General features: G+C 61.8%; 49 protein-coding genes, 4 tRNA genes and 3 pseudogenes (1 of these 56 only partly in view). 17 read left to right on the forward strand and 39 right to left on the reverse strand.

Features of this window, described 5'->3' with window-relative positions:
• The first annotated feature begins 64 nt into the window (after positions 1-64).
• Together HMPREF3162_RS09180 and HMPREF3162_RS09185 are read left to right on the forward strand one after the other, a co-directional pair.
• On the forward strand, positions 65-1,177 hold the full coding sequence (locus HMPREF3162_RS09180; RefSeq protein ID WP_070777655.1) for an FAD-dependent monooxygenase: 1,113 nt from the start codon (positions 65-67) through the stop codon (positions 1,175-1,177).
• 305 nt (positions 1,178-1,482) lie between these two features.
• Positions 1,483-2,651, forward strand: a pseudogene (locus HMPREF3162_RS09185) (IS1249 family transposase).
• Positions 2,652-2,765: 114 nt separating this feature from the next.
• On the opposite strand, the gene HMPREF3162_RS09190 reads toward HMPREF3162_RS09185, so the two are convergent.
• Positions 2,766-2,839, reverse strand: a tRNA-Gly gene (locus tag HMPREF3162_RS09190).
• A 120-nt stretch (positions 2,840-2,959) separates the two neighbouring features.
• Between HMPREF3162_RS09190 and HMPREF3162_RS09195 the strand changes: the two genes are divergently transcribed.
• Positions 2,960-3,033 (forward strand) — tRNA-Pro (locus HMPREF3162_RS09195).
• Positions 3,034-3,111: 78 nt separating this feature from the next.
• Here the strand turns inward: HMPREF3162_RS09195 and HMPREF3162_RS09200 are convergent.
• Positions 3,112-3,573, reverse strand: coding sequence for a ribose-5-phosphate isomerase (locus tag HMPREF3162_RS09200; RefSeq protein WP_070573789.1), 462 nt, complete (start codon positions 3,571-3,573; stop codon positions 3,112-3,114).
• A 134-nt stretch (positions 3,574-3,707) separates the two neighbouring features.
• Between HMPREF3162_RS09200 and pepN the strand changes: the two genes are divergently transcribed.
• The 3 genes from pepN (at position 3,708) to HMPREF3162_RS09215 (ending at position 7,904) form a co-directional block, all read left to right on the forward strand.
• Positions 3,708-6,320 (forward strand): aminopeptidase N, encoded by a 2,613-nt coding sequence (pepN, locus tag HMPREF3162_RS09205; protein ID WP_070573791.1) that lies wholly within the window; start codon positions 3,708-3,710, stop codon positions 6,318-6,320.
• Between the two features lie 69 nt (positions 6,321-6,389).
• Positions 6,390-7,412 carry a mechanosensitive ion channel family protein gene (locus tag HMPREF3162_RS09210; protein ID WP_070777656.1) on the forward strand — a complete coding sequence of 341 codons (1,023 nt, stop codon included), beginning with the start codon at positions 6,390-6,392 and terminating at the stop codon, positions 7,410-7,412.
• A gap of 48 nt (positions 7,413-7,460) precedes the next feature.
• On the forward strand, positions 7,461-7,904 hold the full coding sequence (locus HMPREF3162_RS09215) for a globin (RefSeq protein ID WP_070777657.1): 444 nt from the start codon (positions 7,461-7,463) through the stop codon (positions 7,902-7,904).
• A gap of 58 nt (positions 7,905-7,962) precedes the next feature.
• Here HMPREF3162_RS09215 and HMPREF3162_RS09220 read toward each other — a convergent pair whose 3' ends face one another.
• The gene (locus HMPREF3162_RS09220) at positions 7,963-8,625 is read right to left on the reverse strand and encodes a DUF8185 domain-containing protein (RefSeq protein WP_083318973.1); all 663 of its coding nucleotides are present in this window, start codon (positions 8,623-8,625) and stop codon (positions 7,963-7,965) included.
• Between the two features lie 2 nt (positions 8,626-8,627).
• Positions 8,628-9,164 (reverse strand): acyl-CoA thioesterase, encoded by a 537-nt coding sequence (locus tag HMPREF3162_RS09225; RefSeq protein ID WP_070573797.1) that lies wholly within the window; start codon positions 9,162-9,164, stop codon positions 8,628-8,630.
• A 99-nt stretch (positions 9,165-9,263) separates the two neighbouring features.
• Here HMPREF3162_RS09225 and HMPREF3162_RS09230 point away from each other — a divergent pair, with 99 nt between their 5' ends.
• Entirely contained in the window at positions 9,264-10,172 is a 909-nt protein-coding gene (locus HMPREF3162_RS09230) for an acyl-CoA thioesterase (protein ID WP_070777658.1), read from the forward strand.
• Between the two features lie 86 nt (positions 10,173-10,258).
• Here the strand turns inward: HMPREF3162_RS09230 and ettA are convergent, their stop codons facing one another.
• The 8 genes from ettA to HMPREF3162_RS09270 all read right to left on the reverse strand — a co-directional run bounded on the left by ettA (position 10,259) and on the right by HMPREF3162_RS09270 (position 20,029).
• A complete protein-coding gene (gene ettA / locus HMPREF3162_RS09235; protein WP_070573801.1) occupies positions 10,259-11,941 on the reverse strand; it encodes an energy-dependent translational throttle protein EttA in 1,683 nt (560 codons plus the stop codon).
• 53 nt (positions 11,942-11,994) lie between these two features.
• Positions 11,995-12,519, reverse strand: a complete 525-nt coding sequence (locus HMPREF3162_RS09240; RefSeq protein ID WP_070777659.1) for a DUF6993 domain-containing protein — start codon at positions 12,517-12,519, stop codon at positions 11,995-11,997.
• Positions 12,520-12,586: 67 nt separating this feature from the next.
• A complete protein-coding gene (ssb, locus tag HMPREF3162_RS09245) occupies positions 12,587-13,153 on the reverse strand; it encodes a single-stranded DNA-binding protein (protein WP_070777660.1) in 567 nt (188 codons plus the stop codon).
• A gap of 149 nt (positions 13,154-13,302) precedes the next feature.
• Positions 13,303-14,892 carry a GTPase gene (locus tag HMPREF3162_RS09250; protein WP_070777661.1) on the reverse strand — a complete coding sequence of 530 codons (1,590 nt, stop codon included), beginning with the start codon at positions 14,890-14,892 and terminating at the stop codon, positions 13,303-13,305.
• Positions 14,889-16,601 (reverse strand): GTPase domain-containing protein, encoded by a 1,713-nt coding sequence (locus HMPREF3162_RS09255; protein WP_070777662.1) that lies wholly within the window; start codon positions 16,599-16,601, stop codon positions 14,889-14,891. The genes HMPREF3162_RS09250 and HMPREF3162_RS09255 overlap by 4 nt, the downstream gene beginning before the upstream one ends.
• A gap of 266 nt (positions 16,602-16,867) precedes the next feature.
• The gene (locus tag HMPREF3162_RS09260; protein ID WP_218079179.1) at positions 16,868-18,493 is read right to left on the reverse strand and encodes an inorganic phosphate transporter; all 1,626 of its coding nucleotides are present in this window, start codon (positions 18,491-18,493) and stop codon (positions 16,868-16,870) included.
• Between the two features lie 143 nt (positions 18,494-18,636).
• Positions 18,637-18,709, reverse strand: a tRNA-Arg gene (locus HMPREF3162_RS09265).
• 129 nt (positions 18,710-18,838) lie between these two features.
• A complete protein-coding gene (locus HMPREF3162_RS09270; protein WP_070573808.1) occupies positions 18,839-20,029 on the reverse strand; it encodes an acetyl-CoA C-acetyltransferase in 1,191 nt (396 codons plus the stop codon).
• A 220-nt stretch (positions 20,030-20,249) separates the two neighbouring features.
• Between HMPREF3162_RS09270 and HMPREF3162_RS09275 the strand changes: the two genes are divergently transcribed.
• Positions 20,250-21,668: a coiled-coil domain-containing protein gene (locus HMPREF3162_RS09275; RefSeq protein WP_070777663.1), complete on the forward strand. Its 1,419-nt coding sequence runs from the start codon at positions 20,250-20,252 to the stop codon at positions 21,666-21,668.
• Between the two features lie 86 nt (positions 21,669-21,754).
• Here HMPREF3162_RS09275 and HMPREF3162_RS09280 read toward each other — a convergent pair whose 3' ends face one another.
• The gene (locus HMPREF3162_RS09280) at positions 21,755-22,063 is read right to left on the reverse strand and encodes a hypothetical protein (RefSeq protein WP_226829147.1); all 309 of its coding nucleotides are present in this window, start codon (positions 22,061-22,063) and stop codon (positions 21,755-21,757) included.
• Between the two features lie 22 nt (positions 22,064-22,085).
• On the opposite strand from HMPREF3162_RS09280, the gene nucS reads away from it, so the two are divergent.
• On the forward strand, positions 22,086-22,781 hold the full coding sequence (nucS, locus tag HMPREF3162_RS09285; protein ID WP_070777664.1) for an endonuclease NucS: 696 nt from the start codon (positions 22,086-22,088) through the stop codon (positions 22,779-22,781).
• 135 nt (positions 22,782-22,916) lie between these two features.
• Positions 22,917-23,897, forward strand: coding sequence for a pirin family protein (locus HMPREF3162_RS09290; protein WP_070573815.1), 981 nt, complete (start codon positions 22,917-22,919; stop codon positions 23,895-23,897).
• Positions 23,898-23,907: 10 nt separating this feature from the next.
• Here the strand turns inward: HMPREF3162_RS09290 and murA are convergent, their stop codons facing one another.
• The 21 genes from murA to argS all read right to left on the reverse strand — a co-directional run bounded on the left by murA (position 23,908) and on the right by argS (position 45,509).
• On the reverse strand, positions 23,908-25,191 hold the full coding sequence (gene murA, locus HMPREF3162_RS09295; protein ID WP_070573818.1) for a UDP-N-acetylglucosamine 1-carboxyvinyltransferase: 1,284 nt from the start codon (positions 25,189-25,191) through the stop codon (positions 23,908-23,910).
• The gene (locus tag HMPREF3162_RS09300; protein ID WP_070573820.1) at positions 25,191-25,658 is read right to left on the reverse strand and encodes a DUF2550 domain-containing protein; all 468 of its coding nucleotides are present in this window, start codon (positions 25,656-25,658) and stop codon (positions 25,191-25,193) included. The genes murA and HMPREF3162_RS09300 overlap by 1 nt, the downstream gene beginning before the upstream one ends.
• Positions 25,659-25,692: 34 nt before the next feature.
• A complete protein-coding gene (locus HMPREF3162_RS09305; protein WP_070573822.1) occupies positions 25,693-25,950 on the reverse strand; it encodes a F0F1 ATP synthase subunit epsilon in 258 nt (85 codons plus the stop codon).
• A 3-nt stretch (positions 25,951-25,953) separates the two neighbouring features.
• Entirely contained in the window at positions 25,954-27,408 is a 1,455-nt protein-coding gene (gene atpD / locus HMPREF3162_RS09310; protein WP_061942531.1) for a F0F1 ATP synthase subunit beta, read from the reverse strand.
• A gap of 39 nt (positions 27,409-27,447) precedes the next feature.
• Positions 27,448-28,368: a F0F1 ATP synthase subunit gamma gene (locus HMPREF3162_RS09315; RefSeq protein ID WP_070777665.1), complete on the reverse strand. Its 921-nt coding sequence runs from the start codon at positions 28,366-28,368 to the stop codon at positions 27,448-27,450.
• 25 nt (positions 28,369-28,393) lie between these two features.
• Positions 28,394-30,025 carry a F0F1 ATP synthase subunit alpha gene (gene atpA, locus HMPREF3162_RS09320; protein ID WP_070573826.1) on the reverse strand — a complete coding sequence of 544 codons (1,632 nt, stop codon included), beginning with the start codon at positions 30,023-30,025 and terminating at the stop codon, positions 28,394-28,396.
• Between the two features lie 42 nt (positions 30,026-30,067).
• Positions 30,068-30,868, reverse strand: coding sequence for a F0F1 ATP synthase subunit delta (locus tag HMPREF3162_RS09325; protein ID WP_070777666.1), 801 nt, complete (start codon positions 30,866-30,868; stop codon positions 30,068-30,070).
• Entirely contained in the window at positions 30,868-31,422 is a 555-nt protein-coding gene (locus HMPREF3162_RS09330; RefSeq protein WP_083304103.1) for a F0F1 ATP synthase subunit B, read from the reverse strand. Before HMPREF3162_RS09330 ends, HMPREF3162_RS09325 begins: the two co-directional genes overlap by 1 nt.
• Positions 31,423-31,442: 20 nt before the next feature.
• A complete protein-coding gene (gene atpE / locus HMPREF3162_RS09335) occupies positions 31,443-31,673 on the reverse strand; it encodes an ATP synthase F0 subunit C (RefSeq protein WP_062021720.1) in 231 nt (76 codons plus the stop codon).
• A gap of 85 nt (positions 31,674-31,758) precedes the next feature.
• Complete coding sequence (atpB, locus tag HMPREF3162_RS09340; RefSeq protein WP_070573832.1) at positions 31,759-32,547, reverse strand: F0F1 ATP synthase subunit A; 789 nt, start codon at positions 32,545-32,547, stop codon at positions 31,759-31,761.
• Between the two features lie 193 nt (positions 32,548-32,740).
• Positions 32,741-33,181: a Cg1360 family ATP-synthase-associated protein gene (locus HMPREF3162_RS09345; RefSeq protein WP_070573834.1), complete on the reverse strand. Its 441-nt coding sequence runs from the start codon at positions 33,179-33,181 to the stop codon at positions 32,741-32,743.
• Positions 33,178-34,290 (reverse strand): MraY family glycosyltransferase, encoded by a 1,113-nt coding sequence (locus tag HMPREF3162_RS09350; protein WP_070573836.1) that lies wholly within the window; start codon positions 34,288-34,290, stop codon positions 33,178-33,180. Before HMPREF3162_RS09350 ends, HMPREF3162_RS09345 begins: the two co-directional genes overlap by 4 nt.
• Positions 34,290-35,051 carry an L-threonylcarbamoyladenylate synthase gene (locus HMPREF3162_RS09355; protein WP_070573838.1) on the reverse strand — a complete coding sequence of 254 codons (762 nt, stop codon included), beginning with the start codon at positions 35,049-35,051 and terminating at the stop codon, positions 34,290-34,292. Before HMPREF3162_RS09355 ends, HMPREF3162_RS09350 begins: the two co-directional genes overlap by 1 nt.
• Entirely contained in the window at positions 35,035-35,946 is a 912-nt protein-coding gene (gene prmC, locus HMPREF3162_RS09360) for a peptide chain release factor N(5)-glutamine methyltransferase (RefSeq protein WP_083318974.1), read from the reverse strand. The genes HMPREF3162_RS09355 and prmC overlap by 17 nt, the downstream gene beginning before the upstream one ends.
• The gene (gene prfA / locus HMPREF3162_RS09365) at positions 35,947-37,026 is read right to left on the reverse strand and encodes a peptide chain release factor 1 (protein ID WP_070573840.1); all 1,080 of its coding nucleotides are present in this window, start codon (positions 37,024-37,026) and stop codon (positions 35,947-35,949) included. It lies immediately after the preceding gene.
• Entirely contained in the window at positions 37,026-38,825 is a 1,800-nt protein-coding gene (gene rho, locus HMPREF3162_RS09370; RefSeq protein WP_371089272.1) for a transcription termination factor Rho, read from the reverse strand. Before rho ends, prfA begins: the two co-directional genes overlap by 1 nt.
• A 304-nt stretch (positions 38,826-39,129) precedes the next feature.
• Positions 39,130-40,059 (reverse strand): homoserine kinase, encoded by a 930-nt coding sequence (gene thrB, locus HMPREF3162_RS09375; RefSeq protein ID WP_070573842.1) that lies wholly within the window; start codon positions 40,057-40,059, stop codon positions 39,130-39,132.
• Between the two features lie 2 nt (positions 40,060-40,061).
• A complete protein-coding gene (thrC, locus tag HMPREF3162_RS09380) occupies positions 40,062-41,132 on the reverse strand; it encodes a threonine synthase (protein WP_070573844.1) in 1,071 nt (356 codons plus the stop codon).
• An 8-nt stretch (positions 41,133-41,140) separates the two neighbouring features.
• Positions 41,141-42,436 (reverse strand): homoserine dehydrogenase, encoded by a 1,296-nt coding sequence (locus tag HMPREF3162_RS09385; RefSeq protein ID WP_070573845.1) that lies wholly within the window; start codon positions 42,434-42,436, stop codon positions 41,141-41,143.
• The gene (lysA, locus tag HMPREF3162_RS09390) at positions 42,433-43,872 is read right to left on the reverse strand and encodes a diaminopimelate decarboxylase (protein WP_070573846.1); all 1,440 of its coding nucleotides are present in this window, start codon (positions 43,870-43,872) and stop codon (positions 42,433-42,435) included. Before lysA ends, HMPREF3162_RS09385 begins: the two co-directional genes overlap by 4 nt.
• Positions 43,872-45,509 (reverse strand): arginine--tRNA ligase, encoded by a 1,638-nt coding sequence (gene argS, locus HMPREF3162_RS09395; protein WP_070777667.1) that lies wholly within the window; start codon positions 45,507-45,509, stop codon positions 43,872-43,874. Before argS ends, lysA begins: the two co-directional genes overlap by 1 nt.
• 662 nt (positions 45,510-46,171) lie before the next feature.
• On the opposite strand from argS, the gene HMPREF3162_RS11700 reads away from it, so the two are divergent.
• From HMPREF3162_RS11700 to HMPREF3162_RS09415, 5 genes are read left to right on the forward strand one after another with little or no spacing between them, the layout of a single operon-like run.
• On the forward strand, positions 46,172-46,285 hold the full coding sequence (locus tag HMPREF3162_RS11700) for a thioredoxin domain-containing protein (protein ID WP_370919382.1): 114 nt from the start codon (positions 46,172-46,174) through the stop codon (positions 46,283-46,285).
• On the forward strand, positions 46,282-47,376 hold the full coding sequence (arsB, locus tag HMPREF3162_RS09400) for an ACR3 family arsenite efflux transporter (RefSeq protein WP_070777668.1): 1,095 nt from the start codon (positions 46,282-46,284) through the stop codon (positions 47,374-47,376). The genes HMPREF3162_RS11700 and arsB overlap by 4 nt, the downstream gene beginning before the upstream one ends.
• A complete protein-coding gene (locus HMPREF3162_RS09405) occupies positions 47,373-48,374 on the forward strand; it encodes a metalloregulator ArsR/SmtB family transcription factor (protein WP_070573852.1) in 1,002 nt (333 codons plus the stop codon). The genes arsB and HMPREF3162_RS09405 overlap by 4 nt, the downstream gene beginning before the upstream one ends.
• Before the next feature lie 20 nt (positions 48,375-48,394).
• Complete coding sequence (locus HMPREF3162_RS09410) at positions 48,395-48,805, forward strand: arsenate reductase ArsC (protein ID WP_070573854.1); 411 nt, start codon at positions 48,395-48,397, stop codon at positions 48,803-48,805.
• A gap of 11 nt (positions 48,806-48,816) precedes the next feature.
• Entirely contained in the window at positions 48,817-49,875 is a 1,059-nt protein-coding gene (locus HMPREF3162_RS09415; protein ID WP_070573856.1) for an ArsO family NAD(P)H-dependent flavin-containing monooxygenase, read from the forward strand.
• A 279-nt stretch (positions 49,876-50,154) separates the two neighbouring features.
• Here the strand turns inward: HMPREF3162_RS09415 and HMPREF3162_RS12060 are convergent.
• A pseudogene (locus HMPREF3162_RS12060) lies at positions 50,155-50,525 on the reverse strand (IS21 family transposase); the annotation flags it as partial.
• 391 nt (positions 50,526-50,916) lie between these two features.
• Between HMPREF3162_RS12060 and HMPREF3162_RS11465 the strand changes: the two are divergent.
• Positions 50,917-51,114 (forward strand): annotated as a pseudogene (locus HMPREF3162_RS11465) (integrase core domain-containing protein); the annotation flags it as partial.
• 377 nt (positions 51,115-51,491) lie between these two features.
• Here the strand turns inward: HMPREF3162_RS11465 and HMPREF3162_RS09425 are convergent.
• The 4 genes from HMPREF3162_RS09425 to HMPREF3162_RS09440 all read right to left on the reverse strand — a co-directional run bounded on the left by HMPREF3162_RS09425 (position 51,492) and on the right by HMPREF3162_RS09440 (position 55,227).
• Positions 51,492-51,564: transfer RNA gene (locus tag HMPREF3162_RS09425), tRNA-Arg, on the reverse strand.
• A gap of 42 nt (positions 51,565-51,606) precedes the next feature.
• Positions 51,607-52,719 (reverse strand): M15 family metallopeptidase, encoded by a 1,113-nt coding sequence (locus HMPREF3162_RS09430; protein ID WP_226829143.1) that lies wholly within the window; start codon positions 52,717-52,719, stop codon positions 51,607-51,609.
• 154 nt (positions 52,720-52,873) lie between these two features.
• Positions 52,874-53,923: a hemolysin family protein gene (locus HMPREF3162_RS09435; protein ID WP_070777669.1), complete on the reverse strand. Its 1,050-nt coding sequence runs from the start codon at positions 53,921-53,923 to the stop codon at positions 52,874-52,876.
• Positions 53,920-55,227, reverse strand: a complete 1,308-nt coding sequence (locus HMPREF3162_RS09440; protein WP_256282707.1) for a hemolysin family protein — start codon at positions 55,225-55,227, stop codon at positions 53,920-53,922. Before HMPREF3162_RS09440 ends, HMPREF3162_RS09435 begins: the two co-directional genes overlap by 4 nt.
• Before the next feature lie 267 nt (positions 55,228-55,494).
• Here HMPREF3162_RS09440 and HMPREF3162_RS09445 point away from each other — a divergent pair, with 267 nt between their 5' ends.
• On the forward strand, positions 55,495-57,671 hold the 5' portion of the coding sequence (locus HMPREF3162_RS09445) for a multifunctional oxoglutarate decarboxylase/oxoglutarate dehydrogenase thiamine pyrophosphate-binding subunit/dihydrolipoyllysine-residue succinyltransferase subunit (RefSeq protein ID WP_070777670.1). 1,540 nt of this gene lie beyond the right edge of the window; the window shows 2,177 of its 3,717 coding nt (coding positions 1-2,177); the start codon lies at positions 55,495-55,497; the stop codon falls past the right edge of the window.

Below are 57,671 nucleotides of genomic sequence, written 5' to 3' on the forward strand. Positions count from 1 at the left end.
AACCCCCACGACACGCCGAGCCAGACACACTTTTGACCCTTAACCCCCACTAGGCTCGTAGCCCATGAGGATAGGCATCATCGGCGCTGGCATCTCCGGTCTCACGCTGGGGGCGGCGCTGCACCGCAGCGGCATAGACGTGCAGGTTTACGAAGAGCATGCGCAGATCCGCAGCGGCGGCGCCGGCATCACGCTTGCGCCGAACGGGCTCGCCGTCCTCGACGCCCTAGGTATAGGCGCAGACTTCCGCGCGCTGCAGCTGCAACAAGCACCGCTACAAGGCGGGATCCGGAATCCGCAGGGAGACTGGCTTACGCGCATCTCCCCGGAAATCACGCACGCCTCGCTCGCGCTCGACCGCACCACGCTCCACTCGCTCCTCCTCGTCGGCCTCCCAAGCTCGCGCGTCCACACGTCCGCTGCGGCTGTGGGCGTCGACGCCAGCACCGGCGCGGTCACCTTTGCCGACGGCCGCGAAGAGTGCTTCGACGTTGTGGTGGGCGCGGACGGGATCCGCAGCGCGGTACGCGCCACCTGCTTCGACGATCCCGGCATGACCTACGCAGGCTACAACACGTGGCGCGCAATCACCGAAGGGGTACCGCTTGATGCCGGGTTCGAGACCTGGGGTACTCGTGCCCGCTTCGGGGCTGTCCCGCTTCACGACGGCCACACCTACTGGTTCGCCGTCACCTCCGCACCAGAAGCCCAGCCTGGAACCCAAGCGCTCCACCAGCTACACGCGACCTTCGCGCAGTGGCACGACCCCATCCCCAAACTGCTGCGCGCCACCCCGGAGCACTCAGTGCAGTACCTTCCCATCCACGAGTTGGCGAAACCGCTCGCGAGCTACCACAGCGACAAGGTCGTGCTGGTTGGGGATGCGGCGCACGCCATGACGCCAAACCTCGGGCAGGGCGCGTGTCAGGGTCTGGAAGACGCTGCAGTCCTCGCCCGGCTGCTGCGCGCAGGCAGTACGGACTTTTCTGCCTACGACACACACCGGCGCCGCCGCAGCCAACAGGTTGCTCGCCAATCCCGGCTGATCGGACGGGCATTACATACCGGCGGCGACCGGGTGACGGCCGCGCGAAACTGGATCCTCAAGCACGTGCCCGATGCGGTAATCAACAGGCAGGTACAAGCGGTGACTGCGTGGGCAGTGCCGGAGATGTGACCGGGGCGCCTCCAAACGGAACGGCACCGCGCGAGCAGCGAGGCCCTCGTGTTGCCGCGGGCCGTGAAAATGTACGCATCGAAGAAGGGGCGTTTCCCCGTTCCCCCCCAGGTCGCCAAATGGTCATATGTGGAATTTTTCACGGGTTAAGGGTCAAAAAGTGTGTCCGGAATTGCTGATTTCCGGGGCGCAACCTCGCGGTTTCAGGAAAATATATGCTCAGGGAGCATATATCTGGCTTCCAGCCGCGAAATCCACGGAGTGGCTACCGCGATGTGCTATGTACCGCGTGGTGTGGTGGCGCATTGCCAAAGAATCAACCACGCTGCTACTGCGGCGGTGAAATGAAACGCAACGGCACCACCAGCAAAGGCACCACGAGATGACGATGCAAACAATGCGGCGCATCCAGCGTGAAGCACCGCGGCGACATCACCAGCACTGCGGTGTTTGCTCAGTTCATCGAGCATTGCACCACCGCAACCTCACTGGAAGTCCTCGCAAAACGCAACGGCGTCAGCCACGCCACTATGAAGCGACGCTTCAAGTGGTGCTGGCTCGTTGACGTGCCTGACCCCACCGTTGGCCATGACAAGCGAGTCTATGACCAGGTGTTTCTAGATGGCTCCTACACCGCCGGGGGCTGTTTAATCATCGCTGCCACCATCGACCACGTCATCGCGTGGCACCGATGCAGACATGAAACCACCCACGACTACCAACGCCTGCTCGAACGAATCGAAGCGCCACTCATCGCCGTGATCGACGGCAGCCAAGGAGCTTTTAGCGCGATCAAGAAGTGCTGGCCGACCACGAGAATCCAACGCTGCCTCGTCCACGCCCAACGAGTCGTGCGGCGCTACACCACCTCACGCCCGCGCACAGATGCCGGGCGCACGATCTACCAGCTTGCGCTGAAACTGACCCGGATCACCACCCTGGATGAAGCAGCACAGTGGGGCGCGCAACTACATGAATTCTTCACCATCTACCAAGCCTGGATGAACGAGAAAACCACGGTCAAAGACCCCAAAACTGGTGCATGGACTCACATGTGGACACACCACAACGTGCGCAAGGCCTACAACAGCCTCAACCACCTCTGGCGGTCTAACCTGCTGTTTGTCTACCTCAAGCAGTCCTTGACCCTAACCGGATCAAATCCACCACCAACAGCCTTGAAGGCGGCATCAACGCCCAACTCAAACTACTCGCCCGCACACACCGCGGAAGATCCGGAGAGCGCCAACGCCGCATGCTGGATTGGTGGCTCTACTTACAAACAGAACTGCCTGACGACCCAATACGAATCACCAGGCAGTCCAACTGGGGCCAGGACCAACTCGCCAAAGTAACAACCCTGACCCACAACGAGAACCAAGCCGAACACCAAACAGGACGACCAGCCCTCTACGACAACGCTATCGACACCAACTACACCCACTCAATCGGCATCCAAAAAGGCCAAATCTAACCCCCACGACACGCCGAGCCAGACACACTTTTTGACCCTTAACCCGCCTGCCGCGTGACCCACCCAAGGCAAAAATTTCGGGGCACCGAATGAGTGGTGCCCCGAAGTTACGAATGGAGGGGATGACGGGAATCGAACCCGCACCATCAGTTTGGAAGACTGAGGCTCTACCATTGAGCTACATCCCCGCGTCGAGCGCTCCTCTACTTTAAAGCACAGAGGTCGGATCTGCAAAATCGACAAGACATTTCGACATGCGCAAGGACCGAAGTGCCTTTCGGGCGGCGAAGGGCTAGTATGAAGCAGTCCGGGATGTGGCGCAGCTTGGTAGCGCATCTGCTTTGGGAGCAGAGGGTCGCAGGTTCAAATCCTGTCATCCCGACAGCGGACAGGGCCCGAACCGACTCAAGTCGGTTCGGGCCCTCGGCGCTTCTGCGGCGCAGAGCCGGTTTTCGCAGTCTCAGCGGCGGCTGTCATAGTCGGAGATGATGCCGATCCGGCGCACGTGCCGTTCGTCCTCAGAGAAGGGTTCGTCGATGAACGCGTCGACAATGGCGAGCGCCTGGTCTTCCAAGTGCTGGCGAGCGCCGATCGAGACGAGCCATGCATCGTTGTGCTGGCGGGCCAGACGCGCGATCTCTTCGTTCCACGCCAAAGCGCAGCGAGCACCTGGCACCTTGTTTGCTGCAATCTGCTCGCCATTGCCGGAACCGCCGATGACAACGCCGAGGGAATCTGCTCCGTCGCGGCGGTCATCGACCACGCCAGTGGCTGCGTCAATGCAGAACTGGGGGTAGTCATCCTGTGCGTCGTAATCCAGGGCTCCGTGGTCGATAACGTCATGACCTCGGGCCTGCAGGTGTGTTTTCAGGGTTTCTTTGAACTCGTAGCCGGCGTGGTCGGTTCCCAAATGAATTCGCATGGGCCCAGCCTACCGATTTCAGGCCTGTTTTTTTCAGGGCCTGGCAGGTTTCAGCGGCTGTCACCACCGCGTGGAAGAATGAGCTCTGCTCAACTAAGTATGGACTCAGTTCGACTACTGGAAGAGGACCTGGAGTGGCACAGTACAACCTGACCGAGGCTGAAACCGCTGAACGCGCTGAGATCGTGAGCGTAAGTTCCTACGAGGTTCTTCTGGGCCTTGCTGGCAGTGGCCGCACGTTCCGGTCGGTGACGACGGCGCGCTTCTCAGCTCGGGCGGGTGCGCGCACGTTCATTGACGCGGTTGTCGAGTCTGTCCACTCAATCACCCTCAACGGCCGTACCGTCGATCCTGACGAAGTGTGCCGTCCCGGTCGCATTCTTCTGGAAGATCTGGCCGAAGACAATGTGCTTACAGTCGATGCTGAGTTCTTCTATATGAACACCGGCGAAGGTCTGCACAGATTCATTGACCCGGTTGATGACGAGGTGTATCTCTACACCCAGTTCGAGGTTCCGGATGCGCGCCGCGTCTTCGCGGTTTTCGAACAGCCGGACCTTAAAGCAGAGTTCTCGTTCACGGTGGTTGCCCCCGAGCACTGGCAGGTGGTGTCGAACTCCCCTGCTCCTGTGCCCGCTGACTGCGGTGACGATGCCGAGGCTCTCGGCCTTGACCCGCAGGGGCTGCGGTCATGGCGGTTTGCAGCGACCCCGCGCATTTCCAGCTACATCACCGCCATCATTGCCGGCCCCTACCGCAGCGTCCACGATGAGCTTGTAAGCTCCGACGGTTCGACGGTGCCGCTGGGTGTGTACGCTCGCGCTTCGCTTTTTGAGTTTCTCGACCCGGAGAACATCTTCGACATCACCAAGCGGGGCTTTGCCTTTTTCGAGGAGCTTTTCGGCACCCCGTATCCCTTTGCGAAGTACGACCAGCTTTTTGTTCCGGAGTTCAATGCCGGTGCCATGGAGAATGCCGGTGCGGTCACGATCGTTGAAGACTATGTTTTCCGCTCCCGGCCCACCGAGGCTTACGTGGAGCGCCGTGCGGTCACGATTCTGCACGAACTGGCCCACATGTGGTTCGGCGATCTGGTCACCATGAAGTGGTGGGACGACCTGTGGCTCAATGAGTCCTTTGCTGAGTTCATGTCGACGCTGGCCACGGCTGAGGTCACTGATTTTTCGGAGGCGTGGGCGACGTTCGCGGCTTCTGAGAAGTCGTGGGCCTACGCTCAGGATCAGCTGCCGAGCACTCACCCGATTGCCGCCGGCATGGGCGATCTTGTGGACATTGAGACGAACTTCGATGGCATCACCTACGCCAAGGGCGCGTCGGTTCTCAAACAGCTGGTGGCCTATGTCGGCCGTGAGAACTTCTTCCGCGGTGTGAAGTCCTATTTTGATAAGCACGCCTGGGCGAACACGCGCCTGGCCGATCTTCTGGCAGAACTCGAAGCTGCTTCGGGCAGGGATCTGGAGCGTTGGACTCGGCTGTGGATCCAGGAAAGCGGCGTCAATATCCTCCGCCCCCAGTCCGAGGTGGAAAGCGGGGTGCTGACCGAGCTCACCGTGGTTCAGCAGCCGTGTGTGCTGCCCGGTCACGAGGTGCCGAGCCTCCGTCCGCACCGGCTTGGGGTTGGTCTGTACTCGATTGTCGAGGGCCGGCTGCGGCGAACTGCGCTTCACGAAATCGACCTGGAAGGCGAGGCGGCCCCGGTGCCGATCGACCCCGATACCACGGTGCCCGACCTCATCGTCGTCAATGACGGGGACCTGACCTACGCAAAGGTTCGCCTCGACGAACGGGGCCTTAAGACTGTTCGGGCACACTTCGGGGATCTGGATGACTCTCTCACGCAGCTTGTCGTGCTGGGCTCCGTGTGGGACATGGCCCGCGATGCTGAAATCCCGGTAGCCGACTACATTTCGCTGGTCAGTGACAATCTTGAGCATCTTGTGCATTCAACGGGTCTGCAGACCCATCTGCGCCAGCTGGCAACAGCCGTGTTTGTGTACACTCCCCCAGCGCAGAGGGACGCTGTTGCCGCACGCACCGCCCAGGCGCTGTGGCATGCTGCCGGTTCGGCGCCGGAGGGAAGCGATCAGCAGTTCCAGTTTCTCCGCGGCTTCGTCACTTTTGCCCAGTCAGCTGAGCAGCTGCAGCTTCTGTCGCAGATGTTCAGGGGTTCACACCAGCTGCCGGAAGGCCAGAAGCTCGATGACGATCTGCGCTGGGAAATGCTCACAGCGCTTGCCCGTCACAACTGTGTCAGCGAGGCCGACATCGAGGACACGCTGCAGCTGGACAACACCGCACGCGGCCGGTGCAGTGCCGCCCGAGCACGAGCAGCGGTGCCGACACCGGCTGCGAAGTCTGCGGCCTTCACTGCGCTGATGGATGACAGCAGCCTGCCCAACGCCGTCATCTCAGCCACCGCTCGCGGTTTTGCTGCCGGGCTGCAGCAGTCTGACGGTTCGCTTGTCAGTGCCGAAGCACCGCTTGAAGACTTCGCCGCCGAGTACTTCTCCCGTGCTGAGGCCTGGTGGGACACCCATACCCTGGAGATTGCGCAGACACTCACGCTGTGGCTTTTCCCACCTGCTTCAGAAGCTGTTGTCACCACAGCAGAACAGTGGCTTGAACAACACCCGGACGCCAACCGCGGACTGCGCCGGACCATGGTGGAAAACCTCGACCGTGCTCGCCGCGCGCTGGCTGTGCAGCGTCGCAGCGAGCAGCCATAGCCCACGTCAAGGCTGCGGCCAGCATTCGTTGTGCTCCCTCTGAGGTTGACTCTCTACACTGAGCCGTGTATGACTCTATTGACATCTGCTCGTCCAACGCCGTCGCCGGCCCCGACCGACAAGATCGGCGAAATCGCTGAAACTGCTTCAGACCCCGCATGGTGGACAGCTCTTCTGGGCACTCCCCTGCACATTGCGATCATCGTGGTCTTCGCGGTTATCACAGCCCTGATTCTGCGCCGCATGATCAGCAAGTTTGCCGGCAAGATCGCCGACGGCACCACGGCGGCAAACAAACGCCGACTGTATGACGAGGGAGAAAGGTCCGATGCCGTTACGCGGGCACGGCGGGCACAGCGGGCCAGCACCGTCGGCTCTTTGCTGTCATCATTCGCAACGATCATCGTGGTCGCAATTGCGGGCCTCATGATTTTGCAGGAGGTCGGCATCAACCCCGCACCCATCCTGGCTTCAGCAGGTGTTGCCGGCATCGCACTGGGCTTCGGGGCCCAGTCACTCGTGCGCGACTATCTGTCGGGCTTCTTCATCGTGGTTGAAGACCAGTACGGCATCGGCGACACGGTGGACCTCGGCGAGGCAATCGGCACGGTCGAAGAAGTCGGACTGCGCACCACCCGCATTCGCGACGTCGAAGGCACCCTGTGGCACGTGCCCAACGGAGAAATCATGAGGGTGGGCAATCAGTCGCAGGGATGGTCGAGGGCTGTTGTCGACGTGCCCGTACCCGTCGACATCGACCAGGCCACCGCCACCGACATCATCACAGCGGCCATTGCCGAGCTCATGAGCGATCCAAACCGCGCCGCCGTCATCATGGAAGACCCCGAGATCATCGGCATTCAGGAGCTGACCGGCTCATCCACGACAATCCGCGTGTTCATCAAAACCAACCCCAACGAACAGTGGGCGATTGCGCGGGCATTCCGCTCCTGCCTCAAGGTGGAGTTCGACAAAGCGGGGGTTGCGATCGCCCTGCCCGATCAGATGGTCATCCAGCAGACCGCGAGCCAGTCTCCGCCCGCCACGACCGGCGCAGACGCCGACGACGGATCGCACGCATCGTCGAACTGAAGTCGACAGTCTGCCCGGCCGCTTGAGCGCATAGGAGACAATGACGGCATGACAAACGGCTATGAACGCCCCGCAAGTGTTTTCGACATGGTGGGCGGACACGACGCTTTCACCACCCTGGTTGACGCTTTCTACGAGGGCGTTGCACAGGATGAGTACCTCATCGCCATGTATCCGGAGGGCCGCGAACTCGAGGGGGCTAAACATCGGCTGCAGACGTTCCTCGAACAGTATTTCGGCGGCCCCACCACCTATCAGAAAGAACGCGGCCACCCGCGCCTGCGGATGCGCCACGCACCTTTTCCGGTCACACCCAAATCACGCGACCACTGGCTGGGACACATGCGCCGCGCCCTCGATCAGCTGAACCTGCCGCCCATGTACGACAGCCTCATGTGGGACTACTTCCAGCGAGCCGCGACCGCTATGCTCAACACGCCGGACGAAGACTCAGACGAACACCGGATCGATCCCAGCCGCCGTCTGCTCTGACACCACCGGCTGCGTGGAAGAAGCTCACACAGCCGTACCGAACTTTGCCGAGACAGCCTCAGCAGATCTCATTTGAGCGGGTGATGATGAACCCGGCAGGCGTAGCGAAACGCAGCCACGGACCTGCGCGATAGACCGTCGCGGTCTCCCCCACGTCAAACCCAGCCGCGTCCATGCCGAAGGCCGCCCCCAGCGGCGCAATCTCACAATCAGGCAGGGGCCGCGACCACACCGTACGGCGCACTTTGTCCACCGCCAGCGCTCCCGCACCAGACGGAGAGGCTTCGGCAACAGCGGCAACCCCCCAAGCGGCAGCTTCTCGCAGCTTCTCCACCGACAGCTGTGCGGCCTCCCTCCACCCCGCACGAGGCGGAGTCACGGCTGCCCACGGCATCCTCACCTCGGCAGGGGGAACACCGATATCCAACCCCCCGGTGCGCTCCATGCGCGCAAAGCGGTCGGTCAGCCCGGAAGCCGGAACAACCGCATCGATCCCGTCGGCTGAGCCAGAGCGCAGCCGCAGAGCACGCATCGCAATCACCAGCGGAAGTTCATCACCGAGGCCCTTGGGATAGAGAGGAGCGCCCGATACGACAAGAACGTCACCCACGCCCGTCAGCCGCAGTGCAGCTCCGGAATCAACGCGCTGCATCCGCGCCGTGAACTGCCGCAGGTCAGCGGCATCGGCTTTCGACTGCAGTTCAAACGCCGGCTGGTCCACGGTCACCTCCGCTTGAGCGGAAGCGGGCCTGTGGCACAGTCGGCAAATGCCGCCTGCTCGTCATCACGCAGGCGGCGTGCACGCCCGGTTTCCGCGTCGACGAAGACAAGATCGGATTCGGCGACGGAATAGACCTTCGAACCATCCGGCTCGAGGATCACATAGCCGACCTTGATGATCACCGGGGTGATTCTGACAATGCACACGTCGATCGCGATCGGACCGTCGCGGTACGGGATCGGATCGCGGTACTCAATCGCGTGGCCGGACACAAGGATCTGCACGTCAGCGGAAGCTTCGCGAAAAACCGGGGGCATGACAAGGCCGAAAGCGTCCGTGCGCTCACCGCCGGGCAGCAGACCGGGCGAGACGTCACGCGCCGCGGTCGGAGAGCCGAAGGCCTTGACGCGCGCCTCTTCGAGCAGCTTCAGCTGGGTCACGTTGTTGACGTGGCCATAGGCGTCCATATCGCCCCAGCGCAGCTCAATGAGAGTTCGAGTGAAGGGCCCGTCGATCAGCGGATTGCGAAGTTCGGTCATGGTGCCATCTTCCCATGAGCACACTCGCTTCGCGTCAGCTGCAAGCCAGAACGGGCCTGCTCGGCGTATCCTGACCCAAGACACGTACAAAGGAGCAGCATGGCCGACACCAGCGAAAAGAACGTCCTCGAGAAGGTCCTCGGGCTTGAAAAGCTCAGCGAGCCTCCCTCCGGCGGCGAAGAATTCGGATTCCGCGTGTGGAATCAGCCCAAACCGGACGGCAGGCTCTTCGGCGGACAGGTCCTCGCCCAGTGTGTTGTCGCCGCGGCGGCCACGGTGGATGAGGACCGCCCCATTCACTCCTTCCACGGGTACTTTCTGCGGGCCGGAGCCGTTGGTGAAGAGACGACGATCGGCGTTGAAGATCTGCGCGACGGCGGGTCCTTCTCCGCTCGACGCGTACAGGCATACCAGAAGGGCATGCCGATTCTGTCGGGCCTGGCGTCATTCCAGAAAGTTCAGCCCGGCCTTGAACACCGCGAACCAATGCCCCAGGCACTCCCCCACCCCGAAGCTCTCCCAAGCCTGGAGGACATCCTCGGAAAGCTCGACATCAGCCGCTTCACCCGCGCTGAGCGGATGCGGGAATGGCTCATGCAGCGCCCGTTCGACATTCGGCCCATTTCGCCGGACATTCATGCGGGATTCGTCGGTTCGCCCGAACCTATCAACCGCTTCTGGGCCCGCCTGAAAGAACCCTTCGCGGGTGTACAGGGCCGTGCGGCAACAGCCGCGATCCTGGCCTACGCAAGCGACTTTGCCATGCTTGAACCGGCTCTGCGCGTGCACGGCCTGACGTGGGCTGATCCCCGCCTTCGCATTGCCAGCCTCGATCACGCCATGTGGTGGCACTCGCACGTAGATGTCACCGGCTGGCTGCTGTTCGACATGTCCTCGCCGTCCTCGGACGGCGGCCGTGGTCTGGGCATCGGCCGTATCTACAACCAGCACGGCGAACTCGCCGCATCCGTTGCCCAGCAGGGCATGGTGCGGCTGAAAGAGGATTGACGCGCTGAAAGCATGTGGGGTGCCCGCCGAAGACACGGCGGGCACCCCACATACTTGTTGACTGAGCCGAAGGCTGCAGTCGCGCGTCAGTCGCGTGTGAGCCTGCGGTGCGTGGTGCGGTGCGGGCGAGCCGCTTCTGCGCCGAGTCGTTCGACCTTGTTCTTTTCGTAGCCCTCGAAGTTGCCTTCGAACCAGTACCAGTTGGCCGGGTTCTCTTCTGTTCCCTCCCACGCCAGGATGTGCGTGGCCACACGGTCAAGGAACCAGCGGTCGTGGGTGACGACCACTGCGCAGCCGGGGAACTCGAGAAGCGCATTTTCCAAAGAAGCGAGGGTTTCGACGTCGAGGTCGTTCGTCGGTTCGTCAAGCAGCAGCAGATTTCCGCCCTGTTTGAGCGTCAGTGCCAGGTTGAGGCGGTTGCGCTCACCACCGGAGAGCACACCGGCTTTCTTCTGCTGGTCTGCGCCCTTGAAGCCGAATGCCGAAACATAGGCGCGCGACGGCATTTCAACCTGACCGACCTGGATGTAGTCGAGCCCGTCCGAAACGACTTCCCACAGGCTCTTGTCCGGGTCGATGCCCTGGCGGGACTGGTCTACATACGAGATCTTGACGGTTTCACCGATCTTGAGGGTGCCGCCGTCGAGTTCTTCCAGGCCCACGATTGTCTTGAACAGTGTGGACTTGCCGACGCCGTTGGGGCCGATCACACCGACAATGCCGTTGGGCGGAAGCGAGAAAGACAGTCCGTCGATCAGCTTGCGACCGTCGAAGCCCTTCTGCAGATTCTCCGCTTCGATCACGACTGTTCCCAGACGCGGGCCCGGTGGAATCTGGATCTCTTCGAAATCCAGCTTGCGCGTCTTTTCGGCTTCTGCCGCCATTTCTTCATAGCGGGCAAGGCGTGCCTTCGACTTGGACTGACGGCCCTTGGCATTTGAGCGCACCCACTCGAGTTCGTCGGCCAGTCGCTTAGCCAGTTTGGCGTCTTTTTTGCCCTGAACCTGCAGGCGCTCTTTCTTCTTCTCCAAGTACGTCGAGTAGTTGCCCTCATAGGGGTAGAGGTGTCCGCGGTCGACTTCGGCAATCCATTCCGCAACGTGATCCAGGAAGTAGCGGTCGTGGGTGATTGCAATGACGGCGCCCGGATATGTGCTCAGGTGCTGCTCAAGCCACAGCACCGATTCCGCGTCGAGGTGGTTGGTCGGCTCGTCAAGCAGCAGAAGATCCGGTTTTTCCAGCAGGAGCTTGCACAGCGCGACACGGCGACGCTCACCGCCGGACAGGTGTGTGACAGGTTCGTCACCGGGTGGGCAGCGCAGCGCATCCATAGCCTGATCCAGCTGCGAGTCGAGATCCCAGGCGTCTGCGTTGTCGATCTCTTCTTGCAGTTTGCCCATTTCTTCCATGAGCGCATCGAAATCTGCATCGGGCTGAGCCATTTCCTCGGAAATGGCGTTGAAGCGAGCCACTTTGCCCATGATTTCGCCGACTGCTTCTTCGACGTTTTCGCGGACGGTCTTGTCTTCGTTCAACGGCGGTTCCTGCTGCAGAATGCCGACCGTGTAGCCGGGCGACAGACGAGCTTCGCCGTTCGAGGGCTGGTCAAGGCCAGCCATGATCTTGAGGATGGTTGATTTTCCGGCGCCGTTGGGGCCGACCATGCCGATCTTCGCTCCGGGAAAGAAAGACATGGAAACGTCGTCGAGAATAACCTTGTCACCGTGCGCCTTGCGCGCTTTGTGCATGGTGTAAATGAACTCTGCCATAGAACATAAGGGTATCGGCAGGGCCCTCGATCAGCTAATCCGAGGTATCGCAATCAGTTGTCTTTGCGCTTGTGCATATCTTCACCGGGCAGGTGGCCAGCACCGTTGTCGTCGCTTCCTTCTTCCCGCGTTTCGCCCGCGGGCATCTTGACGCCCTTTGGACGGTCGACTTCGCCGAGCAGGCAGTCCTTATTGGACTTCAAGGGCGGGTACAGTGCGGCTGTCGCACCGCCGTTGCGGATTTCTCCGATGACGCAGCCCTTCTTCACCTTGACGGCGAACACCTTCGACGGGACGTCATGGCCCAAAGGGGATTCGTCTAGGGTCGCGGCGATGTTCTCGGGCTTGTATCCCCCGTCTTGGAGAACCGCGAGGGTTTCTTCACTCGTGGGGATCCCGTCTTTTTGAGTCAGCGGCTCAATGACTTTGAGAACCTTTTCAACTTCCGCCGTCTGCTTGCCGGCAGGGCCGCCCTCAGGCTCTGATGCCGAACCGAAAAGCCCACACCCGGACAGCACAAGAGCAGCCAGACTGCTGGATGAGATCACCACTGCCCCGCGGGCGCCGAAGAGTTTCACAGAAGACAACTGTAGTACCTTTCCGACGCCCGCACCGGCAGACCAGCCCAGAAACCGGAAACAAAGCTCAGAATGGCGGGCCATCATCCCCTGTGCTCGCAGCGCCCGCCGCAGCCATTTCGGGTTCGCCGACAAGCCCTTCGACGCCGTCGTCGTTCCCGGTCTCATCCGGCTGGCCTGTGTTTTCGGAGCTTCCCGCAACAGGAGCGTCAACTCTGCTCCAGGGGCTGTCTCTGCGCTGCTGTTCAAATTCGTCCATTCTCTCGCGTTCCTTGGCGGTCAGAGAAGTAGAGCGGAACACCGCCATGCCGAAAGCCAAGTCCGGGCCGACGGCGTGCGCGTTGACCGTCAGGCGCTCCCCACTTCCGCTCTCGTTTTCCCACTGCTCCATGGAGACTCTGCCGATCACAATGACCCGCTGGCCCTTCTGCAGAGAACCCGCCACATTGAGAGCCCACGAGCGCCAGACCTTGACGTCGTACCAAGTAGTTGGGCGATTGACATAGGAGCCGTCGTCCGTGCGGTAGGCGTCGTTGACTGCCAGGCGGAAGCTCGCCCACGAACTTCCGTTCGACGCAGTTCCCGAACGAATATCGCTGCCGACATTGCCGACAAGATAGGTGTAGTGCTGCATTGCCGTTCCTTTCAATCAGATGAGGTACAGCAATAGTCATCGGCGACGAGACTTCACCGGAAGATCGAAAACGGCCCTGTGGACAGCCCGAAAGCCTTCCACAGGGCCGCTAGCGCAAGTCAGCGCAAAGCACTCAAAAACACAGCGGGTCAGCTCAGTCCGTCATAGGTTTCCTTGTGTTTGCGCAGAAGCCGCGTGACAGGTTCAAACACATTGTCCTTGGCTGCCGACTGAACAGCCCGGTCGATGTCACTTTCCACCTGAGCTCGGGCTTCGTCCGCACCCTTGCGCCGGGCACCGGCCGCCAGAATAGAGGTAATGAGCGAGCCGACGATGCCGATCACCAGCGGGGCCGCAGCAACAAGACCCAAAACCTTCAGGTCCATATTCGGAACAGTGCTGGACAGGATTTCCGGGAAGAAGAAGGCCAGCACCGCAGCCGCGGCCGTCGTAATGACTCCGAAGATCGTCAGAATGAAGAACAGCCACTGGAAGAAGCCTGCGACACCCCACCAACCTGGCTGACGATGCGCAATCTCAACCTCTGAAACAGCAGACTCGAGGTCTGCGGAGATGCGTGCGGCGCTTTGGTCTTCGGCAGCCGCCGCTGCGCGTTTCCACGCGGTCGGCAGCCTGCGAGTGGCGCCGCTGATGACCTCGTGGGCGGCCAGGTTGATCCGCGCCGTCTGCGGCTGGGTCAGCTCGGGCTGTGCGGCGCGCAGAAGAACCTCCCGGTCTCCCCCGTGCCGAGCACCCAGTGGGTCGGCCTTACCGCGGGAGGCCTTAGCCAAAGGCGGATAGGCGGTCTTGGCGTATGCGCGTCGAATGTAGTCATCGTGCACCGTCTGCGCAATTGCGGACGTGCCGATGGCCTCGTTCATAGCGCCGATGAGCATGTCCGACTGAGGAATCTTCTCGGGATCGTCAACCGGTCGGCCCAGTTCAGCGCGGATGCGGCCGGCGATATCTGCCAGTTCCTGCTCAATGCGCAGCTGGCCGGCCTCGCGACTTTTGATCATCTTCACAAGCTCGCGGCGGATCTCCGGTACGCCTTCGCGTGTGACAGCGCTGGCGGCTGCAACTCCGGCCTTCTCCATGCCGTCAGCTTCCAAAAGGCTGCGCAGGTGGCCCAGGGTCGTCTTCTTCTGCTCGGCGTCCAGACGGTCAACCTGATTGAGCACCACAACAGTGCTTTCGGCAGCTGCCGACATCTTCGCCAGGTAGCGGTTGTGCAGCGTGAAGTCGGCGTACTTCTGCGGATCGACCACCCAGAAGACAACATCGACCATTTCGATGAGTCGATCGGAGACTTCCCGGTGGGCGTAGGCGGTCGAATCATGGTCGGGCAGATCAATGAGAATCAGTCCGCGCAGGGGCTCTTCGTCATCACCGTCGAGGGCAGATTCACGCCAGGTGCGCCGGGATTCGGGGACTTCCAGCCAGTCGAGGAGATCGTCGCCTCCCTCACCCCACACACAGGCGATCGGCTCGGAAGTTGTCGGCCTGCGCACTGCCACCTCGGCGATTTCCAGACCGGAGACCGCGTTGAACAGCGAGGACTTGCCAGACCCTGTGGATCCCGCGAAGGCAACCACGGTGTGCTCGCTGCCGAGCCCACGGCGTCCGTCTGCCCTGCGGAGCACCTCGGCAGCAGCCTGTGCGGTCGAAGCAGACAGCGCACCGCCCTCGAGGTCGAGTGCAGTGCGAATGCCCTTGGACAGTTCGTCAGAGCGGTTCACGTCAGGCCTTCCAGTCGGCGAACAGTAGCGAGCAAGTCTTCAGCTTGGCTTCCGCTGACTGCAACGGATGCAAGCGCGTCTTCAAAGGGCTCGCGAGCCCGCGACAGCAGGCTGATGCCTGTATCGAGCAGGCGACGGCGCGCGGCAGCGGCGAGCTCTTCAGTGGCTTCCGGGCCGAAGATCGTATTGAGCAGCCGGTGCACGGCGAGGCGATCTTCGGACTCACCGGTGCCGGCGTGGGCTGGTCCCGTTCCTCCTGCACCGGCACAGACGGCGTACATCAACACGGCGGAAACACCTGCCACGCCAAAGGACATAATGCGAGCCTTTGCCACTTTTGACTGGCCGACGCTGCGCACGGTGTCCTCGACACTCGACGCCCACTCGGCCACGCGCTGCTGGCACAGCTGATCAAAGCCCGCGGGCAATGAGCCCAGCTGCGGGTGACGCTCAACAACCGGGCGGCCATGTGGGAGCTCCTGCCACATTTCGACAATCGAACCGGACGCGCGAACAGCCTGTTCGCGCACCAGAACGACAATCGACGACAGAATGGCCTGAATAAGCAGATCAGCGCTGTCGCGCTGGCCGGTGACAGCCGATGTGATGCGATCACGCAGACGGCTGACCGTGGGCTCAAGGCCGCGGAAGAACTGCCCGGTGCCGACGAAGTCCTGCCACCGGGCCTGCACTTCACCGCGCAGCACCTTGTCATTGACGAGAGCCTCACCCAGGTTTCTGCCTGCCGCAGCGAAACTGTCTTCGGCCGACCCCTGCAGTTCGCGGAAAGCACCCACCTGTTCTTCCGCAAAGTCAGCCAGGGCTTCTGTCTGCGGGCGCACGGAGGCCAGCGCGCCGCGGAGGGTGCGCTCGAGCACCGCGGTGCGCGCACGGGATGACCGTCCCAGGTTCTCTACCCACGACTTCAGCGGGTACACGGCTGTCTCGGGGATCAGGTCGTCTTCCAGCTGGAGTTCTGGAACAGTGAAGATCGGAGCGGAACCGTGCCCCGCCTCGGCGAGCAGCCGGGACAGATGATGGCGAACTTCGCGGTTGGCCTGAGGCGGAACCCGGTTCAAAACGACAGCAACAGATGTGCCGCGCTCGTCAGCCTGGTGCAGCAGATCCCACGGGACCGCGTCGGAATAGCGAACAGCAGTTGTGACAAACAGCCACAGGTCGGCAGCCGCCAGCAGCTGGCGGGACAGTCGGCGGTTGGAATCGCGCACGGAGTCGATGTCGGGAGAATCGACAATCGCCAGTCCCCGCGGTACGGCGGTACTGGCGACAAGGCGAAGCTTCTGCTGACTCTTGGATCCTTCATCATTGCCCCGGGTGCGCTGAAGGTGCGGAAGGATTCTGTCTGAAGCGAAATAGGACCGGTCCTCCGGGTGGTGAACGAGCACCGGCCAAACGGTTGTGGGCCTGACGACACCGGATTCGGTAAGCTCTTCGCCGACAATCGAATTGACGAGCGTCGACTTGCCAGAGCCGGTGGATCCGCCGACGACGACCAGCAGGGGCGCGTCAGGGTCACGAAGACGAGGCAGAAGATACTCGGAGATCTGCGTGCTGAGAGCACGTTGAAGTCGGGCGCCCTCCTCTGCCCTCTGCGTATGCAGGGGAAAATCGGCAGCTCGCACTCGCGCCGCAGCGTCCGATAGGATCGGCACTGCCTTAGCACGCAGGTTCGTTCGCTGTGAAATCACATATTCACTTTGACGAAATTTTCAGCTTGTCTCCACTCGCCGCGCCGACAGAACGGGACAGCTTTGGTAAGTCTGCTCACCAAAACCCCTGTTTTCTAGGGCTTTGCGGCGCTGGAGGCAGCCATTGCGCTTGGCAGGACCGCGAATCTCACACGGCAGAAACGTTCACACTGGCCCGCTGCAGCAGGCGCGTCGCACAGTCAAAAGAGCGGGGCGGTCAGGCGACCGCCCCGCTCACATCTGCCCCATCGACCTTGGAGCAGCTGTCAGCCGCCGAACACGGCGCGAAGACCCAAGACTCCGATCGCACCAATCACCGCGGCCGCCGGCACCGTGATGACCCACGCCAGCGCAATCGGCTTCATGAGGTTCCAGTTGGCGGCCTTGTTCACGATGCCGACACCGAGAACAGCGCCGATCAGGATGTGCGTCGACGACACCGGCAGACCGAGAACCGAGGCCAACATAACGACACCGGCGGCCGAAAGCTCCGCGGCGAAGCCGGACGCCGGGTGCATCTCAGTCAGACCCGAGCCCACTGTCTGGATGACGAACCGGCCGATGAACCACAGACCGGCGATCAGGGCGACACCGGCAGTGAGCATAACTGCCGGGTGGACCCCCGCCTCGTCATTGATCTGATTGGTCTTGAGCACGTCGAGAATCGCCGCGAACGGTCCGACGGCGTTGGCGATGTCGTTCGAGCCGTGGCTGAAGGCGAACGCGGCGGCCGTGAAAACCTGCATCCAGCTGAACAGCAGGAACGTTGAGCGCGACAGGTCGCGCTTCTTCAGCGAGCGCGCGAAGATGAAGACGGCCATCCACACGGTTGCCGCGATCATGCCGAGGATGAGGAAGTTGCCGACCGAGCTCAGTTCGAAGTTGAGGTTCTTCAGCCCCTTGAACAGCATCATCGAGCCGATGACCACGGCACCGAAGGCTGCCAGCAGAGGCACCCATGTTTCCAATGCGCGGTGCGCGTTGATTTCCTTCGCCCGGGTTTCCACGCGGTGCAGGTCACGGTAGTACTCCGATTCGAACTCTTCCGGATCGTAGTCGTCGCGCTGGTAGACCGAGGCGTCGCGCGCCATGGCATTCGTGTACGAGATCTGCTGCAGTTCGTCGAGACGTTCGAACGCCTGCTTGTGCTGAGTGCGCAGTTCAGCGCGTTCACGCTTGAGCTCGCGCAGCTTCACATCCATTTCCTCGTTGTAGACGAGGATGTGCTTTTTGATCTGCCCGAACAGCACCCAGGCCACGATTCCGCCAAGCAGCGGCGAGAGCACCCAGGACATGACGATCTTGCCGATTTCGCCCCACTGCACCATTTCGAAACCGCCGGTGCCCGTGGTGAAGCCCAGGGTCAAGGCTGCACCGACGATGCCGCCGACGATCGAGTGGCTTGTCGATACGGGCCAGCCCATGCGGGTTGCCACCAACAGCCAGATGGCAGCACCCAGCAGCGCCGACATCATGATGAACACGAAGTCCATGGGCTCAAGGTCAATCGCATTGAGGTCGACGATGCCCGACCGCACGGTCTCAGTCACTTCCCCACCGGCCAGCACAGCACCGCTGACTTCGAAGATGGCGGCGATGACAAGCGCCTGCTTCATCGACAGGGTGCCGGCGCCGACGCTCGTTCCGAAGGAGTTGGCGACGTCGTTGCCGCCGATGTTGAAGGCCATGAACAGTCCGAAGAGGACCGTCAGCACCAAAACCACCTTGTTCGCTCCGACATCGACGTAGCCGAATGACCACACCATGAACACGACGAGCGCGATCGTCATGAGGCCGCCGAAGGAAATATGCCACCAGCGGTCCGGTCCTAAGAAGCCGTGGCCGCCGGGTTTCACCGAGATGTTCTGCTGGGGTTTCATCGTCTGCGACATACAAAGCCTTTCCGTAGTGGCAACATCGTGGCGCAGACGGTTGACACACAGAACAAAGCTGTGTGAATTCTGTGTGACGATTGTGCGGCATGCAAAAGGCCCGGAGTCTCTGATGCTTGTTCAGAGACTCCGGGCCCAAGAAGCGCCCCCAGCAGGACTCGAACCTGCAACCTACGGATTAGAAGGCCGTTGCTCTATCCATTGAGCTATGGAGGCTTCAGCTCGTCATTCTAGCGCCCGCCGAGACGGTGAGAACGGCGGCCTGCATGCACCCGCACCCGTACAGACAGCTGGGCTCGGCATCGGAACTCCCCGAGGCCGAACCCAGCAGTCACTAGGACGGGATCAGGCCTGCGGCACCTGGATGATGAGGGCGTCACCCTGACCACCGCCGCCGCAGAGGGCGGCAACACCTTGGCCTCCGCCTCGACGCTTCAGTTCCAGGGCGAGGTGGAGGACAATGCGCGCTCCCGAGGCACCGATCGGGTGCCCCAGGGACACGGCACCGCCGTTGACGTTCACACGCTCAGCGTCAATGCCGAGGTCCTTCATCGACGCCAACGACACTGCAGCGAAGGCCTCGTTGATCTCGTACAGATCAAAGGAGTCCGCCGCCACGCCTTCGCGCTCGGCGGCAGCCTTGATGGCCTGCGAGGGCTGGTGCTGCAGAGTCGAGTCCGGGCCGGCCGTCCACGCGTGGGACTTGATTTCTGCGAGGATCGGCAGGCCCTGTTCGAGTGCCTTGTCCTTGTTCATGACGACGACGGCCGCAGCACCGTCGGAAATCTGCGAAGCGTTGCCGGCGGTGATGGTGCCGTCCTTGCGGAACGCCGGACGCAGACCGGCCATGGATTCAGCGGTCGTGTCCGCGCGCACACCCTCGTCGCTGTCGACGACGACTTCGCCCTTGCGGGTCTTGATCGTGACCGGGACGACCTCGTCGGCGAACTTGCCGTCAGCCCAGGCCTTCGCAGCACGCTGGTGCGACTGAGCAGCGAAAGCGTCCTGCTCTTCACGCGAGAAGTGCACACCGTCTTCGTCGTTCATCGATTCGGTCAGACCGCCCATAGCCTTATCAGTGAAGGCATCCCACAGACCGTCGTAGTCCATGTGGTCGCGCATCTGGATGGTGCCGTACTTGAAGCCGGCACGCGAGTTCTCCAGCAGGTGCGGAGCATTCGTCATCGATTCCTGACCGCCGGCGACGACCACATCGTATTCACCGGAGCGAACCAACATCGCGGCGTGAGTGATGGTGTTGATGCCCGACAGACACAGCTTGTTGAGGGTGACAGCCGGAACGCTCATGGGAATGCCTGCCTTGGCTGCGGCCTGACGGCCAGCGCCCTGACCGACGCCGGCCTGCAGGACTTGGCCCATGAGGACGTATTCAACGGCGTCGGGAGCAACTCCGGCCTTGTCGAGTGCACCCTTGATAGCGTGCGCACCAAGATCGACTGCGGAAAGACTTGCCAGACCACCGGACATTTTGCCCAGCGGCGTGCGGGCACCGGCAACGATGACGGCTTCTGCCATGAGAACTCCTTTGCTGAGGTTTCAGTGAGTCACGCCTCACTTTGGCAACAATCCTAGAGCACCGCACAGTGACCCACGACACTGCGGGCATCGGAAACTCCCTCTTTGAGGAAATGTGAAGCTGACTACGTAGAATTGTCCTAGGCGTTCAACACCGACGCGAACCGAACAACCGCAGCGCCGGACGCGCCGAGCAATTGGATTAAGGAGAATCGGAACCGTGACACAGCCGGAAGAATTCCGCACAGCTATGCGGGGGTACGAAAAAAACGAAGTCGATTCGCGTTTGAGCCAGCTCAAGCAGGAAATCGAATCCCTCCGCAAGGCTCTCTCCGATGCCCGCAGCCAAGTCATCGCGGCCGACCGCGCCAAGTTGCAGATCGCAGGAGAGCTCTCCGAAGTCAAACAGCAGCTCAAAAAGGCAGCCGATGACAGCGAAGCACAGGCCGGCCCCCCCGGCAGCCGCATCGACCAGCTGATCAAAATCGCAGAATCCCAGGCTCGCGAAACCCTCGCCCAGGCGACTGCGGACGCGGAGACAATTCGCAACAAGGCCCGGGCTGACGCTGCATCGTCCCGTGCTCGAATGCACACCGAAAGCAACGACACCCTCAGCAGCGCCCGCGCAGAAGCAGAAGCCACCGCCAAAGCAGCCGACCTGCGCGCCAAAGAAACCATTGAGTCCGCAGAAAAGCGCGCTGCCGAACTCAAGCAGACCGCAGAGCGCGAAGCACAGCAGATCCGCGACGACTCCGCTGCCGAAAAGTCCGATTCTCACGAGGCACTCAAACGCGAACTAAGCGAAAAGCGGGCCACAGCAGAGAAAGAAGCGGCAGATACAATCGCCGCGGCTAAGAAGGAAGCGGACACGCTCCTGGAAAAGGCGAAGGTCGAAGCGCAGGCTCTTCGAACAGAAGCAGAAAAACTGTCGACCGAAACTAAGAAAGCCGCCGATGCTCAGACTGCGAGCCTGGCCAAAATCCGCGCCGACCACGAAAAGGCAGAAAACGAGCGCTTCACCAAGGCCCAAGAAGAAAATCAGAAGCTGCAGAAAGCAGCCGCTGATCGCGCCGCAAAGGCCGATGCCGACGCCAAGGAAGCTGCCGAACGCGCTGAGAAGACCCGCCGAGAAGCCCTCGAAAAGGCCGACAAGATCATTGCCGACGGCAAAGCGCGAGCACAGGAGATCATCGACGAGGCGCGCGACACCGCCGAAGCGACACTGGAAGAATCAGCGGCCGAAGCCAAGCGGTCGGTATCCTCGGCGCAGTCGCAAGTTGACCTGCTGACCAAACAGCGCCGCACCATCACCGCCCAGCTGGAACAGCTGCGCTCTATGTTCAGCGCACCGGGGCTGTTCGACGACGTTGACCTCGAGGACGACCGATCCGACCAGATCAAAGCAGCTTCCTTCCCCACCGAAAAGATCGGGTCTAAGGAAGAACTCGAAAAGCTCAAGAAAGCCGAAGGACCGGCACAGACGACCGGCCAGGCAGCCGCCCCCGGCAAGAACAGCAAGCCCTCCATCCGGCCGACTTCGAAACAGCCTGCCGAAAACAAGAGCCCCGCAGCGGCGTCTGGCAATAAGCAGACGGGCCAGGCAGCCGGTCCGGCCAATGGCAAGAACGCAAACAAGTGATCTGAGCAAACAGCCGAAACCGGCGCCGCAGGTGCGGCGCCGGTTTTCTGTGTCTGTTCAGCTGCGCTGATCCGACAGCGGCTGCCTCAGCGCCGACTGCGGGCATTGAAACACGAAGTGTGCCAGTGGCGCCGCTCACCCACGCCGGTCCCCCATCCGAACTCATCGTCTGAGCGCCATGCGACTGTATGCGGTGTCGACGCCGGTAGGTCCTGATTGCAGCCGGGGCAGATGTACACCTTGCCCGAAGTGCCGCTGCGAATCTGCTGCACAACCCACGTGCCGTCCGGTTCTGTGATCGACCGGCGCACAGAGTTCATCGACGACAGCGGTCGATGCGGCTGCTGCCACTTATTGCGGCGGCGGTTCGACGGGGAGCGTGGCATAGAAGTCATTGTGTCACGTAGAGTGTGCGACGTGCGTTTGGTGATTGCTCAGTGCAGTGTTGACTACGTCGGTCGTCTGACCGCCCACCTGCCCATGGCCACCCGGCTTATCATGCTCAAGGCCGACGGTTCGGTACTCGTTCACTCCGACGGCGGTTCCTACAAACCGCTTAACTGGATGACCGCTCCGGCTCAGCTTAGAGTCGATGATCCCTCCGACGATCAGGCCGCGGCCGGCATTCGAGAAGTCTGGACCGTCAGCGCTGAAAAGACCGAGGATCGGCTCATCATCTCGATTGCCGAAGTTCTCCAGGACACAACACACGAGTTCGGCGTCGACCCCGGCCTCATCAAGGACGGTGTTGAGGCGCACCTGCAAGAGCTTCTGGCCGACCAGATCGACACACTCGGCGAGGGCTACACAACCGTTCGCCGGGAGTACATGACGGCCATCGGTCCGGTCGATATCCTCGCCCGCAGCGCAGAAGGAACCTCGGTTGCGGTGGAAATCAAAAGACGAGGCGGAATCGACGGGGTCGAACAGCTCACCAGGTACCTTGAGCTGCTCAACCGGGACCCCCTGCTTGCTCCCGTCACCGGGATCTTCGCCGCCCAGGAAATCAAGCCGCAGGCCCGAACACTCGCGGAAGACCGGGGAATCCGGTGCGTCATCCTGGACTACGACGCCATGCGCGGAGTCGATGACTCTGAGTCCCGCCTTTTCTGACCACCACATGCCGGCGACGCCAAACTGACGACGGCTTTGATCCCCGAATGTTAGGGTCAACGCGGTGGGCGCGGAAGGTGCCTGTCGAAGTCTGTCGACCCGAGCTGATGACCCTCGCAAGGAGCGAGACGACCAATGAGCAATCTGGAAAAACGGCCCCGTGTCCACGTATGCACAGCAGCGGATGTCGCTGAGCTGACCGTGGTCGAACCGCGTGACATTCGCAGTGTGGACACTCACGGCATCCCCCTGCGTCGGGCGCTGCCCCACGCCGAGCTCGGGATGATCGGCCCGTGGTGCTATCTTGACCACTTCGGCCCACAGGGCATTGACGATGAAACCGGCAGACTCTCAGTGCCCACGCACCCCCACGCGGGCATCGCTTCGATTCCCATGCTCTTCAGCGGCAGCCTCACACAGACCGACTCGACTGGGTCCACTGTCACGGTTGAGCCCGGTCAAGCGTCTCTGTTCATTTCCGGCCGAGGGGCTTCGCACTCCGAGTTCACGACGGAAGACACAAAGATTCTCCACGGTGTAGAACTGTGGTATGCGCTGCCGGACAAACACCGTTTCGCTCCGGCGTCGGCCCAGCTTCATCAGGCTGAGTGCTTCTACGCCGGTGACTGCAAAGTGACTGTCTATCTGGGCTCACTCGGCGAGGTGCGCTCCCCCATCGACCCTGTGGTCAGTGTTGTCGCAGCGCAGCTGGACATCTACGGCAACACGCAGATCACGCTCAGCGAACATTTTGAGCACGGTCTGCTCGTTGACTCAGGCGAAGCCCACCTGGGGCTCGAAGACGGCACCACGACTGTCATCGAAGCTGAACAGCTGGCTTTTCTACCTCGCGGCAACACCACGGTCACACTGTCAGCGGATATCCCGACGCGACTGGTGCTCATTGGCGGTCGGCCATTCGACGAAGAAGTCGTCATGTGGTGGAATTTTGCGGGCCGTTCTTACGAAGAGATCGAGCAGTGGTACGCCCAGTACAAGAGCGAAGTCGACGGCGACGAGCAGCAGCAAGCCGACGAGCAGATCTCTGTGTTCGGCCCGCTGCCGCACAATCCGGCTGACACACTTGCTCTGCCGACCCTGCCGGAAGCCGAGTGAGCTTAGGCTCTCAGCTGAAGTCGAGAACCTCGGGAACAGCAGCGCGCTCAACGTCAGCCCCCAGGGCGCGCAGCTTCTCAGCGAAGTGCTCGTATCCGCGATCAATGTGATCGACACCGGCGACTTCGGTCGTGCCGCTGGCAGCTAGACCGGCGAGAACCAAACCCGCGCCTGCGCGAATATCGGAGGCTTCCACCTCGGCACCCGTCAGGTCCGCTTGGCCGGTGATAAGCGCATGATTGCCGTCAATCGCGATGTTCGCACCGAGGCGGGCAAGTTCATGCACAAACCGCCAGCGAGCCTCGAACAGGTTCTCGGTCACAACGCCAACACCGTCGGCGACCGCGTTCAGGGCAATGGCAAACGGCTGCAGATCAGTGGGGAAACCGGGGAACGGAAGAGTAGAGATGTTCACCGAACGCGGCCGCTCAGGTCCAATAACACGCAGACCGCGCTCAGTGTCAGAAATCGTGGCGCCGGCTGCATCGAGCTTGTCAAGAACGTTCGGGAAGAGATCACGCGTCACTCCCACGACTTCAACATCGCCGGCCGTGATCGCCGCAGCGTAGGCCCACGTGCCGCCCACAATCCGGTCCGGTACACAGCTGTACTCAACCGGATGCAGCTTGTCTACGCCGTCAATTACAAGACGAGCGGTCCCGATGCCGTCAATGTGCGCGCCCATGCGCACCAGCATGGCGCAGATGTCGATGATCTCCGGTTCCTTAGCCGCGTTGTCAATGACGGTGCGCCCATCTGCCAGAACCGCGGCCATCACCAGATTCTCTGTCGCGCCGACGGAAGGAAACGCCAAGGCGATCTCAGCGCCGTGAAGACCAGCCGGTGCCTCTGCAACGAAATAGCCGTGGTCCAGATGAACATCGGCACCCAGAGAGCGAAGGCCGGCAGCGTGCAGGTCAAGGCCGCGCGAACCGATCGCGTCCCCACCGGGGAGGGCAACCTTTGCACTGTGCATACGCCCGATGAGGGGGCCCAGAACCGAAATGGAGGCGCGCATAGCGCGCACGAGCTGATAGTCGGCCTGAATGTCTGTGCGCTCAGGCACGTCGATCGATACGATGCCGGCCGGCGCATCGTATTCAACAGAACAACCCAGCCGCTCCAGCAGACGGGCCATGATAGACACGTCGAGAATCGCCGGCACGTTCGTGATGACCGAACGACCGGGCGCAAGAAGGGCGGCGGCCATGAGTTTGAGGACGCTGTTCTTAGCACCTCGAACTTCTACTGAGCCTTCGAGCCGAACAGGGCCGCGTACGCGCAGAACTTCCATCAGTTGAACCTTCCGACGGCTATGTTGTCGCCGGGAGGAGACGATTCGATCCAGGCGGACAGAGCAGACAGCGAATCCGCATCGAGTGCGAGCCTGCAGATCTGCGGATCCGGATTGCCAGTGGTGATCGCCAGTGTAGCGATGTAGGCGTCCGACATAACGGCGAAGCGCTCATCGCCTTCCGGTTTCGTCCGCTCCGCGATTTCCATAGTCGAACGCGGCAGACGCACTGCCGGGCGGGACGAAAAGCCAAAGATCGGATACCAGTCAAGAGTGCGGACGCTGAAAACCGCAACGCCCAAACGCCAACGTGGGCGGTGACCAGAGCCACCGCCCACGCAGTATGAGCAGTCAAAGGCGCCCTTGAGGCGACCGATGGCGCGGCGGCGAAAAGAGACTGCTGCAACTGCAATAACAGCCAATCCCACCAACGAGAGCAGAATAATCAGCAGGACGGATGCGTTCACAGTAACAGTCTAAATTCGCGGGCGTCGAAAGCGGTCAGACCAGTTTTGCCGTGTCGGCAACGATGTGCACACGGTCGTTTTCGACCGAAATGAACCCACCGGCCGCGTGTGCGGTAACCAGCTGATCTTCAGAGTCAATGATCCTCACGTCGCCGCCGGCGATCACGGCAAGCACCGGTTCGTGACCGGTGAGGATGCCGATTTCGCCTTCAACGGACTTAGCGACAACGCGCTTGGCCTCGCCGGACCACACTTCGCGGTCAGCGGCGACGACGGTGACGTCGAGTGCCATGGATCAGTTCTCCTTCTGGAGCTGCTCGTAGTTGCGCAGCACATCGTCGATCGGGCCGACGTTGAAGAAGGCCTGTTCGGGGATGTGGTCGAAGTCGCCGTCGCAGATTCCCTTGAAGCCTTCGATCGTGTCCTTGATTGGAACCGTCGAGCCTTCAACACCGGTGAACTGCAGAGCGGTGTAGGTGTTCTGCGACAGGAACTGTTCGATGCGACGAGCGCGGTGAACCGTGAGCTTGTCTTCTTCGGACAGTTCGTCAACACCGAGGATGGCGATGATGTCCTGCAGTTCCTTGTTCTTCTGCAGAATCTGCTTGACGCGCACAGCGGTGTCGTAGTGATCCTGACCAACGTAGAGCGGGTCGAGGATTCGCGACGACGAGGTCAGCGGGTCAACAGCCGGGTACAGACCGCGCGAAGCGATGTCACGCGAGAGCTCCGTGGTGGCGTCCAGGTGGGCGAACGTCGTAGCCGGAGCTGGGTCGGTGTAGTCATCTGCGGGCACGTAGATGGCCTGCATCGACGTAATCGAGTGACCGCGGGTCGAAGTAATGCGCTCCTGGAGCACACCCATCTCATCGGCCAAGGTCGGCTGGTAGCCCACTGCGGAAGGCATACGGCCCAGCAGAGTCGAAACTTCCGAACCCGCCTGCGTAAAGCGGAAGATGTTGTCGATGAACAGAAGCACGTCCTGCTTCTGGACGTCGCGGAAGTACTCAGCCATTGTCAGACCCGTCAGGGCGATGCGCAGACGCGTGCCCGGCGGTTCGTCCATCTGGCCGAACACCAGGGCGGTGTTGGGCAGAACTCCCGATTCATCCATTTCGTGGATGAGGTCATTGCCTTCACGGGTGCGCTCACCGACGCCGGCGAACACGGACACACCGCCGTGGTCTTGGGCGACACGCGTGATCATTTCCTGAATGAGCACGGTCTTGCCGACGCCTGCACCGCCGAACAGACCAATCTTTCCACCCTGCACGTAGGGGGTGAGGAGGTCGATGACCTTGATGCCGGTTTCGAACATCTGGGTCTTCGATTCGAGCTGGTCGAAGTTGGGGGCCGTGCGGTGGATGGGCCAGCGTTCGGTGATCTCGTAAGGTTCGTCGATCATCGAGTCGTTGAGCACGTCACCGGTGACGTTGAAGACCTTGCCCTTGGTGACGTCACCGACGGGCACCGAAATCGGACCGCCGGTGTCGCGGACTTCCTGGCCGCGCACAAGGCCATCGGTCGGCTGCATTGACACGGCGCGAACGATGCCGTTGCCGAGCTGCAGCTCGACTTCGAACGTCAGTTCGCGGGTGCCCTCAGACAGTTCGACCTCGGTCTTGAGTGCGTTGTAGATTGCGGGAACCGAATCGAGCGGGAACTCAATATCGACAACGGGGCCGATAACTCGAGAGATCCGCCCGACCCCACCCTTGACCTGGGGTGTTTCAGTAACGGTTGCAGTCATGTTCTCTTTCTTTTCTGCTCTCTTAGGGCGTTAGACGCTTCAGTCAGCAGATCCCGCGCCGGCGAGTGCGTCTGCACCGCCGACGATCTCAGAGATCTCCTGGGTGATCTCAGCCTGACGTGCCGAGTTGGCAAGCCGCGTGTACGTCCGGATGAGGTCGTCTGCGTTGTCGGTTGCGGTCTTCATTGCCTGCTGGCGCGCTGCCTGCTCAGATGCTGCCGCATTCAGCAGTGCAGCGAGGATGCGCGACTCGATGTACTTCGGCAGCAGCGCGTCAAGCACGGTGTCTGCGTCAGGTTCGAATTCGTACAGTGGCAGAGGACCGTCGGCGGTCGTCGGCGCCGGATTTTCTTCATCGGCTTCGACAACCTCGAGCGGAAGCAGACGACGGTGTTCGGGCTCCTGGGTAACGGAGTTCACGAACCGTGTGTAGACGAAGTAGATTTCGTCGACACCGTCGTTGCCGAAGTCGCGGTCGAATGCTTCCAGAAGGGCATTGCCGATCTTCTGTGCGTCTTCAACCGAAGGGTTCTCAGAGAATCCCGTCCAGGCGCCGGCCAGCTGACGCTCGCGGAACGTGTAATACGTTTCGGGCTTGCGTCCGACCACGTAGAGCTGCTGTTCGACATCTCTTTCGTCAAGAAGCTGAACGAGCTCTTCTGCTCGCCGGATGACGTTCGATGAGTACGCACCGGCGAAGCCGCGGTCGGGGCCGATGACGACAACAGCCGCGCGGCGCACGTTCTCCGGTTCCGTTGTCAGCACGTGGTCGACATTCGACTGCGTTGCGACGGCAGAAACGGCTCGCGTGATCGCGTTGGCGTAGGGTGTTGCGTCCTTGACCCTGCGGATGGCCTTCTGAATACGGGAAGCCGCGATGAGCTCCATCGCCTTGAAGATCTTCCTCAAGGACGATGTCGAGTTGATCTTCGCTTTGAAGACCCTCTGTGAAGCTCCCATCAGTACTTCCTTTCCCTATACCGGATCAGCGCTGCTTGACGATCTGCTCCTGAACGACTTCTTCTTCGTCAGTTGCGTCGAAGTCTTCAGTGCCGACCGCCGAGCTTCCGTCCGAGGACTGGAACTCGCGCTTGAATTCGGTGATCGCGGTTTCAAGCTCTCCGAGGAGATCCTTGCCGAGCTTGTCGTTCAGGTTGGCGATCGTGGACAGAATCTCGGTCTTGCGCTCGAGGTAGTCGTGGAACTCCCGCTCAAAGCGCAGGACGTCTTCAACCGCAATGTCGTCGAGGTGGCCTTCGGAGCCTGCCCAGATGGAAACGGTCTGCTTTTCCGACGGCATCGGGTCGTACTGGCCCTGCTTCAGCAGTTCCATCAGACGCGCACCTCGGTCGAGCTGACGTTTGGTGGCCGCATCGAGGTCTGAGGCGAACATCGCGAACGCTTCGAGCGAACGGTACTGCGCCAGGGAGATCTTCAGGGTTCCCGAAACACCGCGCAGCGGCTTGCGCTGAGCCGAACCGCCGACGCGCGAAACAGAAACACCGACGTCGACGGCCGGACGCTGGTTGGCGTTGAAGAGGTCCGACTGCAGGAAGATCTGACCGTCGGTAATCGAAATGACGTTCGTCGGAATGAACGCACCGACGTCGTTGGCTTTGGTTTCGATGATCGGCAGACCGGTCATCGAACCGCCGCCTAGTTCGTCGGAGAGCTTGGCGCAGCGTTCAAGGAGGCGCGAGTGCAGGTAGAAGACATCGCCCGGGTAGGCTTCACGGCCCGGCGGACGGCGCAGCAGCAGCGAGATCGCACGGTATGCCTCAGCCTGCTTCGACAGGTCGTCGAAGACGATGAGCACGTGCTTGCCCTGGTACATCCAGTGCTGGCCGATAGCCGAACCGGCGTAGGGTGCCAGGTACTTGAAGCCTGCCGGGTCGGAGGCTGGCGAAGCCACGATCGTGGTGTATTCTAGAGCGCCGTTTTCTTCCAGAGAACGGCGGACCGAAGCGATAGTCGAGCCCTTCTGACCGCATGCCACGTAAATGCAGCGAACCTGCTTGTTCGGGTCACCGGATTCCCAGTTGGCCTTCTGGTTGATGATCGTGTCGATCGCAAGTGCGGTCTTTCCGGTCTTGCGGTCGCCGATGATGAGCTGACGCTGACCACGGCCGACTGGAACCATGGCGTCGATGGCCTTAAGGCCGGTTTCCATGGGCTCCTTGACTTCCTTGCGGTCCATAACGCCGGCGGCCTGGAGTTCGAGTTCGCGGCGTCCTTCGGCTTCGATGTCGCCGAGCCCGTCGATGGGGTTGCCGAGCGGGTCAACAACACGGCCGAGGAACTTGTCGCCGACGGGAACCGAGAGGACCTCGCCCGTGCGGTACACCTTCTGCTCTTCGGCGATGTTGGCAAATTCACCGAGGATGACTACGCCGATCTCGCGTTCATCGAGGTTCTGGGCCAGGCCGAGCGTTCCGTCTTCGAAGCGCAGCAGTTCGTTGGCCATAACTCCGGGCAGCCCGGACACGTTGGCGATGCCGTCGCCAGCGGTCACAACGGTGCCCACTTCCGTTTTGTCAGCCGAGGTCGGCTTGTAGTTCTCTACAAACTTCCCCAGCGCGTCCCGGATCTCCTCCGGGCGAATTGTCAGATCCGCCATCGCGGTTTCCCTGCTTCCTTGGTTTCTGCGGCGCGGCCGCGTTTAGCTTGCGAGCCTGCGCTCGACTTCTGCGAGTCGGTCGGCAATCGTCGAGGTCATCACTTCGTCTCCCACCTGCACGCGCACGCCGCCGACAACGGCGGGGTCGATGCGGATGTTGAGGACGAGCTTGCGGCCGAAGCTGGCCGACAGAGCGGCCTCGAGACGGGATTTCTGCTGTTCGCTCAGCTCCCGTGCGACCGTGACGTCAGCAACTGCGCGCTGCTGGCGGAACGCCAAGACCTCCGAGAAGTTCTCGTAGGCTTCGGCGACTCGGCGGCGGCGCGGGTTGACTGCACCGTGGACGAGCAACATGAGCGTTTCTGCCGAAACGCGATTGCCGACGATCTGCTTCAGCAGCTGTTCCTTGGCTGCCGGCTCTGCGTCAGATTCGAGAGCGCGTTCGAGGTCGTGGTCGGAGAGAACCAGGCGCGTAAAGCGGAACAGCTCTTCTTCAACCTCCCCCAGGCGCTCCTGCGACTGAGCGTGTGCAGCCAGAGACGCCACGCCCGCGGTTTCGACAGCGGTCACGTAGTCCTGAACGCGCGCCCACCGACGGCCAGCGGCGTTGACGAGCAGATCGACAGCGGGAGCCGAGAGCTTGCCTGCGAACAGTGAGTTCAGCAGGTTCCGCTTGGCTTCGATGTCGACTGCCGAGTCCGTCAGAACGCGTCGCAGCTGAACATCCGAAGCGAACACGCCGACAGCTGCCAGAAGATCGGCGGCGAAGCCGGTTCCGGGCGTGACTGCAGACGATGCCTCGTCAACGGTCTGCAGCAGTGAATTTCTGCTCGATGCCAGCATCACGCGTCCTTGCCGGCCGGAGCCTGTGCTTCGAGGTCAGCGATGAAGCGGTCGACAACACCGTTGGAGCGGGCGTCGTCCTGCAGCGATTCGCCGACGATGCGGGATGCGAGGTCTGTGGCCAGCGTGCCGACTTCGCTGCGCAGCGAAATCATTGCTGCCTGGCGCTCAGCTGCGATCTGCGCTTTGGCAGTCGAGATGATGCGCTCGGCTTCCTCGTTGGCCTGCTGCTTCATATCAGCGATGATCTGAGCTCCGTCTTCCTGAGCCTCGGCACGCAGACGGGCTGCCTCTGCGCGGCCCTCGGCGAGCTGCATCCGGTACTCTTCCAGCGCTGCATCGGCCTCAGCCTGTGCCTTTTCGGCCTTTTCGATGCCACCCTGGATAAGCCTGGATCGCTCGTCAAGGACTTCCTTGAACTTCGGAAGGATGAACTTCCAGAAAGCGAGCAGGATGATGACGAAGCAGACCATCGACCACACAATGTCGTAGACAGCCGGAATCATGGGGTTCTGGTCAGAAGCCCCAGCGGCGATAAAAGTAGTCGGGGTCAAGAGTCAGTCCTTATTCCAGATCAGACGAAGATGAAGTGGGCTGCAATGCCGAGGAAGGCCAGGAGCTCGACGAATGCAATACCCAGGAACATGGTGGTTCGCAGCTGGCCGGAGACCTCAGGCTGGCGAGCCATGCCCTCGACGGTCTTGCCGACGAGGATGCCGATACCGATACCGGGGCCGATAGCGGACAGACCGTAGCCGACCGTTGAGATGTTGCCCGAGACTTCAGCGAGAATGGTGGTATCCATGGGATGTTTTTCCTTCCAGTATCTTGGCCGACTCGCTTAAGCCGACCGTGGTCCCGTGTGTTACAGGAGTTTGTGGGATTGTGCCTCAGTGGTCCTGAGAGATGCTCAGCTGGATGTACACAGCGGTCAGCAGTGCGAAGACGTACGCCTGCAGCACGGCGACCAGGATTTCGAAGAGAGTGAACGCGAAGCCGCCGATCAGCGTCAGTCCGCCGAGCGCAAAGAGACCGCCCCCGACTTCGAAAAAGAAGAATTGGGTGGCAGCGAAACACAGCACCAGCAGCAGGTGACCGACGATCATGTTGAAAGTCAGACGCAGTGTGAGCGAAACCGGGCGGGCGATGAAGGTCGAGACGAACTCAATCGGCGTCACGATGATGTACATGAGCGGCGGGACACCAGCCGGGAACAGCTGGCTCTTGAGATATGCGCCACCGCCCTGGGCCTTGATTCCCGCACCGATCATGACGAAGTAGGAAACGAGGGCCAACACCAGGGGCATGCCGATGTTGGAGTTGGGCGAAATGTTCAGGAACGGGATGATGCCCGTGATGTTCATGCAGAACACAGTCAGGAAGATGACGGCGATCAGCGGGAAGAAGCGGTCGCCATCCTTCTTGCCGAGGATGTCGTGGGCGATGCCCTTGCGGCAGAAATCAAGCGCCATTTCCGCGATCGACTGTGCACGGGTGGGAACCAGGCGTCCGCCGCGCAACATCAGCCAGAATGCAAGCACCATGAGGAGGGCAACTGCAATCCGAATGATCATGATTCGGTTGAGTTCGAAAGGGGTCCCAGCGAAGAGCACAGCGCTTGGGAAGAACTCTTCGAGCCCTGGTGCGTGGAAGCCTCCTCCCTCTGCGACGAGGGACATCGGTGAAGTCAGAGCTGACGCGTTAAACAGGGCGAACTCCCAAAGCTCAGGGCACACGCGTGCGGTGGCCATATGCGGATGGTCGATGTGTTTGCAGGGCTACGATTGACGGCCCCGGAAGAACACACACGATTCCCAGTGGAATCATCGCGGTTTCACTGAATCCTACCAAGCACGACTACTCTTTCAAAACTCAGTCCCGTTTCCCAGCAGTCGGATCAACAGTGGGAATCCGCGCGTTCTGAACAGCCCAGGTTTCGATTGCCAACGACGCGACGGCTCCCGCGACGAGCGTGATGAACAGGACCATCGGATGGTAGAAGTCCCGTCCCGACAGAACCGCAACCACCGCGAACATGAGTGCGATCTTGACGAGAAAACCGCCCATTGCGGCACCGGCTGTCACAGCCGGCCCCGAGTCTGCGGTGAAGAGCATGATGATCGCGGTTATGCCGAAGAACACAAACGCGACAGCCGCACCGATGAGCGCACTGTAGACACCGCTCACGCCCACGACCAGTCCCCCGATCACCGCGCCGATCAGCCCGATGGCGATACCGGCGATCGCACTGAGCAGGAGAATGCGCCGCATGAGCTGGCTGATGATTGCCGCGCTGGTGGACTGCTGGCTCATCTGGTTATTTCCCTTCGATACCGACGGCGGGCGATCACAGGGTAGAAGGTGACCGCGAGTGTTATGAGGAGGCTGATGCCCATGACGATGATGACGATGTCTGTTGGAAACAGCAGGAAGCCGATCGCACCGAAGGCGAAGTTCGCCGTCCACAAGTACATGATGAGCACTGCGCGTGCGTGTGAATGACCCAGGCGCAGCATGCGGTGATGAAGGTGCTTGGCATCCGCGCTGAACGGCGATTTGCCCGCAGCCATGCGCCGAACGACAGCCAAGAAAAGGTCGATCAGCGGCAGGGCCATGACGGCCAGGGGCAGAATGATCGGCATGTAGGCGGCGAACACGCGTTCGTTTGACAGCAGCGCGGGGTCGACCTGACCGGTGACTCGAATCGTCGAAGCCGCGAGCAGAAGGCCGATGAGCATTGATCCCGAATCGCCCATGAAGATGCGTGAGGGATTGAAATTGTGGGGCAGGAAGCCTATGCAACCTCCCACCAGCAGGGCGACGATCAGCGAGGCCAGATTCGCGTAGCTGGCGGGGCTGGTGTCCACCGCGAGCTGATAGCTGTAGATGAAGAACGCCACGCCGCCGATTGTGACGACGCCGCTGGCCAGGCCGTCGAGCCCGTCGACGAAGTTGACGGCGTTGATTGTCACCAGAACGACGAACACCGTGAGGATGACCGACATGCGGGGCGACCCCACGATGATGTCAACCCACGGGATCGACAGCATAGCCACGCCGTTGAGTGCCATGAAGCCGGCAGCCAGCGCCTGCCCGGCAAGCTTCGCCGCCCAGTTGATGTCCCAGATGTCGTCGATGACCCCGATGAGCACCAGCAGCCCGCCTGCCCCGGCTACGCCGATGATCGGGGCGGGGTTGTCGAACAGGTGCCGCAGAAACGGCGTTTGGGAAGCAAACAGCAGTCCCACGAGAACACCCGTGTAGATGGCCACTCCGCCGAGCCTGGGGGTGGGAACCGAATGGACGTCGCGATCGCGCAGCGGCGAGAAGATGAGCCCGCGTTCGGCGACGCGACGGACCATGGGCGTCACAAGATAGGACACGATAGCCGATATGACGACAATGAACAGGTAGACGCGCATCAGCCGTCCCTATCGGCCTTTCCGGAAGTCGGCTTTTCCACCGCGGCTGGCTCATCTTCGAAAGACTGTGCTTCTGCGGCAGTCGGCGCATTGGCCTCAGAGCCAGCCGGCTCCTGACCGACGTCGAGCAGGTTCGGCACGTGTTCGGCCAGGGCGGAGTACGGGATAGGACCGGAGCGCACAACCCGCGGCGGCTGCGCCGTCATGTCGATGATGGTCGACGCCCCCTGCCCCTCGGCAGGACCTGAATCGAGGTACAGTTCAATGTTCTGCCCCAGCATCGCCTCGGCGTCTTCAACGGTCTGCGCTGCCGGCTGTCCGTGTTCGTTGGCGGAGGAAACAGCCAGAGGACCCGTGCGGCGCAGCACGTCGAGAGCGGGCTCGTGATCGGGCATGCGCACAGCGACGGTCCCGTGAGTGTCGCCGAGGTCCCAGTCGAGCATGGGCTGGGCTCGACAGATGATGGTCAGCGCACCGGGCCAGAACTCTGCCGTGAGCGCCATTGTCACCGCATCGACACCCTCGGCAATGCCCATGAGAGTTTCCGGGCGGGCTATGAGCACAGGCGGCGGCATGGTTCGATCGCGGCCCTTGGCGTCGAGCAGCCGTTCAACCGCTTCGGGAGAGAATGCGTCGGCTGCTACACCGTAGACGGTGTCAGTGGGCAGAACGATGAGCTTGCCGTCTTCGATGACCCGTGCGGCTTCGGCTATCACGAGGTCGTGGACCTCTGAGCTGCGAAGGTCATAGTGCCGCGACATGGGTCTCCTCGTGTGGTTTGAAGCCGGTTGTGAAACGTTCCCTGCCAGTGTAGTCGCGGTGGACCTCGACCTGTTCAAAGCCTGCGTCTGCAAAGGCGACCCGCATCTGCTGGACTTGGTACTCTGCGTGTTCGACTGCCAGCGCCCCGCCGCCGACCACGATTTCCGCTGCATGGGCTATGAGTGCACGGGGAAAGTCCATACCGTCCTCTCCCCCGCCGTACAGGGCGATTTCGGGGTCAGCATCGACTTCGGGAAGATTGGGCTGGCGGGCACGGTCAACGTACGGCGGGTTGGACACGACCAGGTCCACTGGACTTTCGGGAATGAACTGCAGTGCGTCTGCCTGGATGACTGCGCACTGCGAACCGCAGCGGCTGAGCAACGGCACGTGGTTTTCGATGTTTGCCTTTGCCCACCGAGTGGCTGAGGGACTCAGCTCGACACCCGTTGCCGAAGTGGCGCCGACCTCACTGGCCACGGACAGTGCCAGGACCGAGGTGCCGGTGCACAGATCAAGAACCCGCCGACTGCCGCGGGGACGGCTGCGCAGAAAGTCAATGCCCCACTGGGCAAGAAGCTCAGTTTCAGGGCGGGGAATGAAGACTCCAGGGCCCACCGCAAGCTCGAGATGCCGGAAAGCCGCCCTGCCGGTGATGTGCTGAACCGGAACCCGCTCGGCACGCCGGGCAAGGCCCTCTTCAAGGCGCTGTGCAACATCGTCGGGCACAGCGGGATCCGAAAGGAGCGTCAGAGAGAGGCTCTTAACGTCGAGCCCCCAAGCCCACGCCAGCAGGAGGCGCGCCTCCGCATCGGCGGTTTCGATTTCCGCTTGGCGCAGCCGTGCGCAAGCGGCGGACAGCGCCTGCCGAGCGCGGATCGGCTCAGCAGACAATCAGCCGATCCCTTCGAGCCGTTCAGCCCGCTCAGCAGCACGCAGCGATTCGACGACCTCATCCAGTCTGCCGTCAAGCACCTGGTCGAGGTTGTAGGCCTTATACCCGGTCCGGTGATCGACAATCCGGTTTTCCGGGAAGTTGTAGGTGCGGATGCGCTCTGAACGGTCGACCGAGCGCACCTGCAGGCGGCGCGCGCTCTGGGCTTCTGCCGCAGCTTCTTCGGCCTGCTTTGCAAGCAGGCGTGCACGCAGAATCCGCATGGCGGCCTCACGGTTCTGCAGCTGCGATTTTTCGTTCTGACAGCTGGCGACGATCCCCGTGGGCAGGTGGGTGATGCGCACAGCGGAGTCCGTTGTGTTGACAGACTGGCCGCCGGGGCCAGAAGAACGGTAGACGTCGATCCGCAGATCATTGTCGTCAATGCGGATTTCATCGGGCTCATCGACTTCCGGGAAGACCATCACGCCCGCCGCGGATGTGTGGATGCGGCCCTGCGATTCCGTCACGGGAACCCGCTGTACGCGGTGAACACCGCCTTCGAACTTCATCCAGCCGTACACTCCGCCTTCGCGCGACTTGACAGCCAGAGTGATGTCTTTCCAACCACCCAAAGCGGTTTCAGTGGAATCGAGAACCTCCACGCTCCACCCGCGGTTGGACGCCCAGTGGCGATACATGTTGACGAGGTCCGCGGCGAACAGGGCCGATTCGTCCCCGCCCTCGCCGGCTTTGACCTCCAGCAGGGCGTCGCGAACATCGTCGGGGTCTTTGGGAACCAGCAGTTCCCGCAGCCGCTCTTCGAGGTCGGCGATCACGCCGTCCAGACGATGCGCCTCGTCAGCAAAAGAACTGTCCTCTTCGGCAAGCTCAGCGGCAGCTTCACGGTCGCTGCGCGCAGTGTCGATTGCATCGACACAGGTCTTGACCTGACCGAGCTCCGAGTACCGCCTGGTCAGCTTCCGCGTCCGCCCGGCATCGGCGAGCACGTCCGGGTCGGCCAGTTCTGCCTCGATCCGGTCGTGCTCGTCAATGAGAGAGCGAACGCTGGCTTCCAGCTGCGAAGAGTCAAGCGCCATCAGTCGTCAGAGGCGGCTTTCGGCAGCGGAGTGGTCTTCTGCACCTGCATGAGGAACTCGGCGTTGTTCTGCGTTTCCTTGAGCTTCGACAGCAGAAGCTCAAGTGCCTGCTGCTGTTCAAGGCCTGCGAGCACACGGCGCAGACGCCACATGATCTTGCGCTCTTCTGCGCCCATGAGGTTCTCTTCGCGGCGCGTGCCGGAGCCGTTGACGTCAACGGCCGGGAAGATGCGCTTGTCTGCAAGGCTGCGCGACAGGCGAAGCTCCATGTTGCCGGTGCCCTTGAACTCTTCGAAGATGACTTCGTCCATCTTCGAACCGGTCTCAACGAGAGCAGTTGCCAAGATGGTGAGCGAACCGCCGCCTTCGATGTTTCGCGCAGCGCCGAAGAAGCGCTTGGGCGGGTAGAGGGCGTTCGCGTCGACACCACCGGAGAGGATGCGGCCGGACGCCGGCTGGGCCAGATTGTAGGCCCTGCCCAGGCGGGTGATGTTGTCCAACAGGACCACGACGTCTTGGCCCATTTCGACCAGCCGCTTAGCGCGCTCGATGGCGAGTTCCGCAATTGCCGTGTGGTCATCGGCCGGACGGTCGAATGTCGAGGCGATAACTTCGCCGTCGACGGCGCGCGTCATGTCCGTGACCTCTTCGGGGCGTTCGTCAACCAGGACGACCATGAGGTGAACATCGGGGTCGTTCGCTTTCACCGCGTTGGCGATCTGCTGCATGATCGTGGTCTTGCCTGCCTTGGGCGGGGCGACGATCAGACCGCGCTGGCCCTTGCCGATGGGGGCGACAAGATCGATGATCCGCTGTGTGACGTTGGACGAAGTCGTCTCCATCCGCAGGCGCTCCTGCGGGTAGAGCGGGGTGAGCTTCGAGAAGTTCACACGGCGCTTGGCATCTTCGACTGACAGGCCGTTGACAGAGTCCAAGCGAACGAGGGCGTCGAACTTTTCGCGGCGGTTGTTGCGTTCGCCTTCGCGCTGCTGGCGAATGGCGCCGACAACGGCGTCGCCTTTGCGAAGCCCGTTGCGCTTGACCATGTTGTTCGACACGTAGACGTCGTTCTGACCCGGCAGGTAACTGGACGTGCGCAGGAAAGCGTAGTTGTCGTGCACGTCGAGGATGCCGCTGACGGGGATGAGGACATCGTCCGGACGCAGGTCATCGTCACCTCGACGGCGCTTGCGGTCGCGGCCGCGCCCACGGCGACCGCGGTCGTTGTTGTCATCCCGACCCGAATCGTCGTGGCGGCTGCCGCGGTTGTCATTGTTGCCGCGGTTGTCACCGCCGTCATCGCCGTTGTTTTTGCGGCCTCGGCCGTTCTTGTTCTTCTTCTGGCCGTGTTTGTCGTCGCGGTCGTTCTTGTCGGCACGACCGTTTTTGTCGTCGTGGGCGCTATCATCGCGCTCATTGTTGTCGCGGTTCTTCTCGCCGCGTTTGCCATTACCGGACTTAGCAGCGTCCTCGGAGTTGTTATCTCCGCGCTTTCCACCGCGGCCGCGACGGCGTGAACGACCGCCGCCTTCACCGTTGTCCTCAGCGTCTGCGCCGCTTTCGGGCTTCGCCTCGGCACTCTGGCTGGCGCTGTCGTCGTCCTTCTGGCCAGCGCTTTCGCCGTCCGTCTTTTCGTCAGCGGTTTCGGTCTTCTCCGCGGGAGCGTCCGAGCGCTCCTTCTTGTCTGCGCCGGCATCAGAACCGGAAGGGGCGGCCCCGCCCTGAGCCTTAAGAATTGCGTCAATCAGATCACTCTTGCGAAGGCGGCGGTAGCCTTTGATGCCCAATCCTGCGGCCATTTCCTGCAGCTGCGGCAGGCGAAGGGCGGACAGGCTTCCGGAGTGGTTGAAGTCAGTGTTTTCTGACACGAAGGTTCCTTCTCCCTCGTTCGGCTGAAGCACACAGAGGCATTCAGCAGTGGTCTGCACATGAAAGTGGCTGTGAAAGCACCAACGTGGGTGCTGAGGTGATTGTTCTTCATCGGAGACAGAATCTGTCGATCCGAGCATCACAGCAATCGCTGCGGAAGAACAGCCTAAGCATAACGTGAAAAAACGGTGCAAGGCTAATCAGCACGCCGACAGAACAGCGTACTGATTGGCTTTATGCGCCTGTTCGAGTAATGGTTGCCCCAAAATCGGCAATCGAGGCGGCAATGACGTCGGCATCGTCTTCACCGATGACTGAGACGACCTCGTCGCGCAGATCTTCGCCGGTGCCCAGCACCAGCGCCGTCGGACCAGCTCCGGACACAACAGCGGCAAGGCCGTGTTCGCGCAGCGCATCGACCCGGGCCAGAGTTTCGGGCATGGCCGGCCTGCGATATTCCTGGTGCAGGTGGTCTTCTGTCGCCGCAAAGAGCAGCGAGGGATCACGCCCGATTGCGTGGATGAACAGCGCCGCGGCCGCCGAGTTCGCCACGGCATCAGCGTGCGGAACCTGTTCGGGGATGAATGATCGCGCGTAATCGGTGTCCAGCGTCGTGTCGGGAACCACGAGCACCGCCCTCACAGCAGGGTGGGCGGGAACTGAAACCGAGCGCGGACTGCCCTGTGCATCGGCCATGCTGATGGAAACGCCTCCGAACAGCGCCGGTGCAGCATTGTCCGCGTGCCCCTCAAAGTGAACAGCCCAGGCGAGTCGCTCGGCTTCGCACAGCTCGCCTCGGCCGACGCACGCGAGAAGGGCATCGGCAATCGAGATCCCCGCGACCACAGCGGCAGCCGATGAGCCCATCCCCCGCGAATGCGGAATCGTATTGGCGCATCGCAAAGTCAGCCGGTCTGCCAGTTCGGCGCTGCCGTGGTGGTCGAGCACTTCGCGCACGACCCTGTGGATCAGATGATCCGAGGAGGCGGGCACTTGGCCGGCACCCTGGCCCGTAACCTCGACACAGCTGCTGAGGTCGACGGGAGAGGAGTGCAGTTCGGCCACCACCTCGTCGGCAATGTCGAGGGCAAGGCCGAAGGTGTCGTAGCCGGGCCCCAGATTGGCCGAAGTCGCAGGAACCGAGACCTCGATGCTGCAGGGCACTCTCAGTCCTCCAAACCCAGTGCGCGCGCAGCGCTGACAGCGTCAACGGGCACGCTCCCCGCTTCGAACTGACCTTCTGCGGCCTTCAGCGCCCAGTCGGCGTCTTTCAGTCCATGACCGGTGACTGTGCACACTATGACAGCCCCCTGCGGCACTCGACCGGCCTCGTGCATCTTCAGCAGACCAGCAATAGACGCTGCCGAACCGGGTTCGATGAAAATGCCCTCTGTGGAAGACAGCAGGCGGTGAGCCCGGATGATCTGCTCGTCTTCAACCGAGTCGATGAGTCCGCCCGATTCTTCACGAGCGGCAATCGCCTTGTCCCACGACGCGGGGTTGCCGATCCTGATGGCCGTCGCGATAGTCTCCGGTTCGTCAATCGGATGGCCGGTGACAAGCGGAGCCGCACCGGCGGCCTGGAAGCCCCACATGCGCGGGGCTGAGTCCGCCAGACCCTTCTGTTCGTACTCGGTGTAGCCCTTCCAGTAGGCCGTGATGTTGCCCGCGTTGCCCACCGGCAGCGCGTGGATGTCCGGGGCTTTGCCGAGCGCGTCGACAATTTCAAAAGCGGCTGTCTTCTGACCTTCGATGCGATCGGGGTTGACCGAGTTGACCAGGTGAACCGGATACGATTCCGACAGCTTTCGGCAAAGCATCAGGCAGTCGTCGAAGTTTCCGTCGACTTCCAGCAGCTGAGCGCCGTGGGCTACCGCCTGGCTCATTTTTCCGGGGGCGATCTTGCCCTTGGGCACAAGAACCGCGCAGGTCATGCCCGCCTTGGTCGCATAGGCGGCAGCAGACGCCGAAGTGTTCCCGGTCGATGCGCAGATGACAGCTTTGGCACCGGCTGCTTTGGCTGCGGTGATGGCCGCGGTCATACCGCGGTCTTTGAACGAACCGGTGGGGTTCATCCCCTCGTATTTGACGTAGACCTCGGCTCCGGTGCGCTCGGAAAGCTTTTCGGCGAAGATGAGCGGCGTCCCGCCCTCACCGAGCGAAACCGGGTCTGCCTGCGGGTCGATTGCAAGGTGTTCGCGGTATTCGGTCACGACCCCGCGCCACTGGTGTGCCATGGTCTTTCTCACTGTCCTTCAATGCGCAGAATCGAGACGACCTCGTCGACCACGTCAAGCGCGCGCAGCCGCTCGACCGTCGATGCCAGCGCGGATTCGGTTCCGCCGTGGGTCGCAATGACGAGCTTGGCCCGCGGGTCAGCCGCATCATCGAGGCTCGTCTGCTCGACGAGCTTGATGGAGACCCCCTGGTCAAGGAACACCCCGGTTACTGCGTGAAGCACACCCGGGCGGTCCTGGACAGCCAGCGTGATGTGGTAGCGCGTGTTGATGTCGTCAATCGGAATGATCGGCAGCGATCCGCTTTCGAGCTTGCGGTACTGTCCTGCTCCGCCGAGCACCTTGCGGCGGGCCACGGAGACGAGGTCGCCAAGCACTGCGGACGATGTCGGGGCTCCCCCGGCTCCCTGGCCGTAGAACATGAGTTCGCCGGCGGATTCGGCTTCGACGAACACGGCGTTGAACGCTCCTCCAACGCTGGCAAGAGCGTGGTCCGCCGGAATGAGGGCCGGGTAGACGCGAGCTGAGACCCCCGCTGCCGGAATCTCTTCGCAGATGGCCAACAGCTTGATGGTGAAGCCCTGGCTGGCTGCGGTTGAAATCATGTCGGCGGTGATGTTCTCAATGCCCTCCACGTGAACATCGTCGATGCTCACTGAGGTGTGGAAGGCCAGCGAGGCGAGAATCGCAGCTTTGGCGGCAGCGTCGTGCCCGCCGACATCAGCTGTTGGATCAGCTTCGGCATAGCCGAGCTCCTGAGCGGTCTTCAAAGCGTGCTCGTAGTCCCAGCCCTTGGCTTCCATCGCATCCAGGATGAAATTGGTGGTGCCGTTGACGATACCGAGCACACGGGTGATGCGGTCACCGGCCAGGGAGTCTCCGACGGGGCGGATGATGGGGATCGCCCCGGCCACAGCGGCTTCGTACTCAAGGCGAACTTTGGCTTTGTCGGCGGCGGCGAAGAGTTCCCCGGAGTGCTTGGCCAGCAGCGCCTTGTTGGCGGTCACAACCGATGCACCGGAATTGAGGGCTTTGACCAGCAGTTCGCGAGCCGGTTCGAGTCCGCCCATGAGTTCTACGACGATGTCGGCGCCTTCGATTGCCGCTTCGAGGTCATCGGTGATGAGATCAGTCGGAATACCGGGGCGGGCCTTCGAAATGTCGCGCACACCGACGGACATGAGCTCGAGTTGGCTTCCGATGCGCTCGGTGAAGCTGTCGGCGCGGTTGAGGATCGCATCGGCAACTTCACTGCCGACGGTTCCCGCTCCGAGCAGGGCTACCTTGAGAGGCTGTGCGCTCATTTTTCTCCGTTCTCATTGGCCCGGGCGAAACCGGGATCCGATGCAAACATCTGTTCGTAGGTTTCAGGAAGCACCACCCACTCGGCCTGTCCGTTTTCAACGGCGACGACGCCGGGGCGCGGCACGTGGTTGTAATTCGACGACAGCGGCCTGCAGTAGGCGCCCGTGCCGGGGACCGCAATGAGATCACCGCGGCTGATGTCCGCCGGCAGATATTCATCGCGGACGACTATATCGCCGCTTTCGCAGTGTTTGCCGACTACGCGGACGACAGTCGCTTTGGCGTCAGACGACCTCGAGGCCAGTGTGCACGAATAGTCGGCATCGTACAGAGCGGTCCGTATGTTGTCGCTCATTCCGCCGTCAATTGACACATAGGTGCGGATTCCCGAATCGGTTTCGACTTCCTTTATGGTTCCAGCGGTGTAGAGGGAGAACACCGCCTGCCCGACAATCGCTCGCCCCGGCTCAAAGGACACCGCGGGACGGGGAAAGTCGGCGTCGTCGCACTCTTCGGCAACCGCGGCAGCCAGGAGAGCCGCCATCTGCTCAAACGCGACGGGTTTGTCCTGCGATGTGTAGCGGATGCCGAAGCCTCCGCCCAGGTCGATCTCCGGTATTGCGAATCCGGTGTCTGCGCGCAGGCGGGCGGAGAATTCAATGATCCTGCGGGCGGCGAGGGCAAAGCCGTCTTCTTCGAAGATCTGAGAGCCGATGTGGCTGTGCAGGCCCACCAGTTCAAGATTGGGGTCCGTGATGACAGCACGGGCGGCGCGGTCAGCCGCTCCCCCGCTGATGGACAGGCCGAACTTCTGGTCTTCGTGGGCTGTGGCGATGAAGCTGTGCGTGTGCGCTTCAACGCCGACTGTCAAACGCAGCATGACGGGCGCGGTAATGCCGCGAACCGCAGCGGCCTGGGAGACGCGCTCAATTTCGTCGAGTGAGTCGATGACGATCCGGCCGATTCCCCAGTCGAGGGCCATTGCTATTTCGTCATCGGACTTGTTGTTCCCGTGCAGGCCCACCGCTTCAGCGGGAACACCGGCGGCCTGGGCTGTGCGCATTTCACCGAGTGAGCACGTATCGACTCCCATGCCCTCCTCGTGAGCCCAACGGGCAACTGCGGTGCACAGAAAGGCCTTTCCTGCGTAGTAAGCGCGCGCCTGCATGCCGTGAGCTTCGAACGCGTCGCTGAATGCTCCGACGAAGCTGCGGGCACGGTGGCGGAAGTCGTCGACGTCGAGCACATACAGCGGGCTTCCGAAGCGCTCGGCAAGCGCTGTCGCCACAACGCCGGCGACTTCGAGTACGCCGTCAGCGTTTTTGGAGGTGTTGCGCGACCACAGGGAGGCCATGAGTTCGTTGACGTCGGTGGGCACGGGAAGCCAGACGGGCGACGGTCCGGCGTGCAGAACGCCCGAGGGGTGAGCCGGCATTACATTTTCTCCGGTGCAGAAACTCCGAGCATGCGCAGCCCGTTGGCCAGTACAGTCTTCGTTGCCCGATCGAGAACCAGGCGAGTGCCGTGAACAGCAGTCAGATCTTCGTCTGTCCGCGGCACAACACGGCACGCGTCGTACCACTTGTGGAAGCTGCCAGCGAGAGATTCAAGATAGCGGGCAACCCTGTGGGGTTCACGCAGCTTGGCGGAGTCGGTGACGACTCGCGGAAAGTCTGCCAGAGCCGACAGCAGGACGGCCTCGGTGGGATCTGTCAGCGTCGCCGGGTCCACGGGGGCCTGGTCCACTCCCGCCTCGACCGCGCGGCGCTCAACACTGCAGGCTCTGGCGTGGGCGTACTGCACGTAGTAGACGGGGTTGTCATTCGATGCTGAGCGCAGCACCTCCGGATCGAGCGTGAGCGGCGAATCGGTGGGAATGCGCGCCAGCGAGTAGCGCAGGGCATCAGCTCCGAGCCATTCGATCAGGTCGCGCAGTTCGATGATGTTGCCCGCCCGCTTGGACAGCCGCGCGCCGTTGACGCTGATCAGCTGGCCGATGAGAATCTCGATGTTCTCATCGGGGTCGTCTCCGGCAGTTGCAGCCAGCGCTTTGAGTCGTCCCACGTAGCCGTGGTGGTCAGCGCCCAGCAGATAGATCTTCTTGACGAAGCCGCGGTCCTTCTTGGACAGGTAGTAGGCGGCATCGGCGGCGAAGTAGGTGGGGCTGCCATCGGCGCGGACGAGCACGCGGTTCTTGTCGTCGCCGAAGTCCGTGGTGCGCAGCCACACGGCTCCGTCTTCGTCGAAGATGTGGCCCTGTTCGCGCAGGCGCTCTACTGCCTCGGCGACTTTGCCTGCATCGTGGAGGGACTTCTCTGAGAAGAATACGTCGAAGTCCACTCCGAATGCGGCGAGCGTGTCTTTGATGTCCGCCATCTGCAGTTCGTAGGCTTCTGCGCGCAGTTGGTCGTAGATGTCAGCGTCGGCGCTGTCTGCCCATTCGGGGTGGCGCTGCCGAAGAGCGTCGGCGATTGCCTGCACGTACTGGCCGGGATAACCGCCCTCGGGAACGTCGTGACCGCGCAGACGCGCCAGGACGCTGCCGGCGAAAGTGTCCATCTGAGAGCCGAAGTCGTTGATGTAGTACTCGGCAGTGACATCGGCTCCGGCAGCCCGCAGAACGCGGATCAGAGCATCGCCGACGGCGGCCCAGCGCGTGTGTCCGAGGTGCAGCGGGCCAGTGGGGTTGGCTGACACAAACTCCATGTTGACCGGTGCGCCCGCCAAAGCTGTCGATTGCCCATAGGTTCCACCGGCCTCGACAATGTCGAGGGCAAGCTGACCTGCTGCCGCTTTGTTGAGGGTGATGTTGAGGAAGCCGGGTCCGGCGACGTCCACGCTGTCGATACCGGGGTCTGCGCGCAGCTGTTCGGCAAGCTTTTCTGCCAGTTCCCGAGGCGGAACTCCTGCTTGTTTGGCAAGCTGAAGGGCTGTATTGGCCGCCCAGTCGCCGTGGTCGCGGTTCTTCGGCCGCTCCACAGTGAGCTTGTCGGGGACTGCAAGGTTCAGGCCGCCATCGGCGAGAACCTGGATGGCCTGTGCAATTGCTGCTTTGAGATCTTCCGGAGTCACAGGGACAACGATATTACGCCCGCGCCCCCAGCGGGCAACCAGGTGCCGCGGCACAGACTCAGCCGCGTGCCGCCGGATCGCACATCAACATCGAAGCACCCTGCGTGAAGCTGCTTTTCTGTGAACGGCCCGTTCGGCGACGCGCCACGCAGAACAGAAAAATCTCGGGGCATCGGCAGTCGAGGTCCCGAGATTCCCACGATTGTGCCCGCGACAGAATTCGAAGCCACGACCTTTTGCCCTCTGGGTCGCTAGGTGCGGCGGCGAGGAACTCGCGGGCCCGCGAGCACGCCTCACTCTTGGTGCAGCCCGGAGCGAGCCTGCTTCTGGTGGGGCTTTGCGTTCACCGCGCGTCTTGGAAACCCGGGGCGGGTCGGACAATTGACTTTTGTATCGACATGCATCAATATCGATGCATGTCGATACAAAAGTCAATGGTTGTCGGGTCTGACCCTGCCGTCTATACCGATGGAGTCCCGGGCACGGAGATGATGGAGGCGACGCGTGCTCAGGCCGAACGGTTTGGTGCACGCATCATCTTTGATCACTCCATTTACCTCGATCTGCCTGGGAGAAGTCACGACCGCCGACACTGGCCTGGGTGAAGCAAAGTCGTCAAGATCGATGCCGATACCAATCCCGGAGCCGTTACAGCGGCCGGAGTGACATCCATTCCTACGCTCGGCTTTTACCGGGACGGCCAACGACGCGACGTCCCCATCAGAGCACACCCGCACCCAGACATCGTGAACAAAATCAAGGAACTCCCGGCATGACTGCAGACACCACCACACAGCAGGCAACACCCGCACGCCTGTCGACACTGGATAAGGGGTTACCGGCCTGGATCGGCCTGGCCATGATCGCGGGCCTCCTCCTCGGCCGGCTGGTCCCAGGGGTCTCTGAGCTTCTTTCCCATTTGGAAGTCGGCGGCATCTCAGTGCCCATCGCCCTTGGCTTGCTGGTCATGATGTACCCCGTCCTCGCTAAAGTCCGTTATGACAAGGTCGCCGATGTCACCGGCGATAAGAAGCTGCTGATCTCGTCATTGATCCTCAACTGGCTGGTCGGGCCCGCCGTAATGTTCGCTCTGGCCTGGACGTTCCTGCCAGACCTCCCCGAATACCGCACAGGATTGATCATCGTCGGCCTGGCCCGCTGTATTGCCATGGTCGTGATCTGGAACGACCTCGCCTGCGGTGACCGAGAGGCAACCGCTGTGCTGGTCGCGATCAACTCGATCTTCCAGGTGGTCATGTTCTCAGTCCTCGGCTGGTTCTACCTCACTGTCCTGCCCACGTGGTTGGGACTTGATACACAGGGCCTGGATGTGTCAATGGGCCAGATCGCTCTCAACGTGCTCGTCTTCCTCGGCGTCCCCCTGATCGCCGGATTCGCCTCACGGTGGATCGGCGAGAAACGTCGCGGCCGTCAGTGGTACGAAAAGAAGTTCATTCCCCGAGTGGGGCCGTGGGCGCTCTACGGTCTGTTGTTTACGATCGTGCTGCTCTTCGCGCTCCAGGGCGAGCAGATCACCAGTCAACCGTTGGACGTGGCTCGAATCGCACTGCCATTGCTGGTCTACTTCTCGCTGATGTGGTTCGCCGGCCTCCTGCTCGGCAAGAGCCTCGGTCTTGGCTACCCTCGATCCACAACACTGGCGTTTACGGCAGCGGGCAACAACTTCGAACTCGCGATTGCCGTCGCCATCGGCACCTTCGGCGCTACCAGCGGCCAGGCCCTGGCTGGAGTCGTCGGCCCCCTCATCGAGGTTCCTGTTCTGGTCGGCCTCGTCTATGTCTCACTCTGGGCCGCGAAGGCATGGTTCCGCACTGACCCCTACGCCGCGGAGTCGAGATCGTCATGACTGAAACCACTGTGATCGCGACTGCCGATGAACCGTGCGCCCCCGACCCGTCCCACGCCATCGCTCTCGACGTCGCGACGACGCTTGCCGGCACACTCAAGGCACTCGCTGACCCTCTGCGGCTGCGGATGCTCTCAGCGATCAGCACCGATCCGCGTGGAGAGTCATGTGTCTGCGACCTTGCAGAGCTTGCCGATGTTTCCCAGCCAACTGTCTCTCATCACTTGAAAGTGCTGAAGACAGCGGGGCTGCTCGACTCTCAACGTCGCGGCACCTGGGTCTGGTATTCGATTGCTGCTGGTCGCCATGCCGCTGTGAGCGCTCTACTGGAAGGGTTCGCCCCCGCCGTCATCGCACCAAACCCGCCGCGCGAGGCAACAATGGTGGGCACTGCCTTCGACGTCGATGCCCACATCAGCCGTTTGGCCGCAGACCTGTCGGAAACGTCGGCTGGTGTGTCGCCAGAGACCGTCACCGGCATCGTGCGCGATTCCTACACAGCGCTGGCTCGATCGGCGAAAACCACTCGCTGCCTCTTCCCCTTGACCGAGCGCTTCGCGAAGCAGCGCTTGGCTGACATCACCCGGGACCGAGCCAGCGCGCCTCCGCAGGTCCTCTTCATCTGTGTCGCCAATGCAGGCCGGTCCCAACTCGCCGCGGCCCTGACACGTCACTTATCCGGAGGTAAGGTCATCGCCCGCTCCGCAGGTTCGACTCCCGCGGCCGGAATCAACCCGAACGTCGCCGAACTCATCAGCAACCTGGACGGAGAGAACGTCGGGGAACTGTTCCCAAAGCCGTTGACCGATGACGCGATTCGTGCGGCTGATGTTGCGATCACGATGGGTTGCGGCGACGTCTGTCCCATCGTGCCCGGGCTGCGCTACGAGGATTGGCCAGTCGCCGACCCAGCACTGGCCTCTCCTGAAACAGCGACACTCATCCGCGACGATCTTGCGGCCCGCGTCCAGGCCCTACTCGATTCCCTCACCAGCTGATCGAAAGAGAGACCGCCCCTATGACTGACCACAAACCATCTGTCTTATTCGTGTGCGTCCACAACGCTGGACGTTCCCAAATGGCCGCCGACTACCTGCGCCATTATGCGGGCAACCGCATCGAAGTCCGCTCAGCAGGATCCGTCCCGGCCGAACACATCAACCCCATCGCGGTCGAGGCGATGAGCGAAGACAGCATCGACATCACCGCCGAGCAGCCGAAAGTTCTCACAGACGAGGCTGTGCAGGACTCAGACGTGGTCATCACAATGGGCTGTGGCGACGCATGCCCTTTCTTCCCGGGAAAGCGCTACGAAGACTGGGAACTCGATGACCCAACAGGCCAGGGCATCGAAGCGGTTCGCCTGATCCGCGACGACATCAAGATCCGCATCGAGGCGCTCGTGGCTGACTTACTCGGTCAAGATTGAGGGGGCACCGGATGACTGATGTCGTAGTCATCGGCGGTGGGCAGGCCGGCCTCGCCGCTGGATATTTTCTTCGCAGAGCAGGTCTCGAATTCGTGATTCTCGACGACCACGCCGGCCCCGGCGGAGCCTGGCAGCACGGGTGGCAGTCGTTGCGTCTGTTTTCACCCGCCGAATACAGTCCACTGCCAGGCTGGCCGATGCCTGCGCAGAAGGGTGAGTCATTTCCCACCGCCGATCATGTCGTTGACTACCTGACCCAGTACGAACACCGTTACGATCTGCCCGTTCAACGCCCGGTTCACGTCAGCAATGTCTACCAGGATCGGGGGCAGCTGTTCGTCGATACCGATACCGGCACCCTGGAGACCACGGCGGTCATCAGCGCCACCGGAACATGGCAACGCCCCTATGTCCCTCACTATCCGGGCTGTGAGGATTTCACGGGACGACAGCTGCACACCGTTGAGTACTATTCGCCCGAGGACTACACCGACCAACGGGTTGTCATCGTCGGCGGTGGGAACTCCGCCGCCCAGATCGTCTCGGAAGTCTCGACCGTGGCGCAGACACTGTGGGTGACGCAGCGCCGACCACGGTTCATGCCTGATGACGTCGATGGACGAGTGCTCTTCGATGTTGCCACCGCCCGCGAGGCGGCCCAGCGGGCCGGGCGCGACCACGATGGCGTGTCGGGGCTCGGCGATATCGTCATGGTCCCTCCCGTGCGGGCTGCACGCGATCGTGGCGACCTGAGCGCTTCGCCGATGTTCGAGCGATTGACCTCGGCTGGGGTTTCGTGGGCCGACGGCAGTGAGTACAGCTGTGATGCCATCATCTGGTGCACCGGCTTCAAACCACACCTCAAGCATCTCAAGGGGCTCGAATTGACCTGGGAGAACGGGCATCCAGTCACCGTGGGCACTCGAAGCATCGATGTTCCTGGTCTGCACCTGCTGGGGTATGGCGATTGGACGGGGTTTTCCTCCGCGACCATCATCGGTGCCGCCCGCACAGCGAAGTCTGCGGTCGCGGACGTGAGCGAATACGTGCCAAGCACTCAAGCACAGTAGCTACCGCGACACCAATGCGGATCGAGTACTGCTTCAGCTGGCGCTACAGTGGACGGGACAGCCCTGGAACCTGACATCAGTATCGAGTTGTCAGCCCACCGGCACCAATGAGCAATACTGCCATCACAATTGCCATAGCAGGATATCCGCTCAGCAGACCGGCTCAAGCGGGTCCGGCCACAGGGGCAAAGGCACCGACAAACGTCATCGGTGCGGTGGAGACTGCGCAGAAGACCAAGAAGCAGAGCATCTATGAAACCCGGAGCTTGGCAAGGCGCCCTGCTTCATGTCCAACGTCGGCCACACGAATGCATACCGTGAGAACGGCAGGCACCCGACGAACGCGTGCACCCGCTGACTGCGACCGCCGACGGGATCCGACAGACGCATCGTCTTGCCCGACCAGTCGACCTCGACGCTCTGACCTGCTTTGCGGCGGACTCGCGTTGAGAGTCCGGTGACGAGGCCATGCTGCTGACACGTCTTGCAGAACCTGTTGCACCCCATCGACGGCGCCCCCATCGCAGTGCACGCATCGCGGTGCTCACCATGCAGCAGTTTCAGCGCTGCTCCGACACCGGCGAGTTCGCGGTGGACGAAGTCCCAATCAGGCTGGGTGCATAGACGCTTTCGCGTTCCCCGCGCCCCGGCGACCAATCGCGTATACTTGCGTGCTATTCGACTTTCTCCTTCTGCCGTGTGATCGGCCACACGGCAGAAGGAGCCGAGATGTTGTGGGCATGACGCTGCAGTCGCCAACCGGGATGAAGGAACGGGCACCCGAACTGCACGATGGGTGGTGTCTGAGCAACCATCCAGCAGAACGAGCCCCGTTCCGATGACCCACGCTATTACCCCGCTGGCCCCGGAAAGAAGACACAGCTTCGTAACCCGCGTCCTCGACGACAGCCGGCTCCGTCCCGAACACAAACGGTCAGCTCGGCGCATCCATCTCGAACTGACACAGTTGGGCCACCACCGCGGCCTGCGCACCGGCATCACGCGCCTCATTCGCGTCGTGCCGGAGAAAGGGACCAAGTTATCGAGCGATACCAGCGACTGCTTTCCGAGGAATGCCTCTTTGCCCGCGTCAATGAGTCCAAGCAGGATCACCGGAAGGCAATAGAGGTGCGGGGCCATCACTACAACTGTCATCGGCCTCATACCCCCTGTGCATATCAGCCACCGGCCACCCGCGTCCACGAACGTGTCGACCACGTCGTGACCCCATACACCTAAAGCGGCGGAAGATCGACACGACAGCCGATCGACGACCATGCGCCGTCTCAGTGCCGTAGGACTCGCAGCTCTGCGCGGACGAGTCTGGTGAGCGACAACGCTGCCTCCAGAGGATTCGGGTCTTGCGCAGTGCCCTGGACCTGTCAGGTCAGCAGCTCAGCGTTGAGCACGGTCTCATGTGAGCCCCAGGGGCTCCCAGTGACTGGCGACTCCTGGAAGAACTCGTCGATGCGCATGAGCTCATCATCCCTTGGGCGGCCCCCACGTGCAGCCGGCGGCCCGTTGAATATTGCGCACTTCAGTGCATACATGCCCCTAGAGACAGGCATGAAGAAGGCCCCTGATCGACGTTTCCGCTGACCAGGGGCCCGTTCTCGTGCCCGCGACAGGATTCGAACCTACGACCTTCTGCTCCGGAGGCAGACGCTCTATCCACTGAGCTACGCGGGCAAAAGCTCTCCAACTGTATCACGCATCAGAGAGCCGTGTCGGTCATTGGCCCTTGATCATTTTGCGAGCTGGTACGTATTCCCAGTGCCAGGGCTCGTACTTGCTCGACTTTGCCCAGTCCGGGTTTTCCCAGCCATATTCCCCGGCATTTGCGACAAGCCACTCGTACTGCTGTCCACTGGCGGTTTCCGTCCCGCCGCCGAAGTCGATGGCAATGCCCCAGCCGTGCATTGAGGTTCCAGGCTTTGCGGCAAGTCCCGGCTTGGAGGCCGCTACTGCCTGTTGGGAACCGATGGGCCGGTAGCTGTCGGTGACCTCAAGCTCTTTGCCGGTGTCCGCTTTGTACGCAGCGTTCATCTGAGCGAAGGCAACCGCAGCGTCAGCACGAAGCTGGTGTCCACCAACACCGATCTTGCACATCCATTCGTCCGGAAGCTGTCCGTTCTGGGCATCGCCCGAGGGAGCATCGCCGGAACAGCCGGGAAGAGCGGTGCGTTCAATGGTGCGCGAAGCAGCGTGGGCTTTGTCGCCCTCAGACTGCAGAACACCGCCCGAGAGGCTGCTCGTCTGGCCGAGAGTCGAATCGCCGCTCTGTGCGCCTGCACCGTCCACTGCTTCCAGCAGCAGGCCATCAGGTGAATCCCCGACTTCTTCGGCCTTGGCATAGGCCGAAGAGCCCAGACTTGAGCTCATAACGGCGAAACCGCCTCCGATCACGCCGATCGCGGCGACTGCAGCGACTGAGGAACCGGCAAGCTGGCGGCGCATGCGGTATGCGCGCAGGCGAGAACCGTCAGAGCCACGGCCGATCGCCGCCGGGACCGGCCCGTTATTGACCGGAGCCAAGGGGACAACAGAGGCGCGCCTACCCGCAGCCGACGACACGGCGTCCGCACGGCGCATAAAGCTGAACTTGCTCTTTTTCGCAGAGCGCTTTTCAGCCATGAGAGCATCGCGTCGGCTCATAGGCTGGCGATTGGGCACCGCCTCGACAGCACTTCCGCGCATGCCGCGCTTTTCAGCCAGGAGCGCTTCACGGCGGCTGATAGGCTGCGCATTCGGCATCGTGGCGGAGGCTTCCCCGCGGGCGGCGCGCTTTTCAGCCAGGAGCGCTTCACGGCGGCTCATAGGCTGGCCATTCGTTCCTGCGTCCACAGTCCTCCCTCGGGTAACAACCTCACGGATGCGCCGTCATCGACAGCGTCCGATGTCACAACAGTGTAACGACCAATAGCCATCTTCACAATTCTGTTATCGCCTTGGCATGTTAATCACAGACAGATCGCCTATGGAGTGCTCATTCAGCCCGTCAGCTGGCCGATCCGCGCTGCATCACGTCGCGGACCTCACCGACAAGCTCTTCGAGAACGTCCTCCAGAAACAGAACGCCGACCGGCTTTCCTGCCGCGCTGATCACGCAGCCGACGTGATTTCCCGCCTCCTGCATCTTCTGCAGAGCATCTTCGATTTCAGCGTCCGCCGAAATCGTCACCAGCGAGCGGAAGCGCTTCGAGTGCACGGGGCTTTCATAGTCGACCTCGTCTTCGACGTACAGGACGTCCTTGACGTGGATATAGCCGTCGGGCGCACCGTCGGCATCGAGCACAATGAACCGCGAAAAGCCCTTCTGCCCAACAAGAGCTGAAATGCGCTCAGGCGTCACGTCCGGCGCAACAGTGACAACCTTCTGGATGGGAACCATGACATCGGAAGCTTTTTTGTCGGAGAACTCCAAGGCCCCTTTGAGCAGTCCGCCGTCGTCGGCCAAGAGACCTTCGCGCTTGGACTCAGCGACAATCGCCTGCACTTCTTCGACCGTGTAGGCGGCGTTGACGTCATCGCGCGGAGTGATCCCGCACAGCTTGAGCAGGCCATTGGCAAAGGCATTGAGCGGATGAATGACGAAGCCGAAGATCTTCGCCAAGAAGACCAGCGGCGGAGCCAGAATCAGCACAGAGTGCTTCGCTTCTGCCAGCGCAATGTTCTTCGGAATCATCTCGCCGACGACCACGTGCAGAAAGGTCACAGCCGAAAGCGCAATCGCAAAGCCGAGGGCACCGGCAGCCGCGGGAGGTATCTGCATCCACTCGAGCGGGCCGGCCAAAAGGTGGTGGATTGCAGGCTCGGCAATGCCGCCGAGCATAAGCGAACAGACCGTGACGCCCAACTGGCAGATGGCCAGCATGAGCGACACGTGCTCCATTGCATACAGCGCGGTTTTAGCCGAACGGCGCCCGGCGTCAGCCAAAGGCTCGATCTGCGATCGGCGCGCCGAAACAACACTGAACTCGGCTGCAACGAAAAACGCGTTGCCCACAATGAGCACGACAAGCCACAGAAGTCCCAGCCAGTCGTTCACAGCGCCGCCTTCGAATAGTCGGGAATCATACGCAGACGCTCAATCCGGTGCCCCACCATCCGCTCGACCACAAGATCAGCACCGTCAATGCTGATGCGCGCACCCACCTTGGGGATCTCGCCCAAGCGGTAGAGAACGAGTCCCGCCATGGTCTCGTAGTCAGAATTCGAAGGAATCTCCATACCGGTGGCCTCCACCACCTCGTCCGGACGCATCATGCCCGGCACGATCCACGAGCCATCGCGAGCAGGTCGGACCATAACGCGCAGTCGGTCATGCTCATCGGCGACTTCGCCGACAAGCTCTTCAACAACATCCTCCAGCGTCACCAAACCCGCGGTCCCTCCATACTCATCGATGACGACCGCGACCTGGTTCCCCTCCTGGCGCAGAAGAAGAAGGAGCGGTTCCAGTTCGAGGGTGTCCGGCACCTCGCGCCGATCGGACATAAGACCCCCGGCGTAGGCGTCCTCACGTTTGCTGAACGGAACGGCAATCGCGTGCTTGACATGCACAATGCCCACGATGTCATCGCGCGAGTCACCCGCCACCGGAAAGCGCGAAAAGCCAGTCGAACGTGCGTGCGCGATGATGTCCGCGGCAGTCGAGTCCTTGTTGACCGACACCATGCGCGTGCGCGGAGTCATAATGTCCTCCGCCGTGAGTTCAGAAAAGCTCAGAGTGCGGGTAACCAGGTCGGCCGTCTGTTCGTCAATCGCACCTTCATCGGCAGAATGGCGCACAAGTGCGGTGAGCTCATCTGCCGACCGCCCCGCCGTCGACTCTTCCTGCGGTTCAATTCCCATTGAACGCAGCGCCCTATTGGCCGAACCGTTGAGGAGCGCGATCACCGGCTTGAAGACCACAGAGAAGAAGTACTGAAACGGCACGGCGATCTTAGCCGCGGTCATGGGAGCGGAGATCGCCATGTTCTTCGGCATGAGCTCGCCGACCACCATCGACAGCACGGTCGAAATGATGAGCGCAATGACAATTGACAGGGTCTGCGTGGCGGGAGCAGGAAGCTCAAATGCATCAAACAGCCGCCTGAGCAGCACACCGACCGAAGGCTCCATCAGAAAACCCGTGAGAAGCGTGGTGAGCGTAATGCCCAGCTGCGCTGCAGACAGCTGCGTCGACAGGTGCTTCAGCCCCAAATCCAGGTACTTAGCTCCGCGCTTCCCTTCGGCAAGTGCCTTGTCGACATCGTGCCGATCGAGTGTCAGAAGAGAGAATTCGCCGGCCACGAAATAACCCGTGCCGACAATCATGAGGAGGGCCAAGCCCAGATACAGCCACTCCACTACGAAACCACCTCGAACATCGCCGAGGCGAACAAGAACCCGACGGTCAACGCCGGGCCGAAACTGGCATATTTCATGACGCCATCCTAGCGAACAGTCAGCGGGAATCGAGCCGCCAACCGCACCGCGAATCGGCCGCGCTTCGACCAGGGTGACGGACGACACAGGAGAAATTTAAACCATGCGGGATACTGCCGAATCAATTGGCTAGACTGGTTCGCGACGTCGTTGTACCCACCAAAGCTTAGGAAGAAGGCGATCAGCGCCGTGTCTGAATCGAACCCGACCATCACGGCCGATGACTTCGGCTCGAACGAATGGCTGGTTGAGGAACTCTACGAGCAGTACCGAAAAGACAAGAACTCAGTTGACAAGGCCTGGTGGCCCGTCTTTGAGAAGTACGAAGCTCAGAGCAGCGATTCGGCCCCTGCCGCACAGAAGGCGGCCCCGCAGAAGAAGGCCCCTGCCACATCTTCGCAGAGCACACAGAAGAAGAGCTCGACGTCGTCCAAGGGCGTAGCCCCTTCGTCGACGGAAGCGGAAACCCCTAAGGCCGAATCCAAGACCGCCGCCTCCAAGAAGACCGCAGCCGGCAGTGCGCAGAAGACCACCTCAGCGCCTCAGGATGCTGAAGACAAGGTCACCAAACTGCGCGGACCTGCCAAGGCCGTAGCCGTCAACATGGACGACTCCATCAACGTTCCCACCGCTACGTCCTACCGTCAGCTTCCGGCTAAGGCGATGATCGACAACCGGATCGTCATCAACTCGCACCTCAAGCGCACTCGCGGCGGCAAGGTCTCCTTCACCCACATCATCGGCTTTGCCGTGATCCGGGCACTCAAGGCGATGCCCACCCAGAACGTCTACTACGACGAACAGGACGGCAAACCTGCAATGGTACAGCCGGCCCACGTCAACTTCGGGCTGGCAATCGACGTGCCCCGCCCCGACGGCACGCGCATGCTGTTGGTGCCCAACGTCAAGGCAGCCGACACTCTGACCTTCCGCGAATTCATGGCGGCCTACGACGACCTCGTCGAACGCGGCCGGGGCGGCAAGCTCGGAGCCGAAGACTTCGCGGGCACCACCGTGTCGCTGACCAACCCCGGCGGCATCGGCACCATGATGTCCGTCCCCCGCCTCATGCGCGGTCAGGGCGCAATCGTCGGCGTCGGCGCCATGAACTACCCCGCAGAATTCCAGGGCGCAAGCCAGGAGACCATCAACCGTCTAGCCGTTTCCAAGGTCGTGACCCTGTCGTCGACCTACGACCACCGCGTCATCCAGGGTGCAGGCTCGGGCGAATTCCTCAAACTCGTCCACGAATACCTGCTGGGCGCCGACGGCTTCTACGACGAAATCTTCGAGTCCCTCCAGCTTCCCTACGAACCAGTGCGCTGGCTGCCCGACCTCGATGCATCCGATACCGACGATGTCAACAAGACCGCCCGCGTCATCGAGCTGATCGACTCGTACCGCACCCGCGGCCACCTCATGGCGAACATCGACCCGCTGGTGTACCGCCAGCGCACGCACCCCGACCTCGACATCAACAACCACGACCTCACCCTGTGGGATCTCGAGCGCTCCTTTGCAACCGGCGGCTTCGGTGACAAACCGGTCATGCCTCTGCGCGACATCCTCGGGCTGCTGCGCGACGCCTACTGCCGCACAACCGGCTACGAGTACATGCACATCGCCGACCCGGAGCAGCGCCGCTGGTTCCAGTCGAAGATCGAAGTTCCGCACGAAGAGCTCACCCGCGAAGAACAGGGCCACATCCTCGGCCGGCTCAACGCAGCAGAAGCCTTCGAAACCTTCCTGCAGACCAAATACATCGGCCAGAAGCGCTTCTCGCTCGAAGGCGGCGAATCGACCATCGTCCTGCTGGACGAAATCGCCAATGAAGCCGCAGACGCAGGCCTGGAAGAAGTGGCTATCGGCATGGCCCACCGCGGCCGCCTCAACGTTCTGACGAACATCGCCGGAAAGTCCTACGCACAGATCTTCCGCGAGTTCGACGGTGTGCAGTCGCCCGAATCCTTCCAGGGCTCCGGCGACGTCAAGTACCACCTGGGCATGGACGGCTCCTTCACCTCGCCGGCAGGCAACACCACCAAGGTGTCGGTCGCGGCAAACCCCAGCCACCTCGAAACCGTCAACCCCGTTCTCGGCGGAATTGTGCGCGCCAAGCAGGACGAACTCGACCACGGCGAAGAGGGCTTCGGCGTTCTTCCGATTCTGGTCCACGGCGATGCAGCCGTCGCCGGTCAGGGCGTGGCCTTCGAAACCGTTCAGCAGTCCGAACTGCGCGGCTACCGCACCGGCGGTACGATCCACGTGGTCATCAACAACCAGGTCGGCTTCACCACATCACCGGCATCGGCCCGCTCGTCGTTCTACTCCACCGACGTCGCCAAGTCGATCTCGGCTCCGGTCAT

Origin of the sequence: Brevibacterium sp. HMSC07C04 (assembly GCF_001815905.1) — a bacterium.
Lineage (GTDB): Bacteria > Actinomycetota > Actinomycetes > Actinomycetales > Brevibacteriaceae > Brevibacterium.

Coding starts and splice junctions, on each gene's coding strand:
- HMPREF3162_RS09180 (WP_070777655.1), top strand. CDS start 65: ATGAGGATAGGCATCATCGGCGCTGGCATCTCCGGTCTCACGCTGGGG.
- HMPREF3162_RS09200 (WP_070573789.1), bottom strand. CDS start 3,573: ATGCGAATTCATTTGGGAACCGACCACGCCGGCTACGAGTTCAAAGAA.
- HMPREF3162_RS09210 (WP_070777656.1), top strand. CDS start 6,390: ATGACTCTATTGACATCTGCTCGTCCAACGCCGTCGCCGGCCCCGACC.
- HMPREF3162_RS09215 (WP_070777657.1), top strand. CDS start 7,461: ATGACAAACGGCTATGAACGCCCCGCAAGTGTTTTCGACATGGTGGGC.
- HMPREF3162_RS09225 (WP_070573797.1), bottom strand. CDS start 9,164: ATGACCGAACTTCGCAATCCGCTGATCGACGGGCCCTTCACTCGAACT.
- HMPREF3162_RS09230 (WP_070777658.1), top strand. CDS start 9,264: ATGGCCGACACCAGCGAAAAGAACGTCCTCGAGAAGGTCCTCGGGCTT.
- ettA (WP_070573801.1), bottom strand. CDS start 11,941: ATGGCAGAGTTCATTTACACCATGCACAAAGCGCGCAAGGCGCACGGT.
- ssb (WP_070777660.1), bottom strand. CDS start 13,153: ATGCAGCACTACACCTATCTTGTCGGCAATGTCGGCAGCGATATTCGT.
- HMPREF3162_RS09260 (WP_218079179.1), bottom strand. CDS start 18,493: ATGTCGCAGACGATGAAACCCCAGCAGAACATCTCGGTGAAACCCGGC.
- HMPREF3162_RS09270 (WP_070573808.1), bottom strand. CDS start 20,029: ATGGCAGAAGCCGTCATCGTTGCCGGTGCCCGCACGCCGCTGGGCAAA.
- HMPREF3162_RS09280 (WP_226829147.1), bottom strand. CDS start 22,063: ATGACTTCTATGCCACGCTCCCCGTCGAACCGCCGCCGCAATAAGTGG.
- HMPREF3162_RS09290 (WP_070573815.1), top strand. CDS start 22,917: ATGAGCAATCTGGAAAAACGGCCCCGTGTCCACGTATGCACAGCAGCG.
- murA (WP_070573818.1), bottom strand. CDS start 25,191: ATGGAAGTTCTGCGCGTACGCGGCCCTGTTCGGCTCGAAGGCTCAGTA.
- HMPREF3162_RS09305 (WP_070573822.1), bottom strand. CDS start 25,950: ATGGCACTCGACGTCACCGTCGTCGCCGCTGACCGCGAAGTGTGGTCC.
- atpD (WP_061942531.1), bottom strand. CDS start 27,408: ATGACTGCAACCGTTACTGAAACACCCCAGGTCAAGGGTGGGGTCGGG.
- HMPREF3162_RS09315 (WP_070777665.1), bottom strand. CDS start 28,368: ATGGGAGCTTCACAGAGGGTCTTCAAAGCGAAGATCAACTCGACATCG.
- atpA (WP_070573826.1), bottom strand. CDS start 30,025: ATGGCGGATCTGACAATTCGCCCGGAGGAGATCCGGGACGCGCTGGGG.
- HMPREF3162_RS09325 (WP_070777666.1), bottom strand. CDS start 30,868: ATGCTGGCATCGAGCAGAAATTCACTGCTGCAGACCGTTGACGAGGCA.
- atpE (WP_062021720.1), bottom strand. CDS start 31,673: ATGGATACCACCATTCTCGCTGAAGTCTCGGGCAACATCTCAACGGTC.
- atpB (WP_070573832.1), bottom strand. CDS start 32,547: ATGTCCCTCGTCGCAGAGGGAGGAGGCTTCCACGCACCAGGGCTCGAA.
- HMPREF3162_RS09345 (WP_070573834.1), bottom strand. CDS start 33,181: ATGAGCCAGCAGTCCACCAGCGCGGCAATCATCAGCCAGCTCATGCGG.
- HMPREF3162_RS09350 (WP_070573836.1), bottom strand. CDS start 34,290: ATGCGCGTCTACCTGTTCATTGTCGTCATATCGGCTATCGTGTCCTAT.
- HMPREF3162_RS09355 (WP_070573838.1), bottom strand. CDS start 35,051: ATGTCGCGGCACTATGACCTTCGCAGCTCAGAGGTCCACGACCTCGTG.
- prfA (WP_070573840.1), bottom strand. CDS start 37,026: ATGGCGCTTGACTCTTCGCAGCTGGAAGCCAGCGTTCGCTCTCTCATT.
- rho (WP_371089272.1), bottom strand. CDS start 38,825: ATGGCCGCAGGATTGGGCATCAAAGGCTACCGCCGCCTTCGCAAGAGT.
- thrC (WP_070573844.1), bottom strand. CDS start 41,132: ATGGCACACCAGTGGCGCGGGGTCGTGACCGAATACCGCGAACACCTT.
- HMPREF3162_RS09385 (WP_070573845.1), bottom strand. CDS start 42,436: ATGAGCGCACAGCCTCTCAAGGTAGCCCTGCTCGGAGCGGGAACCGTC.
- lysA (WP_070573846.1), bottom strand. CDS start 43,872: ATGCCGGCTCACCCCTCGGGCGTTCTGCACGCCGGACCGTCGCCCGTC.
- arsB (WP_070777668.1), top strand. CDS start 46,282: ATGACTGCAGACACCACCACACAGCAGGCAACACCCGCACGCCTGTCG.
- HMPREF3162_RS09405 (WP_070573852.1), top strand. CDS start 47,373: ATGACTGAAACCACTGTGATCGCGACTGCCGATGAACCGTGCGCCCCC.
- HMPREF3162_RS09410 (WP_070573854.1), top strand. CDS start 48,395: ATGACTGACCACAAACCATCTGTCTTATTCGTGTGCGTCCACAACGCT.
- HMPREF3162_RS09415 (WP_070573856.1), top strand. CDS start 48,817: ATGACTGATGTCGTAGTCATCGGCGGTGGGCAGGCCGGCCTCGCCGCT.